The sequence below is a fragment of the Streptomyces sp. NPDC021012 genome, assembly GCF_044333355.1.
Classification (GTDB): domain Bacteria; phylum Actinomycetota; class Actinomycetes; order Streptomycetales; family Streptomycetaceae; genus Streptomyces.
On record NZ_JBIRQU010000011.1, the window covers coordinates 1 to 57,168 of the forward strand.

Sequence of the window (57,168 nt, forward strand, 5' to 3'; positions counted from 1 at the left end):
GGGTTCAGGCGCGTAAGCCTCTGGCGCCGGCAGGGCGCGGGTCCGTTGTGCCCACCCGTTCCGCCCTGCGGAACGATTGCCCACAACGGGCGGGGCGGCGGCGGGACGCGGGACTGTTGAGGGTGGGCACCGGTCCCGGGGGGCCGGTGCCCACGGCGGGTTACGGGCGGAGGCCGTGTTCCCGGGTGGTGTCCTCGTCGGAGGTCGCGTCGATGCTGGCGTCGAAGCGGGCCAGGGGCTGGGCGGCCTGGACCGCGGGGGCGGGGACGCCGGCCCAGGCGAGGATGCGGGCGGTGGCGTTCTCGCGCTCGGCGGGGACGAGGCCGGCGACGTTGGCGCCGTGGTTCATGCCGGGCGCCACGTACACGAAGCTGTCGCGCGCGCCCTTGTCGACGCGGAACTGCTCGGAGCCCCAGGGGTCGTTGCCGCCGTAGACGAAGAGCATGTGGTTCGCGTTCTTGCGGACCCAGTCGTCGACGTCGCGCATGACCCACGGCTTGAACTTCATGGGGATGGAGCTCGGCACGAAGCTGCTGGCGGGCTGGTAGCCGTAGCGGGTCAGGCCGTCCAGGTGGGGCTGCTTGATGGTGGGCGAGCCCAGCTCGGTGGCCGCCTGGTAGTAGTACGGCGTGTAGTACTCCAGGCCCTGGTCGGTGTAGGCGGACCAGCCGGAGTACGCGTCTATCGTGTCGTAGACGACGTCGTCGCTCGCGGTCGCCGCGTCCGGGATCTGGTCGCAGACGTCCTGGCCGTAGTACTGCCAGAAGCCCCACACGAAGTCGAGGACGACGGCCTCGTACGCCTTGTCGAGCGAGCCGACCGTGTTGAAGGTGGCGCCCTCGGACTCGGCCCAGGCCTTGTACTTCTTCTCCAGCGGCTCGCGGCGGACGAGCGCCTCGCGCTGCATGTTGTTCAGGCGGTCGCGGCAGTCCTTCGTGCCGACGGTCTCGAAGAACCGGTCGTAGGCCGAGTCCTCCTTGTTGACCACGTCGTTCGGCGCCACGTACGCGACGACGCCGTCCATGTCGCGCGGGTAGAAGCGCTCGTAGTACGTGGCGGTCATGCCGCCCTTGGAGCCGCCGGTGGCCAGCCACTTCTGGCCGTAGATCGACTTCAGCGCCGTGAAGATGCGGTGCTGGTCGCTGGCGGCCTGCCAGATGTCCAGCTTCGACCAGTCGGCCGGCGCCGGGCGGGACGGCGTGAAGAAGCGGTACTCCATGGAGACCTGGTTGCCGTCGATGATCCGCGTCGGCTCGGTCCGGCTCGGCGTGGTGTTCAGCCCGTAGCCGCTGGTGCGGAAGACGGTGGGGCGGCTCGTGTCCTTGTGGAGGATCGAGATCCGCTGCTGGAACGTGCCCAGCCACGGGCGCTTGTGGTCGATCGGCTGCTCGTAGTTGAGGACGAAGTAGCGGTAGCCCGCGTACGGCTTCTCCTCGATCAGGCTCATCCCGGGGATCGCCAGGATGCGGTCCTTGATGTCCGTGCTCGTGCTCTGCGAGTCGACGACGGCCGTGCTGCCGGTCTCCGTGTCCGCGGCGGTAGCCACACCGGTCGACCCGACGGTGCCTATGAGCACCGAAAGCGACAGCGCCCATCTCAGCGACTTGCGCATTCACCCTCCCCTTGGTTCACAACGGTGTCGCGAACCTAGCGGGCGCAACGTGGGGACCGCCAGCCCCAGTTGATCCTTACTCTTGGACTTTCCTGTACATCAGCACAGGATCCAGCCCGTCGCCGTCCCCCGGCCCGCCACCGAACCGGCCGCCCGGACGCAGCGGTTGAGCGCGTGGACGGTCACGGGGCCCGCCTGCCGGTCGAACCGGCCCGACGTGACGACGGCGCGGCCGCCGCGCGGCTGGAGCGAGACGGCCATCTGACGGCGGGGGCCGGGCCGCTGGGCGACGGTGACGGCGCAGACGTACTGGCGGGTCCGGTAGAGGCGCAGCTCGCCGGTGGCGAAGGCGATCGTCCGGGTGGGCCGGCCGTGGCAGACGGCGGCGGCGTCGGCGGTCCCGCCGCCGGGGCCGGGCCCGGGGAGGAGGAGCAGGGCGAGGGCGGCGAGGAGCGGGACGAGTACGCGGGCGAGCGTGCGGGACGAGCCGGTCTCCGTGGTCATGCGTTCCCCTCCCGGGCGAGTCGTCGTACGGCCGTACGACGCGCGAGGCCTCGGAATGGTTGCCTCCGCATGTGCCCGTCAGCCGAAGGTCGTCATGACCAGCAGCAGGAAGACGGACTCCGCGCCGAGCTGCGTCCAGAACGCGGCCTTGCGGACGGTGTCGCGGTCCGCGCCCTGGGCGACCGCGAAGGCCACCGCCGCCAGCGCCAGGCTCACGACGTACGGGTAGCCCGGGGTGGAGCCGCAGCCGTCCCCGTACTCGATGCAGCGGCCCGCGTTCTCCGCCATGAGGGCGACGATGCCGGCCAGCACGGTCGCCGGGAGGAAGAGCCCGGCCCAGATCAGGGACAGCTTCCGCAGGCGCCGGCCGTCCGCGTCGGAGGGGGCGGGAGCGGGGGCGGCAGGGGTGGCGGGGGTGTCGTGGCTCGTGTGGCTCATGTGGCCGATTCAAGTCCGCCGACGACGGCGGGGGATCCGCCGGGGTACTCACCCGGCGGATCCCCCGTACTCAGACCCGTTGCTCAGGCCCGTTCCTCAGGCCCGTTCCTCAGACCCGCTCCGGCTCCGGCTCCTCCGTCTCCCCGATGAACGTGTTCCACAGCGTCGCGTACCGGCCGCCGAGGGCGAGGAGTTCGTCGTGGGTGCCGTCCTCCGCGACCCGGCCGTGGTCCATGACGACCACGCGGTCGGCGCGGGCGGCCGTGGTCAGGCGGTGGGCGACGACGAGGGTCGTGCGGCGGCCCGCGAGGCGGTCGGTGGCCTGGTTGACCTGGGCCTCGGTCGCCAGGTCGAGGGCCGCCGTGGCCTCGTCCAGGAGCAGGATGTCGGGGTCGACGAGCTCGGCGCGGGCGAGGGCGATGAGCTGGCGCTGTCCGGCGGAGAGGTTGCGGCCGCGCTCGGCGACCTCGTGGAGGTAGCCGCCGTCGAGCGTGGCGATCATGTCGTGGGCGCCGACCGCGCGGGCCGCCGCCTCCACCTCGGCGTCGGTCGCCTCGGGGCGGCCGTACGCGATGGCGTCGCGGATCGTCCCGGCGAAGAGGTACGCCTCCTGGGGGACGACGCCGAGCCGGTGGCGGTACGCGGTGATGTCGAGGTCCCGCAGGTCGGTGCCGTCGGCGGTGACCCGGCCGCCCGTCGGGTCGTAGAAGCGGGCGACCAGCTTGACCAGGGTGGACTTGCCGGCGCCGGTCTCGCCGACGAAGGCGACGGTCTGCCCGGCGGGGATGCGGAGGTCGATCCCGGTGAGGGCCTCTTCCTCGTCTCCGTACGCGAAGGACACGTCCTCGAAGGCGATCTCGCCGCGCAGCGACAGCACGTCCAGGGGCGCGTCGGCGGCGGCCGTCGACGTCGGCTCCTGGAGCAGCTCCTGCATCCGCTTCAGCGAGACGGCGGCCTGCTGGTAGCCGTCGAAGACCTGGGAGAGCTGCTGGACGGGAGCGAAGAAGAGGTCGATGTAGAGGAGGTAGGCGACGAGGGCGCCGGTGGTGAGGGTGCCGGCCTCGATGCGGTTCGCGCCGACGATCATGACGGCGGCGGCCGCGACGGAGGACAGCAGGGTCACGAACGGGAAGTAGACCGAGATCAGCCACTGGCCCCGGACGCGCGCCTCGCGGTAGGAGTCGCTGCGCTCCGCGAACCGGGCCGCGCCCGAGCGCTCGCGGCGGAAGGCCTGGACGATGCGGAGGCCGGAGACGGACTCCTGGAGGTCGGCGTTGACGACGCTGATCCGCTCGCGCGCCAGCTCGTACGCCTTCACGCTGGAGCGGCGGAAGTAGTACGTGGCGATGGCGAGGACCGGCAGGGTCGCGAAGACGACCAGGGCGAGCTGGAGGTCGAGCACGAGCAGCGCGACCATGATGCCGAAGAAGGTGACGACCGAGACGAAGGCGGTGACCAGGCCCGTCTGGAGGAAGGTCGACAGGGCGTCGACGTCCGTGGTCATCCGGGTCATGATCCGGCCGGTGAGCTCGCGCTCGTAGTAGTCGAGGCCGAGCCGCTGGAGCTGGGCGAAGATCTTCAGGCGCAGCGCGTACAGGACCCGCTCGCCGGTGCGGCCGGTCATCCGGGTCTCGGCGGTCTGCGCGACCCACTGCACGAGGACGGTGACCAGGGCGAGCGCGGAGGCGGCCCACACGGCGCCGATCGCGAGCCGGTTCACGCCCTCGTCGATGCCGTGCCGGATCAGGACCGGGAGCAGCAGGCCCGCGCCCGCGTCGAGGGCGACCAGGCCGAGGCTGATGAGCAGCGGGACGCCGAAGCCGCGGAGCAGCCGGCGCAGGCCGTACGCGTCCTCGGGCGACACGGCCCGGGCCTCGTCGATGTCGGGGGTGTCGGTGGCGGGCGGCAGGGCCGCGACGGCGGCGAGGAGCTCGGGGGTGGCGCCGGGCGCGGGGGCCTCGCGGCCGGTGGTCTCGTCCCGTACCCACAGGGTGGGGGTGATGCCCCGCTCGGCGTCGAACTCGGCGTCCAGCTCGGCCCGCAGCGTGCGGTCCTCGGGCGGTTCGGGCGGGGTGACGTGGCCGGGCGAGACGGCGCCGAGCTCCTCGGGGTCGGTGAGGAGGCGGCGGAAGAGCGGGGAGCGCGCCTCCAGCTCGGCGTGGGTGCCGACGTCGGCGAGGCGGCCGTCCTCCAGGACGGCGATGCGGTCGGCGAGGCCGAGGGTGGAGCGGCGGTGTGCGATGAGCAGGGTCGTACGGCCCGCCATCACGGACTTCAGGGCCTCGTGGATCTCGTGCTCGACCTTGGCGTCGACGGCGGAGGTGGCGTCGTCGAGGAGGAGCAGCCGGGGGTCGGTGAGGATGGCGCGGGCGAGGGCGACGCGCTGGCGCTGGCCGCCGGAGAGGGTGAGGCCGTGCTCGCCGACCTTGGTGTCGTACCCGTCCGGGAGCTCGGTGATGAAACGGTCCGCCTGGGCGGCGCGGGCGGCGGTCTCGATCTGCTCGCGGGTGGCGTCGGGGACGCCGTACGCGATGTTCGCGGCGACCGTGTCGGAGAAGAGGAAGGAGTCCTCGGGGACGAGGCCGACGGCGGCGCGCAGGGAGTCGAGGGTGAGCTCGCGGACGTCGTGGCCGCCGACGAGGACGGCGCCGTGGGTGACGTCGTAGAAGCGGGGCAGGAGGAGCGAGACGGTGGACTTGCCGGAGCCGGAGGCGCCGACGACGGCGACGGTCTCGCCCGGCCGGATCTCCAGGGAGAACCCGTCGAGGACGGGCCGCCCGTCCTCGTAGGCGAAGGACACGTCGTCGAACTCGACGGTCGCGGGCGCGTCGGCGGGCAGCTCCTTCGTGCCGTCCTTGATGGTCGGCTCGGTGTCGATGAGGTCGTAGACCCGCTCGACGCCGGCGCGGGCCTGCTGGCCGACGGTGAGGACCATGGCGAGCATCCGGACCGGGCCGACGAGGGACGCCAGGTAGGAGGAGAAGGCGACGAAGGTGCCGAGGGTGATCTGGTGCCGGTAGGCGAGCCAGCCGCCGAGGGCGAGGACGGCGACCTGGCCGAGGGCGGGGACGGCCTGGAGCGCGGGCGTGTACTTCGAATTGAGCCGGATGGTCCGCAGGCGCCCCGCGAACAGCTTCCGCCCGGCCTCGCGGATCTTGCCGGTCTCCTGGTCCTCCTGGCCGAAGCCCTTCACGACCCGGACGCCGGTCACGGCCCCGTCGACGACCCCGGCGACGACGGCGGCCTGCTGCTGCGCGTGCCAGGTGGCGGGGTGGAGGCGGGTGCGGCTGCGCTTGGCGATCCACCAGAGGGCGGGGGCGACGGCGAGCGCGACGAGGGTGAGCGGGATCGACAGCCAGGCCATGACGGCCAGCGAGATGAGGAAGAGCAGGACGTTCCCGATGGTCATCGGGAGCATGAACAGCAGGCCCTGGATCAGCTGGAGGTCGCTGGTGGCCCGCCCGACGACCTGCCCGGTCGACAGCTCGTCCTGCCGCCGCCCGTCGAGCCGGGTGACGGTGCCGTACATGTCGATGCGCAGGTCGTGCTGGACGTCGAGCGCGAGGCGTCCGCCGTAGTAGCGGCGGACGTAGGTCAGGACGTACACGAGGACGGCGGCGCCGATGAGCAGCCCCGTCCAGACCGCGAGGGACCTGGTCTTCGCCCCGATGACGTCGTCGATGATCACCTTGGTGACGAGCGGCACCAGCGCCAGCACGGCCATCCCGGCCAGCGACGACCCGAGCGCCAGCAGCGTGTTCGCCTTGTACCGCCACGCGTACCCGGCCAGCCTGCGCGCCCAGCCCCGCTGTTTCTCCCCGACCGCCGCCACGAGCCGCCTCCCGTCCGTCCTTCTCTACCGGAAGGCCCAACACGGCCGACGTGGGATTTCATCCCGCCGCAACAAATACGGGACCGTGGTCCTAGGACCACCGGTGAAGGTCGCCCGCACGGACGCGGCCGGTTCTGGGTAGGAGGCCCGTGGCGCAGTCGAGCGGAAGGGGAGGGCCGTGGGGAAGGTCGAGGACGGGAAGCCGTACCAGTGGGGGCGGCTGTACGCGGCGTTACGGGTGGTGCACGGGTTCGCGGCGACGGGACGGGTGGTACCGGCGACGGACCGGGACCTGAAGGTGACGACGGGCAAGCCTCGGTCGGTCTTCGAGAGCTTCCTGCAGAGCGCGGGGCTCGACCTGCTGGCGGCCCGGCAGCGGGGCGGGCCGGTCGCCGAGGCGGCCGCGGTGGTCTTCGCCGACGTGGCGCGGCTGATACCCCCGCGGCCCATGGAGCGCGGAGGCCTCACCCAGGCGGAGGCGGAGCACTTCCGCCAGGGGTACGAGGCGCAGCTCGCCGAGTACCGGAAGGCCTGGGAGGGGCTCGTCGGCTGAGCGGGCGGCCCGCCCGGCCCCCACGGCCGGGCGGGCCGCCGCGCCCGTCACAGGTGCGGCGGGGTGTTCTCGCCCGTCAGAGGTGGGTCGGCTCGAACATCTTCAGGAGGGCCGGGAGGACGACGACCGAGGGGCCCGGGGTGGCGAGGGCCTTCGCCAGGTCCGAGGTCAGGGATTCCGGGGTCGTCAGGGTGGCCGGGACGCCGAAGGACTCGGCCAGGGCGACGAAGTCCGGGCGGGTGAGCTCGGTGGCCGTGGCCTCGCCGAACGCGCCCGTCATGTACTCCCGCAGGATCCCGTAGCCCCCGTCGTCCACGATCAGCCACGTCACGTCGAGGCCGTACTGCTTCGCCGTCGCCAGCTCCGCGATCGAGTACATCGCGCCGCCGTCGCCGGAGACCGCCAGGACCGGCTGCGACGGGTCGGCGGCGGCCGCGCCGAGGGCGGCCGGGAAGCCGTAGCCGAGGCCGCCGGCGCCCTGGGCGGAGTGCATCGTGTTCGGGTGGCGCGCGTCGAAGGCCGACCACGCCCAGTACGCCAGGATCGTCATGTCCCAGAAGCTCGGCGCCCGGTCCGGCAGGGCCTCGCGGACCGACGCCACGACCCGCTGCTCCAGCTCCAGGTCCTGCGCGGCGATCCGGTCCCGGACCTTGGTGAGGACGGCCGAGACCCGCTCCGGGGCCGTCGGGTCCGTACGCTCCTCGACCGTCTCCAGGAGCGCCTGGAGCGCGAGCCGGGCGTCCGCGTGGATGCCGAGCGCCGGGTGGTTGGACTCCAGCTTGCCCGCGTCGGCCTCGATCTGGATCACCCGGCCGCGCGGGGCGAACGTGTGGTAGTTCGAGGACAGCTCGCCGAGGCCCGAGCCGACGACGAGGAGGACGTCGGCGTCCTCCAGGAAGTCCGTGGTGTGCCGGTCCTCCAGCCAGGACTGGAGCGAGAGCGGGTGTTCCCAGGGGAAGGCGCCCTTGCCGCCGAAGGTGGTGACGACCGGCGCGTCGATCTTCTCGGCGAGCGCGAGGAGCTTGCCGGAGGCGTCGGAGCGGACGACCCCGCCGCCCGCGATGATCGCGGGCCGCTCGGCGTTCGCCAGGAGGTGCGCCGCGACCGCCGTCAGCTCGGGGCGCGGGACGACGTCCTCGGGCGTCGCGTCCATGGACGTGACGACGGGGAGGGTCGTCTCCGCGAGGAGCACGTCCTGCGGGATCTCCACCCAGACCGGCCCGTGCGGGGCGGTGAGCGCCGACTCCCAGGCCGCCGCGATCGCGGAGGGGATCTGGGACTGCGTACGGACGGTGTGGACGGACTTCACGACGTCGCGGAACGAGGCCTGCTGGTCGCGGAGCTCGTGCAGGTACCCGTGCCGGCCGCCGCCGAGCCCGGCCGCCGGGATCTGGCTGCCGATCGCGAGGACGGGGGCGGAGGCGGCGGCCGCCTCCTGGAGCGCGGCGAGCGACATGAGCGCGCCGGGGCCGGTGGAGAGCAGCAGCGGGGCGGCCTCGCCGGTGATCCGGCCGTACGCGTCGGCGGCGAAGCCGGCGTTGTTCTCGACGCGGAGGCCGACGTAGCGCAGGGTCGAGCGGCGCAGGGCGTCGAACATGCCGAGGGCGTGCTGGCCGGGGAGGCCGAAGACGGTCGTGGCGCCGAGGCCGGTGAGGGTCTCCACGACGAGGTCGCCGCCGTTGCGGCCCTTCGGCGGGTTGAGGGCCGCATCCGTCTGGGCCGCGGTGGGCCGGAGCACGAGGTCGTGGTCGTGGGTCATGTCGTCCCTTGGCGTGGGTCGGTGGTCGGGTGCGGGCCGGTGGGCGGGTTGTGCCCACCCGTTCCGCCCCGGCGGAACGCATGCCCACAACCCCGACGGCGGGCGCGGGTCGGGCTGAGCCCCACCCGCGCCCGCCGGAGGTTACTTCGCGTCGCGCGCCGCTGCGATCTGGCGGGACATGATCGTCGTCAGCTCGTACGCCGTGTGCGAGGCGGCCACGGCCGTGATCTCGGCGTGGTCGTAGGCCGGGGCGACCTCGACGACGTCGGCGGAGACCAGGTTGCAGGAGGAGAGGCCGCGGAGGATCTCCAGGAGCTCGCGGGAGGTCATGCCGCCGGCCTCGGGGGTGCCGGTGCCGGGGGCGTGGGCCGGGTCGAGGCAGTCGATGTCGATGGAGATGTACAGCGGGCGGTCGCCGATGCGCTGGCGCAGCTGGTCGGCGACCTCGTCGGCGCCGCGGCGGTAGACGTCGGAGGACGTCACGATGCCGAAGCCGAGCTTCTCGTCGTCGGTGAGGTCCTGCTTGCCGTAGAGCGGGCCGCGGGTGCCGACGTGGGAGAGGGCGGAGGTGTCGAGGATGCCCTCCTCGACGGCGCGGCGGAACGGGGTGCCGTGGGTGTACTCGGCGCCGAAGTAGGTGTCCCAGGTGTCGAGGTGCGCGTCGAAGTGGAGCAGGGCGACGGGGCCGTGCTTCTTGGCGACGGAGCGCAGCAGCGGCAGGGCGATGGTGTGGTCGCCGCCGAGGGTCATCATGCGGGCGCCGGTGCCGAGGAGGTCGTCGGCGGCGGCCTCGATGGTCTCGACGGCCTCGTTGATGTTGAACGGGTTGGCGGCGATGTCACCGGCGTCCGCGACCTGGGCGAGGGCGAACGGGGAGGCGTCCTGCGCCGGGTTGTACGGGCGGAGCAGGCGGGAGGCCTCGCGGATGGCGTTGCCGCCGAAGCGGGCGCCGGGGCGGTAGGAGACGCCGGTGTCGAAGGGGACGCCGACCACGGCGACGTCGGCGGTGCCGACCTCGTCGAGGCGCGGCAGCCGGGCGAACGTCGCGGGACCGGCGTACCGCGGGATGCGGGACGAGTCGATCGGGCCGCGGAAGGCGTTCTGGTCGCTGCTGCTCATGGTCGGGGTCCTCCTGGGTGCTTCTCGGTGGGCCGGGCGTCGGGTCGCGACGCCCGGGGCGTGGGGCCGCCGTCAGGCGGTGACGGGCGCCCGGTCCGGGGACTCGGGCTCGGTCGGGGTCTCCTGGCCGGCCAGCCGGGCGCGCCAGTTGGCGAGCACGGTGGCGTCCGTCGGGCGGGTTGCCAGGGAAACGATCACATATGCGGCGAGCGAGGCCAACAAACCATAGTAAACAGGCTCATTTGCCAGGATTCCGTAAGTCCACATCAGGCCAATGACGGTCAGGCCGCCGACGGCGACCGAGGCCAGCGCGCCCTGGACGGTGCCGCGGCGCCAGAGCAGGCCGCCGAGGATGGGCACGAGGAGCCCGCCGACCAGCAGGTTGTAGGCGACGGTGAGGGCCTGGACGACGTCGTTGAGGGCGATGGCGATGAGGATGACGGCGACGCCCATGATGAGGATGAAGAGGCGGTTGCCCTTCACCTCGTCGTGGTCGTTCTCGTCCTTCCTGGCGACGGCACCGCGCAGGCGTGACCAGATGTCGTTGTTGGCGACGGTGGCGCAGGCGATGAGGGCGCCGGAGGAGGTGGACATCACGGCGGCGAGCGCGGCGGCGAGGACGAGGCCCCGGACGCCCATCGGCAGTTCGTCCTTGACGATGGTGGCGAAGGCGTCGTCGGCGCTGGGCAGGTTCGGGTAGAGCACCTTGGCGGCCGTGCCGATGACGGCGCCGGCCAGCGCGTACGCCAGACAGTAGGTGCCGGCGACGGTGCCGCCCCACTTGGCGACCTTGTCGTTGCGGGCGGTGAAGACGCGCTGCCAGATGTCCTGGCCGATGAGCATGCCGAAGGTGTAGATCAGCACGTAGGTGAAGATCGTCTCGCCGCCGATGCCGAGGGGCTCGAAGTACGAGGTGGGCAGCGCCTCGCGCATGCCCTCGAAGCCGCCGGCCTTGATCACGGCGATCGGCAGCAGCAGGAGCAGCACGCCGATGGTCTTCACCACGAACTGCACCATGTCGGTGATGGTGATCGACCACATGCCGCCGAGCGTCGAGTACGCGACGACGATGGTGCCGCCGAGGACGATCGCGAGGGTCCGGGGCAGGTCGAAGAGGACGTCGAAGATCGTGGCGTACGCGATGGTCGAGGTGACCGCGAGCATCAGCGTGTACGCCCACATCACGACGCCCGAGATGACGCCGGCCTTGCCTCCGTAGCGCAGGTCGAGCATCTCGGAGACGGTGTAGACCTTCAGCCGCGCGATGCGGGCGGAGAAGAAGACGGAGAGGGCCAGCAGGCCGAGGCCGATGGCGAAGACCATCCAGGCGCCGGAGAGGCCGTACTTGTAGCCGAGGCCGACGCCGCCGATGGTGGAGGCGCCGCCGAGGACGATGGCGGCCATCGTCCCGGAGTACATCCAGGGCCCGAGGCGGCGGCCGGCCACCAGGAACTCGCTCTTGGACTTGGCGCGGCGCATGCCCCACCAGCCCATCGCGAGCATGCCGGCCAAGTACAGGACGATCACTGTGTAGTCGACGGCCATCGGGCCCTCCTTCTTCTCACCTCGGTGGCGTGTCGTGCGGGGGAGTGCCCAGGTGCTGATCGCGGGGACATCCGCCCGTACCCGCGGCCCTGGGATGAGAACGACAGTAGGTGGCCGGAAAGCGACGTTGAAGTGTACGTTTCCTCCACTGTCCGGGCAGAGGATGTACGAAGGGCCCATACCGGTGATCACTCAGGAGCCCGGCTCCACTCCCCCGGCGCCGCCGGTGTCGCTGGCCGCGCTGCTCGCCCGCCCCGACCTGGGCCTGCGGCTGCTCGCCGGGCCCGAGGACGTCCCGCTGCACTGGGTGCACACCTCGGAGATGGCCGACCCGTACCCGTACCTGCTCGGCGGCGAGCTGCTCATGACGGCCGGCGTGCAGCTCACCGATCCGGCGCACTACGTCGAGCGGGTCGTGGAGGCGGGGGCGGCGGCGCTCGCCTTCGGGGTGACGCCGGTGTACGACACGGTCCCGCCGGAGCTCGTCGCGGCCTGCGAGCGGCACGGCCTGCCGCTGGTCGAAGTCCCCCCGCGCACCCCGTTCACGGCGGTGGCGCGGGCGGTGTGGCGGCTGATGGCGGAGGCCCGGCTGCACGAGCTGCGCCGGGTGACCGAGGCCCAGCAGTCCCTGGCCGCGGCCGCGGCCCGCCCGGCGCCGGTCCCGGCGGTCCTCGGCGCGCTCGCCTCGCGGCTCGGCGGGCGGGCGGTGCTGTTCGCCGCGGACGGCACGGAGTCGGCGGCGGCCGGCCGGGAGGTCCCGGCGGAGGCGGCGCGGGCCCTGCGGGACCTCGCGGGAGTCCTCGGCCCGCGCCCCGGCGGACCGGCCTCGGCGAGCGGGGACGGCGGCGGGCTGCGGCTCGCCGCGTACGCGCTCGGCGGCGGGGACGGGCTGACCCTCGGGGTGGCGACGGAACGGCGCGGCCCCGGCGACCACACCATCGCGGGCGTCGCGGTCGTCCTGCTCTCCCTGCTCGCGGCCCCCCACCGGGGCGCCGACGCGACCGTACGCGACGGGGCCCTGGTCCGGCTGCTCCTCGGCGCGCCCCCGGCGGAGGTCGCGGGCGCCCTGGGCCCCGGCCCCTGGACGGTGGTCCACGCGCGCGGCGGCGACGGCACCCCGTTCGCGGCGGCGAGCCTGGCGGCGGCGCTGGGGACGCCGCTGGTGGAGGCGGGGGTGGGAGCGGTGGGCGGCGCGGACGGTCAGGGGGGAGGGGGAACCGTACGGCTCCTCCTCCCCTCCTCCGCCCCCGTCACCGCGCAGCAGGGCTGGACGCTCGGGGTGAGCTCACCCGTGGAGGCCTCCGAGCTCGGGGCCGGGGAGGCGCAGGCCGAGCGGGCGCTGCGCCGGGCGGAGGCCTCGCGGACGGCCCTCGTCCGGCACCGCGCCAACGGCTTCGCCGCGCTCGTGGACCGCGACGAGGCCGCCGCGTACGCCCGCGCGCTCCTCGCCCCCCTCACCGAACCCCTCGCCGAGACGCTCCGCGTCTGGCTCTCCCTGCACGGCAGCTGGGACCGCACGGCGGTGGCGACCGGCCTGCACCGCAACACCGTCCGCCAGCGCATCACCCGCTGCGCCGCGCTCCTCGACCGGGACCTGGACGACCCGGACGTACGGATGGAGCTGTGGTTCGCGCTCCGCGCCCCGTGACCGGGGCGGTCACCAGAGCTTGTTCACCGCCGTCTTCGCCGTCGTGCGGAAGGCGGCCAGCGGGGCGTCCTTCAGGTCGCCCATCCGGCCCCACCGGACGTAGGTGACGGTGCGGCCGTCGCGGCCCACGGCGAAGAGGTGGATGTCGGTGTTCCCGACCTGCGGGTCGGCGGTGTCCAGGCTGTAGACCCAGGCGCCCTCCTCCACGGCGAGCTTGCCGTGGTAGGCGCTGACGGCGTGCAGGCCCGGGTTCTGCCGCTCCAGGAGGGCGCCGCAGCCGGCGAGGGACTTGCGGAGGGTGTCGACCAGCTTCACCGCGTCGGCCTCGGTGCGGGCGACGGTGGTGATCTGGACGCCGTTGGTGTCGAGCTCGGTGGTGAACTCGCGGTAGCGGGTGTTCTGCGCCGGGATCCTGTACGGGGCGCAGAGGGCGCCGCCGTTCTCCGGGACGCCGGTGAAGACCCGGGTGGCGGTCCACGGCGTCGACGCCGCCGGCATCTGCGCGGCCGAGAGGAAGGCGGGCTGGGCGGCCGCCTGCGCCGGGGCGGCGGCGAGGGCGGCGAGGCCCAGAGCGGCAGCGGCGGTGGCCGCGAGTGCGGTACGGAACTTGTTCACGGTGCTGGATCCCCCGTCGGGTCGTTCGGTCAGTGCCCCACCACCCTCGGGCCCCCGCCCGCCCCCGGGCAACGGCGACGCGCCCTCCACCCGTCCCGGAACCATTCCACCCCCTCTGACGTGGGAGAACGCAAGAGGGGTGGAACGAGCGGGGGGCTGGTAGATGGGTGAGGTCGAGGAGTTCGCGGCGCGGGTGCGGGCGCTGAAGGAGCGCGACGGGCGCAGCTACGAGGCCCTGGCGCGGCGCCTCGGCGTCAGCGCCTCCACCCTGCACCGCTACTGCTCCGGCGCGGCCGTCCCGGAGGCCTTCGCCGTCCTCGGACGCCTTGCCCGGCTGTGCGGGGCCGGCACGGACGAGATCCGGGAACTGGAGGAGCACTGGCAGCGCGCGGACCTCATCCGCAGGCCACCGGCGAGGCCGGCCGGGGCGGTCGGGCCGGCCGAGCCCGACGGACCGGCCGAGCCGGTCGGATCAGTCGAGCCAGACGGACCGGTCGAGCCGATCAAGCCGGTCGGGCCCGAGCCCGTCACGCCCCGACCGCTCGCGCCGACCGTGGCCCCCGCCTACGAGGGCGCCCCCGCCCCCGCGCGGCCCCGCCGGAGGGCCCCGCTCGTGTTCGGCGCCGTCCTCGCCGTCCTCGCGCTCGCGCTCGTGGTCGCCCTGCTGCCGGGACGCGGCGGGAAGTCACAGGAGGCCGGGGCGCCGCTCCCGTTCACGTACACCGTCTCCTCCGATCTCTGGGAGAACGGCTGCGGGCACACCTATCTCGCCGACCGGCCCCCCGCCCGGGTCGGCGCGCCTCCGGTGCCCGTCGACGCCGGGCGGTGGGCGGGGGCGGTCGGGGCCGTGGACGGGGGGCAGACGCTCGTACGGGTCTCGGTGCAGGGGAAGGGGGCTTCCGCCGTCGTCCTGCAGGGGCTGCACGTGCGCGTGGTGGGAAGGGCGGGGCCGCTGCGCTGGGCGGCGTACCGCATGGACGAGGGGTGCGGCGGGGCCGTCACGCCGCGGCGGTTCGCCGTGGACCTCGACGCGCCGCGCCCGCTCGCGCGCCCGGTCGACGGGTACGACGCCTCCGGGGAGGAGGGGCGGGAGATCCCGGCCGTGAGGTTCCCGTACACCGTCACCGCGGCGGAGCCCGAGGAGCTGCTCGTCTCCGCCCGCGCCGCCCGCTGCGACTGCCGGTGGTACCTGGAGCTGGAGTGGAGCGCGGAGGGCAGGAGCGGCGTGGTGCGGATCGCGGACTCCGGCGGGGAGGCCTTCCGTACGAGCGGGCGGGCGAAGGGGGGCCCGGTGTACGGCTACGACTCGGCGAAGGGGCGCTGGATCACAGGCGCGGAGTCTGGACAGAGCGGGTGACCGCTGGGTAACTTCGGACAGAACAAGCTGAGCAAGCGCTTAGACAACTGGCCCGCACCGCACATCGGAGGAGACGCACCGTGCGCCGTACCGTATTCAACGAGGACCACGAGGCGTTCCGGGAGACCATCCGCGCCTTCATCGAGGCCGAGGTCGTCCCCGTCTACGACGAGTGGTTCGCCGCGGGCCAGGCGCCGCGCGAGTTCTACGACAAGCTCGGCGAGCTGGGCATCTTCGGCATCAACGTCCCCGAGGAGTTCGGCGGCGCGGGCCTGGACACCCACAAGTTCGAGGCCGTCCTGTACGAGGAGACCTCGCGCGCCGGCGTCCAGTTCGGCGGCTCCGGCGTCCACGTGCTGCTCGCCCTGCCGTACATCAAGATGCTCGCCACCGACGAGCAGAAGAAGCGCTTCCTGCCGAAGTTCGTCACCGGCGAGGAGATGTGGGCGCTCGCCATGACCGAGCCGGGCACCGGCTCCGACGTCGCGGGCATGAAGACCACCGCCAAGCTCTCCGAGGACGGCACCCACTACGTCCTCAACGGCGCCAAGACCTTCATCACCGGCGGCGTCCACGCCGACCGCGTGATCGTCTGCGCCCGCACCTCCGCCCCCTCCGAGGACGACCGCCGCTTCGGCATCTCGCTCTTCGCCGTCGACACCAAGTCCGAGGGCTACTCCATCGGCCGCAAGCTGGACAAGCTCGGCCTGCGCACCTCCGACACGGCCGAGCTGGCCTTCGTCGACGTCAAGGTGCCCGCCGAGGACCTGCTCGGCGAGGAGGGCAAGGGCTTCTACTACCTCGGCCACAACCTGGCCTCCGAGCGCTGGGGCATCGCCTTCGGCGCCTACGCCCAGGCCAAGGCCGCCGTCCGCTTCGCCCAGCAGTACGTCACGGACCGCACGGTCTTCGGCAAGCCGGTCGCCTCCTTCCAGAACACCAAGTTCGAGCTGGCCGCCTGCCAGGCCGAGGTCGACGCCGCCGAGGCCGTCGCCGACCGCGCCCTGGAGGCCCTGGACGCGGGCGAGCTCTCCCCCGCCGAGGCCGCCAGCGCCAAGCTGTTCTGCACCGAGGTCGCGCACCGCGTCATCGACCGCTGCCTCCAGCTGCACGGCGGCTACGGCTACATGAACGAGTACCCGATCGCCCGCCTGTACGCCGACAACCGCGTCAACCGCATCTACGGCGGCACCAGCGAGATCATGAAGTCGATCATCGCGAAGTCGATGGGCCTGTAAGTGCCCGACGCTCACACGGCTCTGGATGACCTGCTCGATCTGCTCGACCTGGAGCGGATCGAGCAGGACATCTTCCGGGGCGAGTCCCGCCCCTCGATCGTCCCCCGCGTCTTCGGCGGCCAGGTGGCCGCCCAGGCGCTGGTGGCGGCGGGGCGGACCGTCCCCGAGGACCGGCTCGCCCACTCCCTGCACGCGTACTTCCTGCGCGCCGGGGACCCGGGCGCGCCGATCGTCTACACGGTCGACCGCATCCGCGACGGCCGCTCCTTCACCACCCGCCGGGTCGTCGCCGTCCAGCACGGCCAGCCGATCTTCCACCTGTCGGCGTCCTTCCAGGCGTACGAGGAGGGGCTCGACCACCAGGTGGAGATGCCGGCGGCGCCGGACCCGGAGTCCCTGGAGACGCCGGCCGAGATGCTGCCCCGCCACCTCCCGCGCGAGGTCGCGGACCGGCTGATCGAGGCCAGGGCGGCGGTGGACCTGCGCTATGCCGAGACGCCCCCGTGGGGGACGGTCGGGCAGCCGCGCGAGCCGCGCTCCCAGGTCTGGTTCCGCACGAACGGCAAGCTGGCGGACGACCCGCTGCTGCACGTCGTCCTCGCCACGTACGTCTCCGACATGACGCTGCTCGACTCGATCCTGCTCGCGCACGGGCGGGGCGGCTGGGCGGTGGGCGACGTCGTGGGCGCCTCGCTCGACCACGCCATGTGGTTCCACCGGCCCTTCCGGGCCGACGAGTGGCTCCTGTACGACCAGGAGTCCCCGACCGCCTCCGGCGGGCGCGGCCTGGGCCAGGCGCGGATCTTCACCCAGGACGGGCGGCTGGCGATCTCCGTCATCCAGGAGGGTGTCGTTCGCGTCCCGCGCCGATGATCGGACATAGCGTCCGCATCATGCCGGAACAGGGAGAAAGCACCTTCACGGTGATCGTGGCGGCGGCGGCGAACCTCGGGATCGCCGTCGCCAAGGCCGTCGCGGGCATCGTCAGCGGCTCCAGCGCCATGCTCTCGGAGGCCGCCCACTCGGTCGCCGACACCGTCACCGAGGTCATGCTGCTGACCGCGCTGAAGCGGAGCGACAGGCCGGCCGACGAGGACCATCCCGTCGGCTACGCGGGCGAGCGCTACGTCTGGGCGCTGCTGGCCGCGGTCGCCACCTTCGTCGGCGGCGCGGTCTTCTCGATCTACGACGGGATCCACACGCTCACCCACGGCGAGGAACTCGGCGACCCGACGGTCTCGTACATCGTCCTGGGCATCGCCTTCCTCCTGGAGGGCTTCTCGCTGCGCACCGGCATCAAGCAGGTCAGGGCGGAGGCGGAGCGGATGAAGGCCCCCTTCGCCCAGTACCTCCGGCGGATGCCCGACACCACCGTCAAGGCGGTCGTGATGGAGGACTCCGCCGCCCTCGCCGGCCTCATGCTCGCGGCGGGCGGCCTGCTCGGCGTCCAGATCACCGGCTCCGCCGTCTGGGACGGCGTCGCCTCCATCCTCATCGGCGTCCTGCTCGTGTACGTGGCCTGGGTGCTGGGCCGCTCCAACGCCGAACTCCTCATCGGCCGCCCGGCCCCGCGCCGCATGCGCGAGGGCATCCGCGAGGAACTCCTCTCCGTCCCCCACGTCGTCGACGTCCTCGACCTGATCACCCTCATCCAGGGCCCCGGCGAGGTCCTCGTCGCCGCGAAGATCGACTTCCGCGACGTCTCCTCCGCCGAGCAGGTCGAATGGGCCTGCGAGGACGCCGAATCCCAACTCCGCGAGCGCTACCCGGCGATCGCCCGGGTCTACCTGGACCCGACACCGGGCGTGGAACAGCGCCGGCCCCGGCCGCCGACCGCTCCGGATCCGACCTGACAGACTCGATGCCGACTTCCGGACGGCCGCACAACCCCGAACGGCCTTTCCGAGTCCTGTGGTTGTGGCGCATGGACGCCACGACACAGGACCTGGAGGAAGCCCCCCTTGAAGCACCCCAGCCCGGCCGGCCGGAACCTCGCGGTCGCCGTCACCGTCGCCCTCGCCGTGACGGCCGGCACGGCCATGGCCACCGCTCCCGCCCTCGCCGCCCCTCGGGCGGTCACCGCCACCGCGGCGGAGCAGCAGACGGCCCCCTTCCCCCTCGGCTTCAACGAGCAGCTGCACGGCGGCGGCTCGACCGGCTTCCTGACCTGGTCCGATTCCAGCGACGGCGTGAACACCACCTGGCAGTGGCACCGGTCCGAGGACGGGGCCAGGACCACCCTGCCCAAGGGCGCCCCCGACTACAGCACCCCCACGGCAGCCACGGACAGCGACCGCGTCGCGGTGCAGACGGGGGGAAGCGCCTACCGGCTCCTGGACATGGCGGGCGGCGAACCCGTCGACATCGACACCAGCTCCGTCGGTGCGGGTGCGGAACTCTGGCAGGTCGCGGGCGACACCCTCGTGATGACCCGCCCCCGCAGCAGCCTCCACCTCGTCTCCAAGCCGGCGGGCACGGTCGTGCACCGCCAGGTGCAGGGCCTTCCCTCCGACGCGTACATCGAGAACGTCGTGTACTCCCCCTCCGGCGTCCTCGCCGTCCAGTACGAGGGCACGGTCGGCGGTGTGAAGGGGGATCGCCTGGCCGTCGTCGACCTCGCGGAGGCGAAGGTCGTCGAGGACCGGGCCGTGCCCGATTTCTTCCCCAATTCCGGCATCGCGGTCACGGCCACCCATCTGGCCTGGTCCGAGTGGCAGCCCGGCGGCTCCGTGACCCTGGTGACGGCCCGCCGGGGCGAGGCCGGATCGACGCGCCACACGCCCCTCCAGCCCAACGGCTCCTACGTGCCGGTCTCCCTGCTGGGGGACTGGGTCGTGTCCGGCGTGTCCGGAAAGGCCCTCTCGGCCGTCTCCCTCAAGGACGGCACGACCGTCACCGGTCTCCTCGGCGAGCTGTGGGACCTGGTCGGGGCCGGCGACGGCCTGCTGGCGCAGGGCACCACGCCGGAGCACGGCGCGGGCGTGTACAGGATCGGTCTCGGTGCGGACGGCCGGCCTGCCGTCACCCAGGTGGCGACCAACGGCGCGACCACGCCGGTCGCCGTCGTGGACGAGCAGGTGCCCGCCACGGCCGGCTTCGGCGCGGCCGGGTCCAGGGCGGCGCTGCGGTGGAACCTCAGCCGGGGCGACGTGGGGGTGAGCCTGCGGCTGACGCACAAGGCGACGGGCAGGACCTGGACGTCCGACAAGAAGCTCCTGGGGACGAACACCGAGGCGGCCTTCGAGTGGGACGGGACCTTCCCGAACGGGACCGCCGCCTACAACGGCGCCTACGAGTGGAGGGTGACCGTCACGCCGCTCAACGGCATCGGCGGGCAGATCGAGCGGTCCGGCACCCTCCAGGTCGCCAGCGGCACGGTCCCGCACGACTACTCGGACAGCGGCTCCCCCGACCTGCTCGTCCGGGACGGCGCGGGCCACCTCGCCTCGTACGACGTCCGGCAGTTCCTCGCGGCGCCGGAGAAGGAGTGGGAGCGGACCGAGCGGGGCGCCGGCTGGTCCGTGTACGACCGGCTGCTGTCCGCCGGGAACCTCGACGCGAACCCGTACGCGGACCTCGTCGCCCGCGACGGGCAGGGCGTCCTGTGGCTCTACTCGGGCACCGGCCGCGCCCTCTCCCAGCGGATCCGGATCGGCGCGGGCTGGGGCGTGTACACCACCCTCGCGGCGGGCTCCGACCTGACCGGCGACGGCCGCCCCGACCTCGTCGCCACCGACACGGCGGGCGTCCTCTGGCTGTACAAGGCCACCGGCGACGCCGCCAGGCCGTTCGCGCCGCGCGTCCGCGTCGGCGCCGGGTGGAACGCGTACGACCGCCTCACCGCCCCCGGCGACATCGGCGGCGCGAAGGCGGGCGACCTCCTCGCCCGCGACCGGACCGGCGTCCTGTGGCTGTACCTCGGCAAGGGTGACGGCACGTTCGCGCCCCGGACCAAGGTCGGCGGCGGGTGGAACACGTACCAGCAGCTCGTCAACATCGGCGACGTGGACCGGGACGGCCGCGCCGACCTGATCGCGGAGCGCGGCACCGGTTCCTGGTCCCTGCTCACCGTGTACAAGGGCACCGGCGACTGGAAGGCCCCCTTCGGCCCCGGGCAGACGCTCAACGTCCCGGCCCCGTACACCTCCGCGTCCGGCACCCGCCCCGTCGTCTTCTGACACCCCCGCGCAGCACCCCGCGCCGCCTCGGCGCGGGGTGCCCTGCCCTCCGGGCTCAGGCCGCCAGGCCCGCCGCGTTCAGCGTGTACGCCGTCAGGGGCTCGTAGAAGCGGGGGTCCAGGACGTGGTCGTCGAGGGGGATGGTGACCTGCATCGTGCCCTCGGCCTCGCCGATGAAGAGGGCGGGGTCGTTGCAGTCGGCGTAGCCGACGGAGTCGATACCCCGCTGGCCGGCGCGCCCCGCCCAGCCGTGGTCGGCGATGACCAGGTCGGGGCGGCCGTCCTCGCCGAGGGCGTCGAGGATGGCGTTCATCGGCTCCGGGGAGTGGGTGTGCCACAGGCTGGCGCCGCGCTCGAAGACGGCGACGTCGGCGAACTGCACGACGTACCCCTCGTCGGCGACGAGTCCGCCGGGGATGCGGACGATGTCGCAGCCCTGGGCGCGCAGCGCGGCGGCGACCCGGCTGTGGACGTCGATGAGCGCGCCGGGGTGGCCGGTCGCGAAGAGGACCCGCTCGCGGCCCGCGGCGGCCTTGCGGAGCCGGGCGGCCATCCGGTCGAGGCCGTCGACGGTGAGTTCGGGGTCGATGGTGTCCTGGCCGACCCGGTGGGCGGGGTCGTCGATCACGCCGCACCGCTCGGCCATGACGGCGAGCACGTCCTGCTCGTCGGTCCAGCGGTCGCCGAGTTCGAGGCCGAGCCAGTAGTGCCGGTCGCCGTTGGCGAGCTTGCGGTAGTGGGAGAGGTTGTTGTCGCGCGGGGTGGCGACGTCTCCCGCGATCCGGGTGCGGACGAGGTGCTCGACGAGGGCGGCGCGGCTGAGTATCGGCATGGGGCTCATTCTGTCCGAGCCCACCCCGCACCGGACAGCCGGTTCCGCCCCCTGGACCGGCGCGCCCCCGGCTTCTGCGGGGAGCGGCGGGCCGCCCGGGCCTCCGGCGCCGCCCCCGGTGGGCGCCGACGTCGAACCGTGAGGGCCCGCCGCCGCTACGCGCCCAGCGCCCCGAACGCCCCGTGCGCCAGCCGTCGCAGCAGGTCCTCCATGGGGCCGCGGCCGAGGGCGGCGAGGTGCGGGGTCGAGTTGAGCAGGCCGAAGACGGCGTGGACGGCGGTGCGGGACTCGGACTCGCCCGCGTCGGGGTGGAGCTCGCGGACGACCGCGACCCACAGTTCGACGTACTGCCGCTGGAGCTGCCGGACCCGCTTGCGGTCCTCGTCCTTGAGCCGGTCGAGTTCGCGGTCGTGGAGGGTGATCAGCGGCCGGTCGTCGAGGGCGAAGTCGATGTGCCCGTCGATGAGGGAGCCGAGCAGGGCGCGCGGGTCCCCGCCGGCCTCGGCCACGCGCAGCCGGCCGCCGGCCAGGAGCCGCTCGCTGATGCCCACCAGGAGCTCGGCGAGCATCGCGTCCTTCCCCGGGAAGTGCCGGTAGAGGCCGGGTCCGCTGATGCCGACGGCGGCCCCTATCTCGTCCACGCCGACGCCGTGGAAGCCGCGCTCGGCGAAGAGGCGGGCGGCCTCCTTGAGGATCTGCTCGCGTCGCGTCGGGGCGTCGGTCCGGGTGGGGCTCGTGGTCATGAAGTCAATTCTAGACAACCCGGTTAGCGGTCGTTAACCTTGGCGGCATACGTTAACGCTCATTAACCGGACAAGGGAGATCGGTCGATGCAGCAGGCACCTGTGCTGTCGAGTGCGGCGGATCCCGCCTCGCCGGCCTGGCAGGCCAACGAGGCGGCGCACCACGAGCTGGCCGCGACCCTGCGCGCCAAGCTCGCGGCGGCCGCCCTGGGCGGCGGTGAGAAGTCCAGGGCCCGGCACACCGCGCGCGGCAAGCTGCTGCCCCGGGACCGGGTGGACACGCTGCTCGACCCGGGCTCGCCGTTCCTGGAGCTGGCCCCGCTGGCGGCGAACGGGATGTACGGCGACCAGGCCCCGGCGGCCGGTGTCATCGCGGGCATCGGGCGGGTCTCCGGCCGCGAGTGCGTGATCGTGGCGAACGACGCGACCGTCAAGGGCGGCACGTACTACCCGATGACGGTGAAGAAGCACCTGCGGGCGCAGGAGGTGGCCCTGGAGAACCGGCTCCCGTGCCTCTACCTCGTGGACTCCGGCGGCGCCTTCCTGCCGATGCAGGACGAGGTCTTCCCGGACCGGGAGCACTTCGGCCGGATCTTCTTCAACCAGGCCCGGATGTCCGGCGCGGGCATCCCGCAGATCGCGGCGGTCATGGGCTCCTGCACGGCCGGCGGCGCGTACGTGCCCGCGATGAGCGACGAGGCCGTGATCGTACGGAACCAGGGCACGATCTTCCTGGGCGGTCCGCCGCTCGTGAAGGCGGCGACCGGCGAGGTCGTCACGGCCGAGGAGCTCGGCGGCGGCGAGGTCCACTCCCGGATCTCCGGCGTCACCGACCACCTCGCCGAGGACGACGCGCACGCGCTGCGGATCGTGCGGAACATCGTCGCCACGCTCCCCGAGCGCGGCCCGCTGCCCTGGAAGGTCGAGCCGGCCGAGGAGCCGAAGGTCGACCCGTACGGTCTCTACGGGGCCGTGCCCGTCGACTCCCGCACCCCCTACGACGTGCGCGAGGTCATCGCCCGGGTCGTGGACGGCTCCCGCTTCCAGGAGTTCAAGTCCGAGTACGGGCAGACGCTCGTCACCGGCTTCGCCCGGATCCACGGCCACCCCGTCGGCATCGTCGCCAACAACGGCATCCTGTTCGCCGAGTCCGCCCAGAAGGGCGCGCACTTCATCGAGCTGTGCGACCAGCGCGGCATCCCGCTCGTCTTCCTGCAGAACATCACCGGCTTCATGGTCGGCAAGGCGTACGAGCACGGCGGCATCGCCAAGCACGGCGCGAAGATGGTCACGGCCGTGGCCACCACCCGGGTCCCGAAGCTGACGGTCGTCGTCGGCGGTTCGTACGGCGCGGGCAACTACTCGATGTGCGGCCGGGCCTACTCCCCCCGCTTCCTGTGGATGTGGCCCAACGCCAAGATCTCGGTCATGGGCGGCGAGCAGGCCGCGTCCGTCCTCGCCACCGTCAAGCGCGACCAGCTCGGCGACGGGTGGAGCGCCGAGGAGGAAGAGGCCTTCAAGGCCCCGATCCGCGAGCAGTACGAGACGCAGGGCAGCGCCTACTACGCGACCGCCCGGCTCTGGGACGACGGGGTCATCGACCCGATGGAGACCCGGCAGGTCCTCGGCCTCGCCCTGACCGCCTGTGCCAACGCGCCCCTGGGTGACCCCCAGTTCGGCGTCTTCCGGATGTGAGGGGTACTCGGAGAATGTTCGACACCGTCCTTGTGGCCAACCGGGGCGAGATCGCCGTCCGCGTCATCCGCACCCTGCGGGAGATGGGCGTGCGCTCGGTGGCCGTCTACAGCGACGCGGACGCCGACGCCCGGCACGTACGGGAGGCGGACACGGCGGTGCGGATCGGTCCGGCGCCGGCCGCCGAGTCGTACCTGTCCGTCCCCGCCCTGCTCGACGCGGCCCGGCGGACCGGGGCGCAGGCCGTGCACCCCGGCTACGGCTTCCTCGCGGAGAACGCCGGCTTCGCGCAGGCCTGTGCCGACGCGGGCCTCGTCTTCATCGGCCCGTCCGCGACCGCGATCTCCCTCATGGGCGACAAGATCCGCGCGAAGGAGACCGTGAAGGCGGCGGGCGTCCCGGTCGTGCCCGGCGCGGCCGACCCCGAGATCGCCGCCGCGGCCCGTGAGCTGGGCGCGCCCGTCCTGCTGAAGCCCAGCGCGGGCGGCGGCGGCAAGGGCATGCGCCTGGTGCGGGACCTGGCGGTCCTGGACGAGGAGATCGCGGCGGCCCGCCGGGAGGCGCGGGCCTCCTTCGGCGACGACACGCTGCTCGTGGAGCGGTGGATCGACCGCCCCCGGCACATCGAGATCCAGGTCCTGGCGGACGCCCACGGAAACGTGATCCACCTGGGCGAGCGCGAGTGCTCGCTCCAGCGCCGCCACCAGAAGATCATCGAGGAGGCCCCGAGCGTCCTCCTCACCCCGGAGATCCGCGCCTCGATGGGCGCGGCGGCGGTCGAGGCGGCGCGCTCCTGCGGCTATGTGGGCGCGGGCACGGTCGAGTTCATCGTGCCGGGCGGCGACCCCTCCTCGTACTACTTCATGGAGATGAACACCCGCCTCCAGGTCGAGCACCCGGTGACCGAACTGATCACCGGCGTCGACCTGGTGGAGTGGCAGCTGCGGGTGGCGGCGGGCGAGCCGCTGCCCTTCGCGCAGGAGGACGTCCGGCTCGACGGCTGGGCGGTCGAGGCCCGCATCTGCGCCGAGGACCCCGCGCGCGGCTTCCTGCCCTCGGGCGGCACGGTCCTCGCGCTGCACGAGCCCCGGGGGAACGGCGTACGGACCGACTCCGGCCTCTCGGAGGGCACCGAGGTCTCCTCCCTCTACGACCCGATGCTGTCGAAGGTCATCGTCCACGCCCCCACCCGCGAGGCGGCCCTCCGCAAGCTCCGCGCGGCCCTCGCCGACCTGGTCACCCTGGGCGTCCCCACCAACGCGGGCTTCCTGCGCCGCCTCCTCGCCCACCCGGACGTGGTGAAGGGCAACCTGGACACGGGCCTGGTGGAGCGGGACGCGGATTCACTGGTCGACGCCTCGGTCCCGGAGGAGGTGTACGCGGCGGCGGCCGCCGTGCGGCTCGCCCGGCTGGCCCCGGCGCCCCGGGACGGCTGGACGGACCCCTTCTCGGTGCCGAACGGCTGGCGTCTGGGCGGCGCCCCGGCCCCGCTCTCCTTCCCCGTACGCGTACCCGGACTGGAGCCCGTGGCGGTCGAGGCCCCGGGCGGCGCCCGGGTCACGGCCACCGACGTGACCGTCACCGTGGACGGCGTCACCCACACCTTCCGCCGCGCGGGCGCCTGGCTCGGCCGGGACGGCGACTCCTGGCACGTGCTCGACCACGACCCCGTCGAGGCCGCCCTCTCCGGCGCCCGGCACGGCGGGGCCGACACCCTCGCCGCGCCCATGCCCGGGACCGTGACCGTCGTGAAGGTGACCGTCGGGGACGAGGTGGAGGCCGGGCAGAGCCTGCTGGTGGTCGAGGCGATGAAGATGGAGCACGTCATCTCCGCCCCGCACGCCGGCACCGTCACCGAGCTGGACGTCACGCCCGGCACCACCGTCGCCATGGACCAGATCCTGGCCGTGGTGACGCCCCGTGAGGAGGAGGACGCGTGAACCTGCCGATGACCGTGAAGGACCCCGCGCTCCCCGCCCGGGTCCGGATCCACGAGGTCGGTGCCCGGGACGGGCTGCAGAACGAGAAGACGGCCGTCCCGACGGAGGTGAAGGCCGAGTTCGTGCGGCGGCTCGCCGCCGCGGGCCTGACGACCATCGAGGCGACGAGCTTCGTGCACCCCAGGTGGGTGCCGCAGCTCGCCGACGCCGAGGAGCTGTTCCCGCGCGTCCGCGACCTGCCCGTGCGGCTCCCGGTGCTCGTGCCGAACGAGCGGGGTCTCGACCGGGCCCTCGCGCTCGGCGCCCGCGAGGTCGCCGTGTTCGCCTCGGCGACCGAGTCCTTCGCGAAGGCCAATCTGAACCGGACCGTCGACGAGGCGCTCGCGATGTTCGAGCCGACCGTCACCCGGGCCATAGAGGCCGGCCTCAAGGTGCGCGGCTACCTGTCGATGTGCTTCGGCGACCCCTGGGAGGGCGCCGTCCCCGTCGAGCAGGTCGTCCGGGTCACGAAGGCCCTCGCCGACATGGGCTGCGACGAGCTGAGCCTCGGGGACACGATCGGGGTCGCGACCCCCGGTCACGTCCAGGCCCTGCTGACGGGCCTCGACGAGGCCGGTGTCCCCACCTCCCGTATCGCCGTGCACTTCCACGACACCTACGGGCAGGCCCTGTCCAACACCCTGGCCGCCCTGCGCCACGGGGTGACCACGGTCGACGCCTCCGCCGGCGGCCTCGGCGGCTGCCCGTACGCGAAGAGCGCGACCGGCAATCTCGCCACCGAGGACCTCGTGTGGATGCTCGACGGTCTCGGCATCGAGACCGGGGTCGATCTGGCCGCCCTCACCGCCACGAGCGTGTGGATGGCCGAACAGCTGGGCCGGCCCAGCCCCTCCCGTACCGTCCGCGCCCTCTCCCACAAGGAGTGACGAAAGACATGTCCCTCGACCACCGGCTCTCCGAAGAGCACGAGGAACTCCGCCGCACCGTCGAGGAGTTCGCGCACGACGTCGTCGCGCCGAAGATCGGCGACTACTACGAGCGGCACGAGTTCCCGTACGAGATCGTCGCCGAGATGGGCCGCATGGGCCTGTTCGGCCTGCCGTTCCCCGAGGAGTACGGCGGCATGGGCGGCGACTACCTCGCCCTCGGGATCGCCCTGGAGGAGCTGGCCCGGGTCGACTCCTCCGTGGCCATCACCCTGGAGGCGGGCGTCTCGCTGGGCGCGATGCCGGTCTACCGCTTCGGCACCGAGGAGCAGAAGCGCGCGTGGCTGCCGAAGCTGTGCTCCGGCGAGATGCTCGGCGCCTTCGGCCTGACCGAGCCGGGCGCGGGCAGCGACGCCGGCGGCACCCGCACCACGGCCGTCCGGGACGGCGACCAGTGGGTCATCAACGGCTCGAAGTGCTTCATCACCAACTCCGGTACGGACATCACCGGTCTGGTGACGGTCACGGCGGTCACCGGCCGCAAGCCCGACGGGCGCCCGCTGATCTCCTCGATCATCGTGCCCTCCGGCACCCCGGGCTTCACGGTCGCCGCCCCGTACTCGAAGGTCGGCTGGAACGCCTCGGACACCCGTGAGCTGTCCTTCGACGACGTCCGCGTCCCGGTGGAGAACCTGCTCGGCGAGGAGGGCCGCGGGTACGCGCAGTTCCTGCGGATCCTGGACGAGGGCCGGGTCGCGATCGCGGCGCTCGCGACGGGCCTCGCGCAGGGCTGTGTGGACGAGTCGGTGAAGTACGCGAAGGAACGTCACGCCTTCGGCTCGGCGATCAGCACGTACCAGGCGATCCAGTTCAAGATCGCCGACATGGAGACCCGGGCGCACATGGCCCGGATCGGCTGGCGCGACGCGGCCTCCCGCCTCGTCCTCGGCGAGCCGTTCAAGAAGGAGGCGGCCGTCGCGAAGCTGTACTCCTCCACGGTGGCCGTCGACAACGCCCGTGACGCCACGCAGATCCACGGCGGCTACGGCTTCATGAACGAGTACCCGGTGGCCCGGATGTGGCGCGACTCGAAGATCCTGGAGATCGGCGAGGGCACCAGCGAGGTCCAGCGGATGCTGATCGCCCGGGAGCTGGGCCTCCCGGCCTGACGGGAAGCATGCACAGAAGGGGCGCGCGGCTTCAGGCCGCGCGCCCCTTCCTCATGTCATGCCTGATCAGGCCGTGATCGCTCCGGCGCCCTCGCCCGGCGTGGCGTTCCACTCCCGGATCCGGGCCGCGAGCGCGGCGAGGCGCGGGTCGAGCGGGCCGACGGCGATGTAGAAGAGGGACTCGTCCACCGGCTTGTCGTCACCGCCCCAGCGGACCACGCCGTCGCAGTCCGCGAGGATGGCGCGGACGGTGTCGGTCTGGAGCGGGAACAGCGTCCCCTGCGTCGCCCCGACACCCGGGCGGATCCGCACGGCCGTGCCGGACGCGAGGTTCGACTCGGGGTGGCGGCGGCGCACCTCCTTGGCGGGGCGCCAGCCGGCGAGGTCTCCGGCGTGGAGCTCCTCCACCTCGTAGTGGAAGCGGCGCACGACGTGGAGCAGGACGGTCTCGACGTCGCCGATCCACACCGGCACGGTCAGTCCGGCGCCGGCCACCGAGCGCGTCCACACCTGGGAGTCGCGGTCGACGTTGGTCTGGATGGTCCAGCCGTTCGCGGAGGTCGCCGGGCGCTTGGGCTTGCGGGCCCCCGGGACGGTGCCGTCGGCGGCGCCCGCGCTCGGCGCGGCGACGGCCGTGGCGGACAGGACCGGGCTGAGGGCGGCGGCCGCGCCCACGACGGCGGCGGTCCGCACGACCGTGCGGCGCGTCATCTTCTGCTGCATGTGCTTCGTGTCTCCTCTCAAGTCTTCGTCAGAACAGCCCGATCGCCAGGAAGGGCGCCAGGGAAGCCACCGCGCACACCGTCCAGAACACGGCCCCCGGGGCGGGTGTCCGGCGCGCGAGGCGCCGGTTCACCAGGCCCCAGACGAGGCCGTGGATCCCGAGGACCGGTACGAGGATGACCAGCCACAGCGACATGCCGTCGTTCTCGTTCGGGTCCTGCGTCGTCCACCCGAGGGCGGCGAGCGGCCCGTTGGCCAGGACGTACCAGACCAGGAAGTACGGAATGATTCCGGGCACGCCGAGCAGCAGGTTCACCACGGCCGGCACGAAAAGCTTCCTCATGCACCCATTCTTCGCGATCGGCGGGGGCCGCTAGGCGCGGCTGAGCGCGTTGTAGTTCTCCAGGACCTGGTACAGGCCGACGAGCTCGCGCCCGTACTGCGCCGCCTTGTCGCCGGTGCCGTTGTAGCGGGCGAGCAGGGCCTGCGTGTCGGCGAGGCTGGTGGTCAGCGACGGCGAGGGGATGCCGAGCTGGTAGGCGTTGTACATCGTCAGGTACGCGACCGAGCGGATGTTGTACTCGGGGTCCTGGAGCTGGTCCCAGACGGCCCTGGTGTCGGCGCTGGTCAGCGGGGTGGCGTTGAGGATGCCCTGCTGGATGCAGTAGTTCCGGGCCTGGATGGTGACCCAGGCGAAGATCTGGCCCCAGCCGGTGCTGCAGTCGTCCTTGAGGCCGGCCTTGACGGCCTCGTCGGCGACCGCGTCGAGCGCGTTCAGCTTGCGCAGCTCCCACAGGACGGGGGCCTGGATGAGCGCCTTGCGGATCTTGAGCGTCCTGGCGAGGTTGGTGAACAGGTAGTCGGCGTCGATGACGCGGTTGAAGGCCTCGGTGGTGGTGACGGCCCCGTACGTGACCCAGTCGCCGTCCAGGGTCCAGCCCTCGCCGCCGGTCTCGGGGACGCCGATGGAGGTGAGGTACGACTGGACGTCGGCGAGCAGGGGCGCCTTGTACGCGGCCTGGTTGAGGTCCCGGTCCAGGCCGGAGACGATCCCGGCGGGCGGGTCGAAGTCCGCCTGGCCCTGGTCCCGGCCGGAGGCCATGTCGTTGTCGATGTTGATGGCGCCGGACTTGAAGCCGTGCGCCTCGGCCCATTCGACGGCGTTGGTCGCATCGACGCCGCAGCGCCCTGGCCGTACTTGAATTGACTTCCTCCCCACCCTAATGGGCGGGGATTCCTACCACGGTCGTCTGACCGTCTCGGTGGGTTCCTGCTTCTTCGCGCTGTGCCGGGACAGGTCCCGGTCTTACCCGCGCTCGACAGGCTGACACCGCCAGTCCGGCGGCCTTGGCGACGTTGACCGCCGCGTTGATGTCCCGGTCCAGCCACCATCCGCAGCCCCGGCACTGCCAGACGCGGGTGTCGAGTGGCTTGGGCCCGTCCATGGTGCCGCAGTTGCAGCACACCTGTGAGGTCGGCTCGAAGCGGCCGATCCGGTGGAAGCCGCGCCCGTACCGAGCGGCTTTGTACTCCAGCATGACCAGGAAGCCAGACCATCCGGCGTCGTGGACGGACTTGGCCATGTGAGTGCGGGCGAGTCCCTTGACCGCCAGGTCCTCAACGGCAATCGCTTGGTTGTCGCGAATGATCCTCGTTGAGAGCTGGTGGTGAAACTCGCGCCGCGCATCGGCCACCCGCGCATGCGCACGGGCGACCCTGATGCGGGCCTTGTCCCTGTTCTTCGATCCCTTGGCCTTGCGGGACAGGCAGCGCTGTTCCCGCTTGAGCTTCTTCTCCGCCCGGCGCAGGAAGCGCGGGGATTCGATCTTCGTGCCGTCCGAGAGGATCGCGAAGTGGGTCAGGCCGAGATCGATACCGACCACGGCGTCCGTCTCGGGCAGCGTCTCATCCGGCTCGGTCTTCACCACGAACGAGGCGAAGTACCTGCCGGCGGCGTCCTTGACCACGGTTACCGTGGACGGCACGGAGGGGAGGTTACGGGACCACTTGATCCGCACATCGCCGATCTTCGGCAAGGACAGGTCCCCACCGGGCGTGATCTTCCAGCGCGCGTTGGCGGTGAACCGTACGGCCTGCCGATTGTCCTTGCGGGACTTGAACCGGGGCGCACCCATACGCGGGCGCTTGCCCTTCAGGCCGTCGAAGAAGTTCCTGTACGCGGTGTCCAGGTCCCGCAACGACTGCTGCAGCACCACGGCGGACACGCCGCCGAGCCACGCGCGTTCTTCAGTGAGCTTGGCCTCGGTGATCAGCAGCTTCGACAGATCCCCGATCCCGGGGAACGCCTCGCCTGCGGCGCGGGCGGTCTCACGAGCCCGCAGGGCATCGTTGTAGACCACGCGCGCGCACCCGAACGCCTGGGCCAGCGCAGTGCGCTGGGGACCAGTCGGGTACAGGCGGAAGCTGTACCTCAACTGCATACCGATCACCGTACGACAGTTGCTTTATAGCCGACTATCAGAATATTTGTGCTGATCGGCACTGCGCTTCACCCTTCACGCACACTTGGTTTTCGTGACGAAATGAGAAGATCGCGCGAGCCGCTCGCCGAAACGAGGATCCCCCCCTCCCGAATCAGCCCGCCCATAGCGAGCCGACCCCTCTGTTGATCATTATGAGGTTAGGCTAACCTCATCTTCATGACGAACGCCGAGACCGCCCCCTTCCAGTTCTTCTCCCTCCGGGTCGACCGGACCCGGCGGCTCGGCCCGTCCCTGGTCCGGATCACCTTCACCGGGGACGACCTGAAGAACTTCGCCACCGGGGGCCGCGACCAGTCGCTCTCCCTCTTCCTGCCGCACCCCGGCCAGGAGGCGCCGGTCCTGCCGCCCCTCGACGACCCGGACATGTACGCGATCCTCGGCGCCTGGCGCGCGATGCCCCACGACGAGCGGGCCGTGATGCGCTCGTACACCGTCCGCGAGCAGCGCACCGAGCCCGCACCCGAGATCGACATCGACTTCGCCCTCCACGCGGAGACGTCAGCCGCCGGCGCGGCGGGCGTCGGCCCCGCCTGCCGCTGGGCCGGGCGCGCCGAGCCCGGCGACCGGGTGGTGGTCCTGGGCCCGGCGGTCGCCGAGAACACGGGCGTCCGCTTCCGGCTGCCGGAGGACGCCGACTCCGTACTGATCTGGGCCGACGAGACGGCCCTCCCCGCCGCCTCCGCGATCCTGGAGTGGCTGCCGGCCGAGACCCGCGCCCGGGTGTTCCTGGAAGTGCCGTACTCCGGCGACCGGATGGAGCTCGCGACCCGGGCGGACGCCACGGTCACCTGGCTCGTACGGGAGGAGGGGGCACCGTCCGCCGTGGACGCGGTGTCCGGCACCGAACTGCCCGGGGAGGCCCCGTACGTCTGGATCGCGGGCGAGTCGGGGGTCGTGAAGGCGCTGCGCCGCCACTTCGTACGGGAGCGGGGACTGAACCGGCGCCGGGTCACCTTCGTCGGCTACTGGCGCAAGGGCCTGTCGGAGGACGCCCTGCGCGAGGTGCCGGACGAGACGCAGGAAGAGGCGTAGCGAACGAGCCATTCACCGGCAGCCCCTCGGTCCATCGGGACCGGGGGGCTTTCTCGTGATTGAAATTAGGTTAGGCTAACCTTACTTAAGCCGACCGAGTCCGCTCCCGGAAGGGCCCCCACATGCGCTCCCACCTCCTCAACGACACGACGGCGGACGTCTACCGACGTTCCGTCACCGAAGGAGTCGAGCGGGTGGCGAGCAAACTCGCCGCGACCCGAGGTCCCTTCACCGGCGTCACGCCCGCCGAGCTGGCCCCCGTGATCGACGCCGTCGACCTCGACCGGCCGCTCGGCGACTCCTCCGCCGTCCTCGACGAGCTGGAGAGCGTCTACCTCCGCGACGCCGTCTACTTCCACCACCCCCGCTACCTCGGGCACCTCAACTGCCCGGTGGTCATCCCCGCCGTCCTCGGCGAGGCCGTCCTCTCGGCGGTCAACTCCTCACTCGACACCTGGGACCAGAGCGCCGGCGGCACCCTCATCGAGCGGAAACTGATCGACTGGACCGCCGGCCGGATCGGCCTCGGCCCGCTCGCCGACGGCGTGTTCACCAGCGGCGGCACCCAGTCCAACCTCCAGGCCCTGCTGCTCGCCCGCGAGGAGGCCGGGGCGGCCGACCTGTCGAAGCTGCGGATCTTCTCCTCCGAGTGCAGCCACTTCAGCGTCCAGAAGTCCGCCCAACTGCTCGGCCTCGGCCGCGACGCCGTCGTCCCCGTCCCCGTCGACGCGGACAAGCGGATGCAGTCCGTCGTCCTCGCCGCCGAGCTGGAGGCCTGCCGCGCCGAGGGCCTGGTCCCCATGGCGATCGTCGCCACCGCCGGCACCACCGACTTCGGCTCCATCGACCCGCTGCCCGAGATCGCCGCCCTCGCCGGGGAGTACGGCGCCTGGATGCACGTCGACGCGGCCTACGGCTGCGGACTGCTCGCCTCCCGCACCCGCCGCCACCTCCTGGACGGCATCGAGCGGGCCGACTCCGTCACCGTCGACTACCACAAGTCCTTCTTCCAGCCGGTGAGTTCTTCCGCCCTCCTGGTCCGCGACGGCGCCACCCTGCGCCACGCGACGTACCACGCGGACTACCTCAACCCCCTCCGGACGCTCGCCGAGCGGATCCCCAACCAGGTCGACAAGTCCCTCCAGACCACCCGCCGCTTCGACGCGCTCAAGCTCTGGATGACCCTGCGCGTGATGGGCGCCGACGGCGTCGGGGAGCTCTTCGACGAGGTCTGCGACCTGGCCGCCGAAGGCTTCGCGCTGCTCACCGCCGACCCGCGCTACGAGGTCGTCGTCGAGCCGCGGCTCTCCACCCTCGTCTACCGCTACGTCCCGGAGGCCGCCGCCTCCCCCGAGGACGTCGACCGGGCCAACCTGCATGCCCGCAAGGCCCTGTTCGCCTCCGGCGAGGCCGTCGTCGCCGGCACCAAGGTCGACGGCCGCCAGTACCTCAAGTTCACCCTGCTCAACCCCGAGACGACGCCGGCCGACATCGCCGCAGTCCTCGACCTCATCGCCGGCCACGCCGAGCAGTACCTGGGAGAGAACCTTGTCCACGCAGCCTCTTGACTTCATCGGCATCGGGCTCGGTCCGTTCAACCTCGGACTCGCCTGCCTGACCGAGCCGATCGACGAACTGAACGGCGTCTTCCTGGAGTCGAAGCCGGACTTCGAGTGGCACTCGGGGATGTTCCTCGAAGGCGCCCACCTCCAGACCCCGTTCATGTCGGACCTGGTCACCCTCGCGGACCCGACCTCGCCGTACTCCTTCCTCAACTACCTGAAGGAGAAGGGCCGCCTCTACTCCTTCTACATCCGCGAGAACTTCTACCCGCTGCGGACCGAGTACAACGACTACTGCCGCTGGGCCGCCGGGAAGCTCACCTCGATCCGCTTCTCGACGACGGTCACGACGGTCGCGTACGACGGGGCGGAAGAGCTCTACGTGGTCACCACCGCGTCCGGAGAAACGTTCCGGTCGCCCCGGCTCGTCCTCGGCACCGGCACCCCGCCCCACATCCCCGAGACCTGCGAGGGCCTCGGCGGCGACCTGATCCACAACTCGCGCTACCTCCCGAACAAGGAGGAGCTCCAGAAGAAGAAGTCGATCACCCTGGTCGGCAGCGGCCAGAGCGCGGCGGAGATCTACTACGACCTGCTGTCGGAGATCGACGTCCACGGCTACCGCCTGAACTGGGTCACCCGCTCCCCCCGCTTCTTCCCCCTCGAATACACCAAGCTCACCCTGGAGATGACCTCCCCGGAGTACGTGGACTACTTCCACGCCCTGCCCGAGGAAACCCGCTACCGCCTGGAGACGGCGCAGAAGGGCCTCTTCAAGGGCATCGACGGCGAGCTCATCGACGCCATCTTCGACCTGCTCTACCAGAAGAACCTGAACGGCCCGGTCCCCACCCGCCTCCTCACCAACTCGGCCCTGCGCTCGGCCTCGTACGACGACACGACGGGCACGTACGCGCTCGGCTTCCGCCAGGAGGAGCAGGAGAAGGACTTCACGATCGACACCGAGGGCCTGATCCTCGCCACCGGCTACAGGTACGCCGTCCCCGCCTTCCTGGAACCGATCCGCGACCGCCTCCGCTTCGACGGCCGGGGCCGCTTCGACGTGGCCCGCAACTACGCGGTCGACACCACGGGCCGCGGGATCTTCCTGCAGAACGCCGGCGTGCACACGCACTCGATCACCTCGCCCGACCTGGGCATGGGCCCGTACCGGAACGCCTACATCATCGGGGAGATGCTGGGCTCCGAGTACTACCCGGTAGAGAAGACCATCGCGTTCCAGGAGTTCGCCGCATGACCGACCGGACCATCCGCATACGCCCGCTCGACCCCCTCGCGGACGCCGAGCTGATCCACCCCTGGGTCACCCACCCCAAGGCCGCCTTCTGGATGATGCAGGACGCGAAGCTCCAGGACGTCGAGCGCGAGTACATGGCGATCGCCGCCCACCCGCACCACGACGCCTTCATCGGCCTCGTCGACGGCGAGCCGGCCTTCCTGATGGAGCGCTACGACCCCGCGGAGGTCGAGCTGGTCGGCCTGTACGAGCCGCTCCCCGGCGACGTGGGCATGCACTTCCTGGTCGCCCCGACCGACACCCCGGTCCACGGCTTCACGCGTACGGTCATCACCGCCGTGATGACGGAACTGTTCGCCGACCCGGCGACCGCCCGCGTGGTCGTCGAACCCGACGTCCGCAACAAGGCCGTCCACGCCCTCAACGAGGCCGTCGGCTTCGTGCCCGACCGGGAGATCCGGAAGCCCGAGAAGACGGCCCTCCTGAGCTTCTGCACCCGCGCCCAGTTCGAGACCGCCGTCGGAGCCTCCGTATGAACCCCGTCGCACACCTCACCCCCGAGCGCTGGGCCGCCGCCAACCGCGCCCTGATCCGCAAGGGCCTCGCCGAGTTCGCCCACGAGCGGCTGATCGACCCGCGGGAGCTGGGCGAGAGCCGCTACCGGGTCCTCAGCGACGACGGCACGACCGAGTACCGCTTCACGGCCGACCGTTTCGCGCTCGACCACTGGCAGGTCTACCCGGACTCCATCAGCCGCCACCGGGGCGACGAACAACTCCCCCTGGACGCGCTCCAGTTCATCACCGAACTGCGCGGCTCCCTCGGCCTGAGCGACGAGATCCTCCCCGTCTACCTGGAGGAGATCTCCTCCACCCTGGCCGGTACGGCGTACAAGGCGACCAAGCCGCCCGTGACCTCCGCCGAACTGGCCCGCGCCGGCTTCCAGGCGATCGAGACGGGGATGACCGAGGGCCACCCCTGCTTCGTCGCCAACAACGGCCGGCTGGGCTTCGGAGTCGACGAGTACCGCGCGTACGCCCCCGAGGCGGCATCTCCGATCCACCTGATCTGGCTGGCCGCGCACCGCGACCGGACCACCTTCACGGCGGGCGCGGACCTCGCGTACGAGACGTTCATCCGCGCCGAACTGGGCGACGCGACGGTGGACGGCTTCGCCGCGACCCTCGCCGAGCGCGGCCTGGACCTCTCCGACTACCTCCTCGTACCGGCCCACCCCTGGCAGTGGTGGAACAAGCTGTCCGTCACCTTCGCCGCCGAGGTGGCGCAGCAGCGCCTGGTGTACCTGGGCGAGGGCGACGACGCGTACCTGGCGCAGCAGTCGATCCGTACGTTCTTCAACACGGCGGACCCGGCGAAGCACTACGTGAAAACGGCCCTGTCCGTCCTCAACATGGGCTTCATGCGCGGCCTTTCGGCGGCGTACATGGAGGCGACCCCGGCGATCAACGACTGGCTGCACGGCCTGATCGAGTCCGACTCCACCCTGAAGTCGGCCCGTTTCTCGATCATCCGCGAGCGGGCGGCGGTCGGCTACCGGCACCTGGAGTACGAGGCCGCCACCGACCGCTACTCCCCCTACCGCAAGATGCTGGCCGCGCTCTGGCGCGAGTCCCCCGTCCCGACGCTCGCCGAGGGCGAGCGCCTGGCGACGATGGCGTCCCTGCTCCACGTGGACCACGCGGGCGCCTCGTTCACGGGCGCGCTGATCAAGGAATCGGGCCTGCCGCCGGCCACCTGGCTCCGCCGGTACCTGGACGCCTACCTCCTTCCGATCCTGCACTGCTTCTACGCGTACGACCTCGTCTACATGCCGCACGGCGAGAACGTGATCCTCGTCCTCGACGAGCGGGGCGCCGTCGTCCGCGCGATCTTCAAGGACATCGCGGAGGAGATCTGCGTGATGGACCCGGCGGCGGTCGTCCCGCCGGCGGTGGAGCGCATCCGCGCCGAGGTCCCCGAGGACATGAAGCTCCTCTCGGTCTTCACCGACGTCTTCGACTGCTTCTTCCGCTTCCTGGGCGCGACCCTGGCCGCGGAGGGCGCCCTCACGGAGGACGACTTCTGGCGCACGGTCGCGGAGTGCGTCCGCGCCTACCAGACGTCCCACCCGGAACTGTCGGACCGCTTCACCCGGTACGACATGTTCGCGGAGACCTTCGCCCTCTCCGCCCTCAACCGCCTCCAGCTCCGCAACAACAAGCAGATGGTCGACCTCGCGGACCCCTCGGCGGCCCTCCAGCTCGTCGGCGACCTCTCGAACCCGATCGCCCGCTTCGCCTGACCTCCCCCGAACCGATGCGAGCCCCGCCGGAGTACGGTCCTCCGGCGGGGTTCGCATCCCTTGATCCCTAGGGGGTCCCTACTCGGCCGGCCACGGCACCTCCGGTGAGCGGTACCACGTGATGCCGAGGGCGTCGAAGCGCGGGGCCTGTTCGGCGAGGCGGATCCTGTAGGTGTCCCAGTCGTGGGTGGAGGCCGGGGACCAGCCGAGTTCGGCGATGCCGGGGAGGCGGGGGAAGGCCATGACGTCGAGGTCGCCGGTGGTGGCGAGGGTCTCGGTCCAGAGGGGGGCCTCGATGCCGCGGACGGAGGAGGCGGGGGCGCCGGGGAGGTAGGTGGCGGGGTTCCAGTCGTAGGAGCGGCGGACCTCGACGTAGCCGGCCCAGGCGAGACCGAGCTCGGTGTCCTTGGTGTACTTCATGTCGAGGTAGGTGCGGTCGGCCGGGGAGAGGACGAGGCCGGTGCCGTTCTGCGCGGCGGCGGCGACGCGCTCCTTCTCCTCGGCGGGGGTGCGGTCGAGGCCCCAGTACTGGACGAGGGCGTCCTTCGCGGGGGTGGCGCCGGTCAGCTGGTGCCAGCCGACGACGGTCTTGCCGTACTTGGCGACGATCGGCTGGACCTTGTTCATGAAGGTCACGTAGTCGTCGTGGCTGGTGGAGTGGGCCTCGTCGCCGCCGATGTGGATGTAGCGGCCGGGGGTGAGGGCGGCGATCTCGCGGATCACGTCGTCGACGAAGTCGTACGTGGCGGGCTTGGGCACGCACAGGGAGCTGAAGCCGACCTTGGTGCCGGTGTAGAGGGGCGGGGCGACGCCGTCGCAGGTGAGCTCGGCGTAGGAGGCGAGCGCGGCGTTGGTGTGGCCGGGCATGTCGATCTCGGGGACGACCTCCTGGTAGCGGGAGGCGGCGTACTCGACGATCTCCCGGTACTGCGCCTTGGTGTAGAAGCCGCCGGGGCCGCCGCCGACCTCGGTGGAGCCGCCGTAGGTGGTGAGCAGGGGGCGGGAGTCGATGGCGATGCGCCAGCCCTGGTCGTCGGAGAGGTGCAGGTGGAGGGTGTTGACCTTGTAGAGGGCGAGCTGGTCGATGTACCGCTTCACCTCGTCGACGGTGAAGAAGTGGCGGGCGACGTCGAGCATCGCGCCCCGGTAGGCGTAGCGCGGGGTGTCGGTGACGGTGCCGCCGGCGATCTTCCAGGGGCCCTGCTGGACGCTCCTGCGCTCGATGGCGGACGGGAGCTGCTGGCGCACGGTCTGGACGCCGCGGAAGAGGCCGGCGGGTTCGCGGGCGGTGAGGGTGAGGCCTTCGGGTGTGGAGACGAGCCGGTAGCCCTCGTCGCCGAGGCCGGTCTCGTCGGGGGCGAGGCGGAGCCGGATGCCGTGGCCGGCGGCGCTGTCGTCGACGACGGGCAGCGGGAAGCCGGTGGCGGGGCCGAGGAGCCCGGCGAGGTAGCGGCCGATGGCCCGGGACGCGCCGGAGGTCTCGTCGATGCCGATGCGGGTGGCGGCGGTGAGGGTGTAGGGCTCGCCCTCGGGGGTGACGGAGGCGGGTACGGGCACGATGCGGCCGAGCGGGCGCACCTCGGGCTCGGCGGCGGCCCCGGCGGGCGCCTTGGCGTCGGCGTCGGTGCTGTCGGCGACCGCCTCGCCGCAGCCGACCCCGGCGGTCGCGAACAGGAGCAGGGATCCGATCAGTCGCGGAATCGTCATGCGCTGTCTCACAGGCGGGCTCCCCTTCGGGTGATCGACTTCGGTGATCGACTTCGGTGATCGGCTTCGGTGATCGGCTTCGGGTCATCGATACGTTCCGTCGTTCTGTATATCCCCTTGGTCGCCCTGCGTACCGCGCGCTCTTTCCGGACGCGTTCCCGGCGCAAGGTCTGGACCAAGAGGCCGAAAGAGCGAGTGGATCACGCTGCCCCTGCCCGATTTCGGGCAGGATTCTTGCGAAGAAGCCGGGTCGCCCCTCAGTATTCACGGGTGCTCGAACGCCGCCCGTCGCACGACGACCTCATCGACCACCTGGTCCGCAGCACCGCGCTCCAGCGCGGTGAGGCCGCCCGGGTGGTGCTCGACGTGCTGGCGTACTTCGACGAGACGACCGAGGAGTTCGTCCGCCGCCGCCACCGCGAGCTGCAGTCCGGCGGCGCGGTGAACGCCGAGATCTTCGAACGGATCGCGGCGGAGCTGCCGCACCGCGCGGTGGCGCCGCCGGAGCTCTCGCTCCGGCAGCTGCGCCGGATCGTCTACGGCTGAGCAGCACCTGTCATCAATCTGGAGGGGTTTCACCTTTATGTGCGGAATTGTCGGTTACATCGGTAAGCGCGACGTGGCCCCGCTGCTCCTTGAGGGCCTGGCCCGCCTGGAGTACCGCGGCTACGACTCGGCCGGCATGGTCGTCACCAGCCCGAAGGCCACCGGCCTGAAGGTCGTGAAGGCCAAGGGCCGTGTCCGCGACCTGGAGGCCAAGGTCCCCAAGCGCTTCACCGGCACCACCGGCATCGCCCACACCCGCTGGGCCACGCACGGCGCGCCGAGCGACATCAACTCGCACCCGCACCTGGACCCCGAGAACAAGGTCGCGGTCGTCCACAACGGCATCGTGGACAACGCCCAGGAGCTCCGCGCCAAGCTGGAGTCCGAGGGCGTCGTCTTCGCCTCCGAGACCGACACCGAGGTCATCACCCACCTCATCGCGCGCTCCGAGGCCGAGACGCTCGAGGAGAAGGTCCGCGACGCGCTCAAGCACATCGAGGGCACCTACGGCATCGCCGTGATGCACGCCGACTTCAACGACCGCATCGTGGTGGCCCGCAACGGCTCCCCGGTCATCCTCGGCATCGGCGAGAAGGAGATGCTCGTCGCCTCCGACGTCGCCGCCCTGATCGCCCACACCCGCCAGGTCGTCACCCTCGACGACGGCGAGATGGCCACCCTCAAGGCCGACGACTTCCGCACCTACACGACCTCGGGCGCCTCCACCACGGCCACCCCCGAGACCGTCGAGTGGGAGGCCGCCTCCTACGACATGGGCGGCCACGACACCTTCATGCACAAGGAGATCTGCGAGCAGCCCGACGCGGTCGACCGCGTGCTGCGCGGCCGGATCGACGACCGCTTCTCCACCGTGCACCTGGGCGGCCTGAACCTCGACCCGCGCGAGGCCCGCACCATCCGCCGCATCAAGATCCTCGGCTGCGGCACCTCGTACCACGCCGGCCTCATCGGCGCCGGGCTCATCGAGTCCATGGCCCGCATCCCCGCCGACGCCGAGCCGGCCTCGGAGTTCCGCTACCGCAACCCGGTCGTGGACCCCGACACCCTCTACATCGCCGTCTCCCAGTCCGGTGAGACCTACGACGTGCTCGCCGCCGTCCAGGAGCTCAAGCGGAAGGGCGCCCGCGTCCTCGGCGTCGTCAACGTCGTCGGCTCCGCCATCGCCCGCGAGGCCGACGGCGGCGTGTACGTCCACGCCGGCCCCGAGGTCTGCGTCGTCTCCACCAAGTGCTTCACCAACACGGTCACCGCCTTCGCGCTGCTCGCCCTGCACCTGGGCCGCATCCGCGACCTGTCCGTCACCGACGGCAAGCGGATCATCGAGGGCCTGCGCAAGCTGCCCGCGCAGATCGAGGAGATCCTCAAGACCGAGGACCAGATCAAGGAGATCGCCGCGGAGTACGCCGGCGCCCAGTCGATGATGTTCATCGGCCGCGTGCGCGGCTACCCCGTCGCCCTGGAGGCCTCCCTCAAGCTGAAGGAGATCTCCTACATCCACGCCGAGGCGTACCCGGCCTCCGAGCTGAAGCACGGCCCGCTCGCCCTCATCGAGCCGGCCCTGCCGACCGTCGCGATCGTCCCCGACGACGACCTGCTCGAGAAGAACCGCGCCGCCCTGGAGGAGATCAAGGCCCGCAGCGGCCGCATCCTCGCCGTCGCGCACCAGCCGCAGCCGAAGGCCGACCACACCATCGTCGTCCCGAAGAACGAGGACGAGCTGGACCCGATCCTCATGGGCATCCCGCTCCAGCTCCTCGCCTACCACACGGCGCTCGCCATGGGCCGTGACATCGACAAGCCGCGCAACCTGGCGAAGTCCGTCACCGTCGAGTAGGCCCACCCGGCCCCTCAGCCGTCGCGGCCGAGGCGGGGCCGCCGGGCCTGTCCCCCGGCGCCCCGCCCCTCCGGGCCTGTCCCCCGGAGCCTCGGCCGGACACGGCAGCGGTCCCCGTGCACACACCTCCCGTGCACGGGGACCGCTGTGTCTTCCGTGGTGATCAGCCCGCGGCCGGAGCGCTGCCGCCCGCGCGGCGCAGGGCCGTCGGCCAGCCGGCGACCGCGGCCGTGGCGCCGTACCAGGCGACCAGGCCCGCGACGGCGGCGACCCAGCCGGCCGCCTTCCCGAGACCGCCGTTGTCGGCGAGGGCGCCGATGCCGCCCAGCAGCAGTGCGACGAACAGCAGCCCGTACACGCCCTGTCCGAAGAGCCCGCTGCCCGCGGACGCCAGGGTCAGCGTGAGCGCGAGGAGCGCCCACAGGAGCAGGAAGAGCCCCACGGCGTCGGCCGAGGCGTGCCCGCCGGCGCCGCTGCCCCAGGTGAACCAGAAGGCGCCGAGCGCCGCGTACGCCGTGCCCTCGCCCTTGTCGCCCGCGCGCAGGGCGAGCAGTCCGACGAGGAAGAGGGTCACTCCGCCGACCCAGGTGGCGAGGCCCGCGGCATCCGCTGCCGCGACGTTGTCGATGACACCGGTTCCGCCCAGGCCGAAGGCCAGCAGGGTCAGTCCGAGTGCCAGGTTGCCGAGCGTGGAGGTGGTGTTTCCCGCGGCGACTTCGTTGTTCACGGCGGGCTCCCTTCAGGTGTGCAGTTGTCCTGCGTGAGCTGCTGTGTTCCGGTGACCTTTATGTACCCTTCACAAGCGCACAATTCACCTGAGGAAGGCCGAATTTATGGCCGGATAACGGCAGTTGAGGGAGCGACCTGACGGGGCGCAGGGCCGTCTGGGGTGCCTGGGGCTACGGGATGACGATGACGGGCCGCTGCGCGCGGCGCGCGAGACGGCCGGCGACCGAGCCGAAGATCCGGCCGACGATCCCGTGCGTGGAGCCGACCACGATCGCGTCGGCCGAGTACTCCCGACCGACCTCCTCCAGCTCGTGGCAGATGTCCCCGCCGCGCTCGACCAGGATCCACGGCACCTCGGAGAGGTGGTCGGCGCAGGCCAGCTCCAGACCGAGGACCTCGGTGCGGTGGTCGGGCACGTCGACGAAGACCGGCGGCTCGCAGCCGGCCCACACCGTGGTGGGCAGCCGGTTGGCCACGTGCACGATGATCAGGCCCGATCCGGAGCGGCGGGCCATGCCGATGGCGTACGCGAGGGCGCGCTCACTGGACGTGGAACCGTCGAAGCCCACGACGACCCCGTGCCGGAAGGCCGGGTCGCAGGCGTGACGTGGCTGTTCTACCGCGAGGGGGTCGACCGTGGAGTCGGCGACGCGCTTGCGGTCCGCGGGTTCGGGGAATTCGTGACCGGCCATCGGTGTCTCGGCGAAGAAAGTCCTCGTGGGAAGGGACGGGGAAAGGAGGGGACGAACGACGGGTGGCGGCGGAGCTGTGTCCGGGAATCATCTTCCCAAGCCCATACCCCCAAGGGTACGGCGACACTCCTCTCCTGCCCAGAGCCCGCCGGTGCCACTCCCGGCATGGCCGCCGCTCGCGCGCGGCGTTCCAGGGAGCATGCACGAGCGGTTCGGGATCTGGCAATGCCGGATGTGCCCTACAGGTGTCCGTACGGGGGCCAAACGGACGTCGCCGAGAGTGACCGGAACGTTCCGCTCCTCGTTGCCACAGGTCCAGCCCCCGTCGCCACGAAAACCGCCCCACCGGAACCCGCCCACCGCCACCGCCGACCCGTCCCGCCGCCATCCCGGAGCCCGCCCCGCCGCCGCGGAGCCCGCCCGACCGGCCGCCGCACAGTCCACCTCACCGCCGCCGCAGAACCCGCCCGACCCTCACCCCACAGTCCACCCCGCCACCGCCGCAGACCCGTCCCACCGTCGCAGGGAGACCGCCCGTGCCCGCACCATCGACCGCCGCCGGCCAGACCTCCGCCGCACCCTCGCCCGCCGCACCCCCACTCGGCGCGCCCCGCGGCCGCCGCCGGGCGCCCGGACCCGCCCCCTCCCCGGTCTCCGGCGCGGAGCCGGAAGAGGGGGCGGTGGGCGAGGGCGCGGCGGAGCAGGCCGGTGACGTCGTCCGCTGGGCGGTCTTCTGCTGTGCGCTCGTCCCCGTCGTGCTCATCGGCTACGGCACCTCGCTCGGCGGGGCCGGCGGAGCCGCGCTCGGGCTCGTCTCGGTGACGGCCGCCTGCCGGCTGCTGCTGCGCCGCTCGGAGCGCGGACTGCGCGCCGAGGCGGTCCGCCCGGGGCGCCGGAACTAGCCCCCGGAGGGCCCGGGACCGTACCAGACCCCCTTCGAGTTGACAGGTTCGTACACGCGACCCCATATGTTTTCAGCCAACTTCCAGCCATCGGCGAGTCCTTGGCGGAACGATTGGCCAAGCCCTGTATCGGCGGCCTCGGAAGCACCGTCCCAGGGGCCCACACCCCCCTCGTACGGGGGCGTTCGGCGCCGCGCTCCCCTCTCCGGCGGCCGCCGGAGGCAGGACTTCGCGATCGATCGCTTCACGCCAAGTTGCCTTGTCGACAATCTGCCGGATGGAGAACTTGTCACGCCGGCGCCACGGGACACAGTAGATTCGATCATGGGTACCGAAGACTGGGGTCTCGTGCAAAACCGAGGGGAAACGTGCAGGAGCGACACGACCAGGGAGACGCGAACACCGAGGGGGGCTTAGCGTCATGAGCCAGGACTCCACCGCACAGGAGGCCGCACGGAAGTTGTCCGGGCGCCGCCGTCGCGAAGTCGTCGCGGTGCTGCTGTTCAGCGGCGGCCCCATCTTCGAGAGCTCCATCCCGCTCTCCGTGTTCGGCATCGACCGGCAGGACGCCGGCGTGCCCCGTTACCGGCTGCTCGTCTGCGCCGGCGAGGAAGGCCCCCTGCGGACCACAGGCGGGCTCGAACTCACCGCGCCGTACGGCCTGGAGGCGATCAGCCGCGCCGGGACCGTCGTCGTCCCGGCCTGGCGGTCGATCACCTCGCCGCCGCCGCCGGAGGCGCTCGAAGCGCTGCGCCGGGCCCACGAGGAGGGCGCGCGGATCGTCGGACTGTGCACGGGCGCGTTCGTGCTCGCCGCGGCCGGTCTGCTCGACGGCCGCCCGGCGACCACGCACTGGATGTACGCGCCGACGCTCGCCAAGCGCTATCCGTCGGTCCACGTGGACCCGCGGGAGCTCTTCGTCGACGACGGGGACGTGCTGACCTCCGCCGGCACCGCGGCCGGAATCGATCTGTGTCTGCACATCGTGCGGACCGACCACGGCACGGAGGCCGCGGGCGCCCTGGCGCGCCGGCTGGTCGTCCCGCCGCGGCGCAGCGGCGGCCAGGAGCGCTACCTCGACAGGTCTTTACCCGAGGAGATCGGCGCCGACCCGCTGGCCGAGGTCGTCGCCTGGGCGCTGGAGCACCTCCACGAGCAGTTCGACGTGGAGACGCTCGCCGCACGCGCCTACATGTCGCGGCGGACCTTCGACCGCCGGTTCCGCTCGCTGACGGGCTCGGCCCCGCTCCAGTGGCTGATCACCCAGCGGGTGCTGCAGGCGCAGCGGCTCCTGGAGACCTCCGACTACTCGGTCGACGAGGTCGCCGGCCGGTGCGGCTTCCGCTCCCCGGTGGCGCTGCGCGGCCACTTCCGGCGCCAGCTGGGCTCCTCGCCGGCCGCCTACCGCGCGGCGTACCGCGCGCGGCGGCCGCAGGGTGAGGCCGGTACGGCGGTGCTGGAGGTCGCGGTGCCCGCGCAGGGCACGGCGGGGCTCCGCAAGCCCCCGTCGGACGCCTACGCCCCCGGCCGGCCGGCCCTGCCCGGCCTGCCGGGCCAGCGCAGCGCGCCGTAACAGGACCGCCGCCGCCACAAGCGGTGGAACGCAGGACCGACGGGCCCCCGGGGACACCTCCCCCGGGGGCCCGTCGGCCTCCCAGGGGAGGGCCGGAAGACCCGCACGACCCCTAAGGTAGGACGCATGAACGATCGCATGGTGTGGATCGACTGCGAGATGACCGGGCTCTCGCTGACGGACGACGCACTCATCGAGGTGGCCGCGCTGGTCACCGACTCGGAACTGAACGTGCTCGGCGAAGGGGTGGACATCGTGATCCGCCCGCCGGACGCGGCCCTGGAGACCATGCCCGCCATCGTGCGCGAGATGCACACGAAGTCCGGGCTGCTCGACGCGCTCGCCGAGGGCACCACGCTCGCCGACGCGGAGGCCCAGGTCCTCGCGTACATCCGCGAGCACGTCAAGGAGCCGGGCAAGGCGCCGCTGTGCGGCAACTCGGTCTCCACGGACCGCGGCTTCCTCGCGCGCGACATGCCCGCCCTGGAGAGCCACCTGCACTACCGGATCGTCGATGTGTCCTCGGTCAAGGAGCTGGCCCGCCGCTGGTACCCGAGGGCGTACTTCAACAGTCCGGAGAAGAACGGCAACCACCGGGCGCTCGCCGACATCCGCGAGTCCATCGCCGAGCTGCGCTACTACCGCGAGGCGATCTTCGTCCCGCAGCCCGGCCCGGACTCGGAGACCGCGAAGCAGATCGCGGCCCGTCACGTCGTCCCCGCGGAATGAGCCCCCGCTCGCGCCTCCGGGAGCCCCGGGAAGCCCCCGCGGAAAACGGTGGCGCGAGCACCCTCCAGAACCCTGTAGACTTCTTCTCGGCCGGTCAGGGAAACCTTCGGGGAAACCGCCGGTCGTGGTGGGTATAGCTCAGCTGGTAGAGCACCTGGTTGTGGTCCAGGATGTCGCGGGTTCGAGTCCCGTTACTCACCCTGATGACCGAGGCCCCGGTTCGAAAGAACCGGGGCCTCGGTCGTTTCCGCATGTCGTCACATGCCTTCACTCTCTTCTTCACTCGTACGGGCGAGCCGTTGATCCACTTCGGCCGGCCCGCTGTTAGCTTCCCCTTATGTCCGACATTCGCATCATTCGTACATATTGGGGTGGGTGAGGCCTCGTGGGAGTCCTGCGCGACCACCCCGAACTCGCCCTCTTCCTCTGCCTCTCCGTCGGCTACCTCGTCGGCAAGCTCCGCGTGGGCCCCATCACGCTCGGCGGCATCTGCGGCACGCTGATCGTCGCGCTGCTCCTCGGCGCCTGGACGAAGGTCACCGTCTCCGACGACGTGAAGACGATCTTCTTCGCGCTCTTCATCTTCTCGCTCGGCTATCTGGCGGGCCCCCAGTTCTTCGCCAACCTCAACAGGAAGAGCCTGCGCTTCTTCGCCCTCTGCCTCATCGAGGTCGTCTGCGTCGTCGGCATCGCCCTCGGACTCGCCAAGGCCTTCGACCTCGACGTCGGCACCGCCGCCGGCATCCTGGCCGGCGCCGCCACCGAGTCCGCCGTCGTCGGCACGGCCACCGAAGCGATCGGCAAGCTCTCCACCCTGACCCAGCAGCAGATCACCGAGTATCAGGGGCACGTCGCCACCGCCTACACGGTCTGCTACCTCTTCGGCCTCGTCACCATCGTCATCTACACCAGCCAGATCATGCCGATGCTGCTGCGGATCAACCTCCGCGACGCCTCCCGCGAACTCTGGGAGAGGATGCGCGGCTCCAACGGCGGCCTGGAGTCCGACGAGCGCGAGGCGCTCCCCGGCATGGTCGGCCGGACCTTCCTGGTCACGATCGCGGACGGCGCCCTCGTCTCCCAGCTGGAGGGGCAGAACGGCAGCCGGGTCACCGTCGAGGCGGTGAAGCGGGGCGACAAGGTCCTCACCCCTCCCCCGCCGGACTTCGAGCTGACCCTCTCCGACCTGGTCCTGATGGTGGGCCGCCGGTCCAACATCATCGAGGCCGGACGGCACATCGGCCCCGAGACCCCGGCGATCCCCGGCCTCGACACCCCGCTCGCCACCACCCAGGTCTCGCTGACCGACAAGGCGGCGATCGGCAAGTCCCTGGACACCCTCACCAAGGAGCACCCGGAGTTCTCCTCCGGCGGGGTGTACGTGACGGACCTGGTGCGGGGCGAGCAGCGCCTGCCGGCGACCCCGGAGACCGTCGTGAACCGCGGCGACGTGCTCACCCTGGTCGGCGCCCGCTCGGGCCTCGGGAGGCTGGCGGCGAAGGTCGGCGCGACCGTGAAGAACGACGCCACCGACTTCATCTACCTGGGCCTGGGCATCGTCTGCGGCAGCCTCATCGGCCAGATCTCGGTGAAGTTCGGCGACGTCCCGATGTCGCTCGGCACGGGTGGCGGCTGTCTGATCTCCGGGCTGCTCTTCGGCTGGTTCCGCTCCCGTACGCAGACCTTCGGCGCGTTCCCGCCGCAGGCCGCCACCACCCTCAAGGACATGGGCCTCGCGATCTTCATCGCCTGCACGGGCCTGGTGTCGGGCCCGCAGGCCTGGCCGCTGCTCCAGGAGTACGGGGCGCTGCTGCCGTTCGCGGGGATCGCGATGGTCCTGGTGCCGGCGACGATCTCGCTGGTCGTCGGCCGCAAGCTGCTGAACATCGAGAAGCCGCTGCTGATCGGCGCGATCGCGGGCCAGCAGTGCTCGACCCCGGCGATCACCTCGGTGACGCAGGTCGCCCAGAGCTCGGTGCCGATGCTCGGCTACACGGTCACGTACACGCTCTCGAACTTCCTGCTCCCGCTGACCGGGCCGCTGCTCGTCGGCATCCTGGGGGCGTGAGGAGCCGCAATGATCGATTTCCTCAACCGGAACGTCTTCCAGCCCCACCCCGAGCTGCTCGTCTTCATCACCGTCGCGCTCGGCTTCCTCTTCGGCAAGCTCCGCTACAAGGCGATCGCGCTCGGCGCCGTCACCGGCTGCCTGGTCGCCGGTCTGCTGCTCGGCGCCCAGTTCAAGATCACGATCGACGGCACGGTGAAGAACCTCTTCTTCACCATGTTCCTCTTCGCCCTCGGCTACAAGGTCGGCCCCCAGTTCTTCCGGGGCCTGAAGAAGGACGGCCTGCCGCAGGTCGTCAACGCGATCGTGGTCTGCGTGACGGGCCTCCTCGTCTCCTGGGGCTTCGCCGTGATGCTGGGGTACGGCCCCGGGCTCTCCGCCGGGCTCCTCGGCGGCGCGCTCACCCAGTCCGCCGTCATCGGCGTCGCCCAGGACGCCATCGGCAACCTGCCGGGGCTCTCCGCCGACCAGATGAAGACCGAGGAGAACCTCGTCGCGATCGGCTACGCCGTCACGTACCCGCTCGGCACGATCCTGTGCGCGATGCTCCTCGCCAACGTCCTGCCCAAGCTCTACAAGCGGGACCTGGCCGCCGAGTCGGCGCAGCTCGCGAAGGAGCTGGACACCCCGGGCGACAACCCCGACCTGGCCGAGGGCTACTACGAGGTCGTCCTGCGCGCGTACGAGATGGACCACTCCCCGCTCGTCGGGCGGACCATCGACGACTTCGAGAACCAGCAGAAGGAGCTCGGGCACCGGATCTACATCACCCGGGTGCGGCGCGAGGGGAAGATCCTCGCGCACAGCCAGCAGACCGTGCTGCGCTCGGGCGACGTGCTCGCCGTCAGCGCCCTGCGGGGCTCGCTCATCGACTTCGACGCCCGCACCCACATCGGGCCCGAGACCGACGACGTCGAGCTGCTCGGCTACCAGACCGAGAGCCTGCACGTGGTGGCCTCGGAGAAGGCGCACCTGGGGCAGACGGTCGCGGAGCTGCGCCGCGAGCCCTTCATGGTCGGCGTGTACATCGACAAGATCTACCGCTCGGGCGCGGAGTTCCCGTACCGGCTCTCCACGAAGCTGGAGCGCGGCGACACGGTGGTCCTGACCGGCCCGAAGCGGCTCGTGGACCCGGCGGGCAAGGCGATCGGCAAGCCCGTGCCGACCTCCTTCGCCACCGACATGCTGTGGGTGGGGCTCGGCATCTTCCTCGGCGGCTGCATCGGCATCCCGGCCCTCACGGTCTCGGGCGTCCCGATCTCGCTGTCCACCTCCGGCGGCGCGCTGATCATGGGCCTGGTCTTCGGCTGGATCCGCGGCAAGTACCCGACGTACGGCAACGTGCCGCCGGGCGCCCAGTGGTTCATGGACACCCTGGGGCTCTGCCTGTTCGTCGCGGTCGTCGGCATCAACGCCGGTCCGAGCTTCACCAGCGGCCTGTCGACGGCCGGCTGGGGGCTGCTCGTGTGGGGCGCGGTGGCGACGGTGGTCCCGCTGATCGTGGGCTTCCTGTACGGCCACTACGTGCAGAAGATCCGCTTCCCGATCCTGATGGGCGTCCTGGCGGGCGGCCAGACGACGACCGCGGCGATCGGCGCGATCAACGAGCAGTCCAGGTCCCAGATCCCGACCCTCGGCTACACGATCCCCTACGCGGTGGGCAACGTCCTGCTGACCATCTGGGGCGCCGTGATCGTCATCCTCAACCACTAAGGACTCCCCGTGCCCAAGACCACGTTCACCCGCCAGGAGATCCAGTCCTTCGCGCAGCTCTCGCCGTTCGAGCTGAAGGACAAGTTCATCCAGATCGCGCAGGCCGCCCAGGCGGACAAGCCGGGCCAGAAGGAGAAGTCGCAGACGCAGATGCTCAACGCGGGCCGCGGCAACCCGAACTGGGTCGCCACCGGCCCCCGCGAGGCCTTCTACGCGCTCGGCTACTTCGCCCTCTCCGAGTCGCGCCGGGTGTGGACCGCCGACAACCTCGGCGGAATGCCCGAACTCCGCGGCTCCGCCGAGCGCTTCGACACCTTCGTGCGCCGCCACCCGGACCTGCCGGGCATCGAACTGCTGCGGAACTGCGTCGAGTACGCCGTGGAGCGCTTCGGCTTCGACAAGGACGCGTTCGTGCACGAGCTGACCGACAGCACGATCGGCGACAACTACCCCGTGCCGGACCGGATCCTCGCCCACACCGAGCAGATCGTCCGCGGCTACGTGCACGACGAGATGTTCGACAAACGGCCGCCGGCCGGGAACCTGTCGCTCTTCGCGACCGAGGGCGGCACGGCCGCCATGTGCTACGTCTTCGACTCCCTGACGAAGAACGGGATCCTGAAGAAGGGCGACCGGATCGCGCTGATGGTGCCGGTCTTCACCCCGTACATCGAGATCCCCGAGCTCGACACGTACGAGTTCGACGTCGTCACCGTCAACGCGAGCTCCTTCGCGGAGACCGGGGTCCGCGAGTGGCGCTACCCGACCGAGGAGGTCGCCAAGCTGGCCGACCCGTCGGTCAGGCTGGTCTGCGTCGTCAACCCGTCCAACCCGCCGTCCCTGGCGATGAGCGAGCGCGTGGCGAACCAGATCAAGGACATCGTCGCCGGGCCGAACCCGAACCTGCTGATCGTCACGGACGACGTGTACGGCACCTTCGTGGAGGGCTTCCGCTCGCTCGCGGCCGACCTCCCGCGCAACACGCTGCTCGTCTACTCGTACTCCAAGCACTACGGCTGCACCGGCCACCGGCTCGGCGTCATCGGCCTGCACGACGACAACGTCATCGACGAGATGCTCGCGAAGCTGCCGCGGGCGGAGAAGGAGCGGCTGGACAAGCGGTACGGGTCGCTGTCCCTGGAGCCGGAGAAGATCCGCTTCATCGACCGGCTCGTCGCCGACTCCCGGCAGGTCGCCCTCAACCACACCGCCGGGCTCTCCCTGCCCCAGCAGGTGATGATGGCGCTCTTCTCGCTCTTCGACATGCTGGAGGAGGGCCAGGCCTACAAGCACAAGATCCGGGACATCGTGCGGCAGCGCCTCGACCTGCTCCTCGAAGGCGCCCAGATGAAGATCGCCGAGGACCCGAAGCGGGCCGGGTACTACATCGAGCTCGACCTCCTCGCGGAGGCCGAGCGGGTGCACGGCAAGGACTTCGCGGACTTCCTGGAGAAGAACTACGAGCCGGTCGACCCGCTGTTCCGGCTCGCCGAGCAGACCAGCGTGGTGCTCCTCAACGGCGGCGGCTTCGACGGCCCCGAATGGTCGGTCCGCGTCTCGCTCGCCAACCTCGACGACCTGGACTACCTGAAGATCGGCCACCACCTGCGGGCGATCTTCAACGACTACGCGGAGGAGTGGAAGGCCACGCGGGTGCTCTGAGTCCGCGCGCGGGAGGGCGCGCCCCGGTCGGCGGTGGGGGTGGTTCCGACCGGGGCGCGCGGTGTGGGGGGCGCGGTGGTTCTAGCGGTACGTGCCGAAGGCCTTCGTGAAGGCCAGCGGCTGCTGGAGGACCGAGGAGCAGGTGGGGTCGGCGTACGTCACGGCACCGGCCGCGCACTGCTTGTCGCGGGTCGCGGACCACATCGAGAGCCAGCCGATCCCCTTGGACCTCGCGAAGTCGGCGAGCTGGGTGGCGTCCTCGACCTTGAAGACCTCACCGGCGACGTCGTTGACGCCGATCATGGGGGTGACGGCGACGGCCTTCCAGGCGGCCGCGTCGGTCAGGCCGAGGACGCCCTTGATCTGGGCCTGGGTCGCGGTGGCGGCCTGGACGGCGTACGTGCCCATGTCGGCGCTGTACGCGGGCCCGTAGTCCATCGCCATGATGTTGACGGCGTCGACGCGGACCCCGTTGCGCTTCGCGTCGGCGAGCAGGTCCACGCCCGGCTGGGTGAGGCCCTCGGGCATGACGGGGAGGGTGAAGGAGACGTTCAGGCCCGGGTGGGACTTCTGGAGCTGGGCGATCGCCTGCGCGCGGCGGGTGTTGGCGGCGGTGTCGGGCAGGGCCGCGCCCTCGATGTCGAAGTCGACCTTGGTCAGCCCGTACTGGTCGACGACCTTGCCGTACGCGGCGGCGAGCGCCGAGGAGGTCGAGCAGTTCAGGGCCAGCTCGTGGCCGGCGGCGCCGCCGAAGGAGACGCGGACGTCACCGCCCTTGGCGCGCAGGGCGCCGATCTGGGCCGCGACCCTGTCGCTCGCCAGGTCGGTGACGCCGCCCCAGAGCGGGGCGCAGGTGCCGCCGGAGGTGATGAAGGCGAGGTTGAACTCCTTCACGCCGGTGGCGTCGGCGGTGGAGAGCAGGTCGTACGCCGGGTAGAGCGAGGTGTCGACGTACGGGGCGAACCGGGCGGCGGTGGCGGGGGCGGGGGTGCCCGTGGCGGTCGCGGTGGGGGTGGGGGTCGGCGCGGTGGTGGGTTTCACGGTGGCCGTGGCGGTGGGCTTCGGGCTCGTGGTGGCCGTCGCGGTCGGGGTCGGCTTCGGGGTGGCCGTCGCGGTGGGCTGGTCGGTGGGGCGGCCGCTGGGGGTGGGGGCGGGGCCTCCGGCGGAGCAGACCGCCTTGTTGATGAGGCAGTTCGCGGGGTCCGAGGCCTGGCCGGTGGCGGAGGTGACGAAGCCGACGGTGACGGACTGGCCGGGCGCCAGCTGCCTGTTCCAGCTCGCGGGCTTCACGGTGACGTGCCCGCCGGAGACGGTGTGGTCGCCGTTCCAGAGGGAGCCGATGGTGGTGCCGGCCGGGAGGTCGAACTCCAGGGTCCAGTCGGACTGGACGGCGCTCGTCCCGTTGGTGACGACGTACTGGCCGGTGTAGCCGCCGGTCCAGGTGCTGGTGCGGGTGTAGGCGGCTCCGACGCCCGCCGCCTGCGCGGTGCCGGTGAGCGCGAAGGCGGCGCCTCCGACGACGGCCGCCGCGACGAGCGCGCCGACGGCCTTGGTGCGGGTGCTCGTCCTGCGCCGGTGCGAACTGCTGCCCATCGCGTGCCTGCCTCTGGTGTGCCGGGGGTGGGGGTGGGGTGCGGCAGCACGCTAGCGGGCGGGAAACGGACAAATGCCTTGATCGGGGCCGGGGTTGGGATTCTTAGGCTCCGCTTAAGGGAGGCATCGGAACCACGAAAGGTTGGACCGGACCGTCACCCCTTGCGGCGGCGGCCGCGGCGCCCCGCGCCCCCGCCCCGGCCGGCTCCGCGTCCGTCGAGGCTGATCCAGATCCGGATCTCCGTGCCCCCGAGGATCGAGGGGCCGATGCGGACGTCGCCGCCCGTCGACTCGGCCATGCGGCGCGCGATGTCGAGGCCGAGGCCGGTGGAGCCGTCGCGCCCGCTGCCCGCGCCCCGGGCGAGCGCGGCGGCGGGGTCGGGGATGCCGGGGCCCGCGTCGGAGACGAGGATGATGACGGCGTCGTCGCCGTTGTGGACGTCGAGGGAGAAGGCGGTGCCTTCGGGGGTGTGGCGGAAGACGTTGCCGAGCAGGGCGTCGAGGGCGGCGACGAGTTCGGGGCGGGCGACGGGGATGCGGACCGGGCGTTCGACGCCCGCGACCCGCACGCGGCGGCCCTCGTCCTCGGCAAGCGCCGACCAGAAGTCCATCCGCTCGCGGACCACTTCGGCGGCGTCGCAGCCCGCGCCGGGCCCGGTCGCCTGGGTCTGCGGCTTCGCCTCGCGGGCCGTGCGGATGATGATGTCGACCTCGCGCTCCAGCTGCTCGACGGCCGCGCGGGTCTGCTCGGCGGCGGGTCCGGAGCCGAGGGAGGCCGCGTTGAGCCGGAGCACGGTCAGCGGGGTGCGGAGCCGGTGGGAGAGGTCGGCGGCCAGTTCGCGTTCGTTGGCGAGGAGCTGGACGACCTGGTCGGCCATGGAGTTGAAGGCGACGGCGGCCGACTTGAGTTCGGGCGGTCCCTCCTCGGGGACGCGCGCGCCGAGCCTGCCCTCGCCGAGGTCGTGGGCGGCGCCCGCGAGCCGCTGGGCGGGCTGGACCATGCGGAGGCCGAGGCGGTCGGCGACGGCGACGGAGCCGACGATCAGGGCGACGCCGACCCCGGCGAGGACGAGCCAGGCGGTGGCGACGCCGTTGCTGACCTCGCCCTCGGGGACGAAGAGTTCGACGACGGCGACCTGGCCGCTGCTGAGCGCCATGGGCTGGAGCAGCGCGAAGCCGCCGGGGACCTCGGCGATGGAGGCGCGGCCCAGGCCCCGGGTGGCGGCGAGCGCCTCGGGGGCGGCGCGCCGGGTGCCGATCTCCAGGGCGGCCCCGCCGGGTTCGGCGGCGGGCACGTGGACCGCGAGCCGTCCCGCGGCCCCGTCCTCGGTGGTGGCGACGGCCTTGTCGAGCTCGTCGCGGTCGGTGGTGATCGCCAGGACGGGGGCGAGCCCGGCGGCCCGCCGTTCGGCGTTGGAGAAGGCCCGGTCGCGGGCCATCTCCTTGACGACGAGCCCGAGGGGGACGGCGAAGGCGACGACGACCATGGCGGTGACGGCCAGCGACACCTTGACGAGCGCCCATCTCACGGCCGCGTCCCCGGTTCCCGCTCCCGGGGCGGCTCCAGCTTCACGCCGACGCCGCGCAGGGTGTGGAGGTAGCGGGGCCTGGCGGCCGTCTCGCCCAGTTTCCGCCGCAGCCACGACAGGTGGACGTCGATGGTCTGGTCGTCCCCGTACGACTGCTGCCAGACCTCGGCGAGCAGTTCCTTGCGCGGGACGACGACGCCGGGGCGCCCGGCGAGGAAGGCGAGCAGGTCGAACTCGCGCCGGGTCAGGTCGAGGGGCGCCCCGTCGAGCTCCGCCTGACGGCGCAGCGGGTCGACGGTGAGCCCGCCGACCCGGATGGCCCGGGACGGCGGCGCCTCGCCGGCGGCGGCCCGGGACCGGCGCAGGACGGCCGCCATCCTGGCCGTGAGGTGCTCGACCGAGAAGGGCTTCACGAGGTAGTCGTCGGCGCCCGCGTGGAGGAGCCGTACGATCTCGGCCTCGTCGTCCCGGGCGGTCGCGATGATCACCGGGACGTCGGTGATCCCGCGCAGCATCTTGAGCGCCTCGGACCCGTCGAGATCGGGCAGACCGAGGTCCAGGATCACGACGTCGAAGCGGAAATGGGCGACCTCGCGCAGCGCCTCCAGAGCCGTGCCGACGCTCCGTACGGTGTGGGAGGCCTCGGTCAGCTGCCGGATGAGGGCGGAGCGCACGAACTGGTCGTCCTCGACCACGAGCACACTTGCCATGGGCGGCACCGTACGCCATCCGGGTGAGGTTCCACCCTCCGGTACGGACCAAAGCGCGGTGGTGCACTATGTCCCGGTGCGAAGAGGACCCGTTCACGCCCTGGCCTGGTCGCTCGCCACCGGCGCGGCGGTCACCCTGTCCTGGTGGGGAGTGCACACGGTGCTGTCCGGCACGGTGTACGACCCGCCGCTCGCCCTGCCCCTCCCGGCCGGCCCCGCCATCGGAACGGCCGCGTCCGGCGACGATCCGCAGACCTCCTCCACCCTGAGCCCCGCCACCGCCCCGCCGTCCGCGCCCGCCACGCCGAAGTCCACGCCGAGCGAGGCCCGTACGTCCCCGGCCACCCCGTCCGCGACCCCTTCGCGCCGCCCGGACCCCACGACGCAGGCCCCCACCACGCCCCCGCCGGGCCCGGGCTCGGACTCCGGCTCGGACTTCGGCTCGGGCGTGAAGGCCTACACCGTGGACGGCGGCCGGGTCACCTTCGACCTCGGCGAGAGCTCGGCCGAACTGGTCTCGGCGACGCCCGCGTCCGGCTGGCAGATGCAGGTGTGGAAGCAGCCGACCTGGATCCGGGTCACCTTCACCCGGGACGGCCGCGAACTGTCGGTCTTCTGCGTCTGGCACGACACCGCGCCCCGCGTGGAGATCGACGACCGGCAGACCTGAGGTCTCAGCGGAAGACGGACGCCGGCGGTACGGGTGAGGGCTTGGCGCTCGCGTCGGTGACGGGCGCCGCCCCGCCGGCGAAGTCGGCGAGGGCCCGGCCGTGCTCCACGCGCCCCGGGTGCGGGTCGGTGGCGACGCGGCGGGTCAGCTCGGCCACCGGCAGCTCGCGGTCCGAGGCGAGCAGCACCGCGTTGCCGAAGCGGCGGCCGCGCAGGACCGTCGGGTCGGCGGTGAGCGCCAGTTCGGGGAAGACGGCGGCGGCGGTGGCGATCTGGCCGCGCAGATGGGCCAGCGGCGGGCCGTCGGCGAGGTTCGCCGCGTAGAAGCCGCCGGGCCGCAGCACCCGCCGCACCTCGGCGAGGAACTCGGTGCTGGTCAGGTGGGCCGGGGTGCGGGCCCCGCTGAACACGTCGGCGATGACGAGGTCGGCCCAGCCGTCCTGGACCTTGGCGAGGCCGGCGCGGGCGTCGGTGGAGCGGACCCGGACACGGGCCCCGGCGTCGAGGGGCAGTTCGCGGCGGACGAGCTGGACCAGGCGCTCGTCGAGCTCCACGATCTGCTGGGTGGAGCGGGGCCGGGTCGCGGCGACGTACCGGGCGAGGGTGAAGGCGCCGCCGCCGAGGTGCACGGCCTGGAGCGGCCGGTTCGGCGGGGCGGCGAGGTCGGCGATGTGGCCGAGGCGCCGCTGGTACTCGAAGGTGAGGCGGGCCGGGTCGTCGAGGTCGACGTGCGACTGCGGGGCGCCGTCGATGAGCAGCGTCCAGGCGCGCGGGCGCTCCCGGTCGGGTATGAGTTCGGCGAGCCCGCCGTCGACGGTCTCGACGACGGGGGCGGCCGCCGCCGCCCGGTCCTTCTGTCTGTTCCTGGCCACGGGCCCATTATCGAGGCACGGCCCGGGGGCGGCTCAGTGGCAGCCGTCGGCCGCCTCGATCAGCCGGGCCGCCTCGCCCAGCGCCTCGCGCAGGACGACGGGGTCGGTGACGGGGTCGGTGTCGCCCGGGGGCAGCAGCCAGCCGGCCGGGCGGGGCGCGTCGCCCGCCGGTTCGGGGAGCTCCGGCAGCTCGGGGAGGCGGAAGCCGCGCCCCGAGGTCCGCGTACAGGCGCTGCCCGGCATGTCCCAGGCGGCGGCGGTGCCCGGCGGGACCAGGAAGCCGAGGGTGTCGCAGGTGCCGTCGTGGACGACGGGGCCGACGGCGGGGGCGGCGGCGCGGCGCAGGATGTCGACGGCCTCCAGGCCCTGCCGGACCGGGACGGTCACCAGGTCCCAGGCTCCGGCGTCGACGTCCTGGGCGGGCGCGGGCGCGAGGCCCAGGGCCTCCGGTGCGGGCACGAGGCCCATGGTCTCCGGGGCAGGTGCGTGCCGCATGGCCGACTGCGAACCGATCTCCGACATGAGGACCCCTCCT

The 57,168-nt window shown here is 72.1% G+C and carries 47 protein-coding genes and 1 tRNA gene; 26 read left to right on the forward strand and 22 right to left on the reverse strand.

Going from position 1 to position 57,168, the window contains the following annotated elements:
* Positions 1–160: 160 nt before the first annotated feature.
* From ACH4TP_RS30100 to ACH4TP_RS30115, 4 genes are all read right to left on the reverse strand, one after another.
* Complete coding sequence (locus tag ACH4TP_RS30100) at positions 161–1,612, reverse strand: S28 family serine protease (RefSeq protein ID WP_398439687.1); 1,452 nt, start codon at positions 1,610–1,612, stop codon at positions 161–163.
* 99 nt (positions 1,613–1,711) lie between these two features.
* Positions 1,712–2,116 (reverse strand): hypothetical protein, encoded by a 405-nt coding sequence (locus tag ACH4TP_RS30105; RefSeq protein ID WP_398439688.1) that lies wholly within the window; start codon positions 2,114–2,116, stop codon positions 1,712–1,714.
* A gap of 78 nt (positions 2,117–2,194) precedes the next feature.
* Complete coding sequence (locus ACH4TP_RS30110) at positions 2,195–2,554, reverse strand: hypothetical protein (RefSeq protein WP_398439689.1); 360 nt, start codon at positions 2,552–2,554, stop codon at positions 2,195–2,197.
* A gap of 109 nt (positions 2,555–2,663) precedes the next feature.
* Complete coding sequence (locus ACH4TP_RS30115; RefSeq protein WP_398439690.1) at positions 2,664–6,386, reverse strand: ABC transporter ATP-binding protein; 3,723 nt, start codon at positions 6,384–6,386, stop codon at positions 2,664–2,666.
* Between the two features lie 178 nt (positions 6,387–6,564).
* Here ACH4TP_RS30115 and ACH4TP_RS30120 point away from each other — a divergent pair, with 178 nt between their 5' ends.
* On the forward strand, positions 6,565–6,939 hold the full coding sequence (locus ACH4TP_RS30120; RefSeq protein ID WP_398188857.1) for a hypothetical protein: 375 nt from the start codon (positions 6,565–6,567) through the stop codon (positions 6,937–6,939).
* Between the two features lie 76 nt (positions 6,940–7,015).
* On the opposite strand, the gene ACH4TP_RS30125 is transcribed toward ACH4TP_RS30120, so the two are convergent.
* The 3 genes from ACH4TP_RS30125 to ACH4TP_RS30135 form a co-directional block, all read right to left on the reverse strand.
* Complete coding sequence (locus tag ACH4TP_RS30125; RefSeq protein WP_398439691.1) at positions 7,016–8,698, reverse strand: thiamine pyrophosphate-binding protein; 1,683 nt, start codon at positions 8,696–8,698, stop codon at positions 7,016–7,018.
* A 141-nt stretch (positions 8,699–8,839) separates the two neighbouring features.
* Positions 8,840–9,817 carry an agmatinase gene (gene speB, locus ACH4TP_RS30130; RefSeq protein ID WP_041129339.1) on the reverse strand — a complete coding sequence of 326 codons (978 nt, stop codon included), beginning with the start codon at positions 9,815–9,817 and terminating at the stop codon, positions 8,840–8,842.
* Between the two features lie 72 nt (positions 9,818–9,889).
* Complete coding sequence (locus tag ACH4TP_RS30135) at positions 9,890–11,362, reverse strand: sodium:solute symporter (protein WP_389222159.1); 1,473 nt, start codon at positions 11,360–11,362, stop codon at positions 9,890–9,892.
* Between the two features lie 163 nt (positions 11,363–11,525).
* Here ACH4TP_RS30135 and ACH4TP_RS30140 point away from each other — a divergent pair, with 163 nt between their 5' ends.
* On the forward strand, positions 11,526–13,010 hold the full coding sequence (locus ACH4TP_RS30140) for a PucR family transcriptional regulator (protein ID WP_398188852.1): 1,485 nt from the start codon (positions 11,526–11,528) through the stop codon (positions 13,008–13,010).
* A 9-nt stretch (positions 13,011–13,019) separates the two neighbouring features.
* On the opposite strand, the gene ACH4TP_RS30145 is transcribed toward ACH4TP_RS30140, so the two are convergent.
* The gene (locus ACH4TP_RS30145) at positions 13,020–13,625 is read right to left on the reverse strand and encodes a hypothetical protein (RefSeq protein WP_398439692.1); all 606 of its coding nucleotides are present in this window, start codon (positions 13,623–13,625) and stop codon (positions 13,020–13,022) included.
* A 163-nt stretch (positions 13,626–13,788) separates the two neighbouring features.
* Between ACH4TP_RS30145 and ACH4TP_RS30150 the strand changes: the two genes are divergently transcribed.
* The 5 genes from ACH4TP_RS30150 to ACH4TP_RS30170 all read left to right on the forward strand — a co-directional run bounded on the left by ACH4TP_RS30150 (position 13,789) and on the right by ACH4TP_RS30170 (position 20,398).
* Positions 13,789–14,982 (forward strand): helix-turn-helix domain-containing protein, encoded by a 1,194-nt coding sequence (locus ACH4TP_RS30150; RefSeq protein ID WP_398439693.1) that lies wholly within the window; start codon positions 13,789–13,791, stop codon positions 14,980–14,982.
* Between the two features lie 80 nt (positions 14,983–15,062).
* Positions 15,063–16,220, forward strand: coding sequence for an acyl-CoA dehydrogenase family protein (locus ACH4TP_RS30155; RefSeq protein WP_041129344.1), 1,158 nt, complete (start codon positions 15,063–15,065; stop codon positions 16,218–16,220).
* Complete coding sequence (locus ACH4TP_RS30160) at positions 16,221–17,093, forward strand: acyl-CoA thioesterase (protein WP_389222168.1); 873 nt, start codon at positions 16,221–16,223, stop codon at positions 17,091–17,093. It abuts the gene before it with no gap.
* Positions 17,090–18,073 (forward strand): cation diffusion facilitator family transporter, encoded by a 984-nt coding sequence (locus ACH4TP_RS30165; RefSeq protein WP_398439694.1) that lies wholly within the window; start codon positions 17,090–17,092, stop codon positions 18,071–18,073. Before ACH4TP_RS30160 ends, ACH4TP_RS30165 begins: the two co-directional genes overlap by 4 nt.
* 108 nt (positions 18,074–18,181) lie before the next feature.
* A complete protein-coding gene (locus ACH4TP_RS30170) occupies positions 18,182–20,398 on the forward strand; it encodes an FG-GAP repeat domain-containing protein (RefSeq protein ID WP_398439695.1) in 2,217 nt (738 codons plus the stop codon).
* Positions 20,399–20,453: 55 nt separating this feature from the next.
* On the opposite strand, the gene ACH4TP_RS30175 is transcribed toward ACH4TP_RS30170, so the two are convergent.
* Together ACH4TP_RS30175 and ACH4TP_RS30180 are read right to left on the reverse strand one after the other, a co-directional pair.
* A complete protein-coding gene (locus ACH4TP_RS30175; protein ID WP_398439696.1) occupies positions 20,454–21,230 on the reverse strand; it encodes a phosphatase in 777 nt (258 codons plus the stop codon).
* 155 nt (positions 21,231–21,385) lie between these two features.
* Positions 21,386–21,973: a TetR/AcrR family transcriptional regulator gene (locus tag ACH4TP_RS30180; RefSeq protein WP_389222176.1), complete on the reverse strand. Its 588-nt coding sequence runs from the start codon at positions 21,971–21,973 to the stop codon at positions 21,386–21,388.
* Positions 21,974–22,060: 87 nt separating this feature from the next.
* Between ACH4TP_RS30180 and ACH4TP_RS30185 the strand changes: the two genes are divergently transcribed.
* Genes ACH4TP_RS30185 through ACH4TP_RS30200 form a run of 4 tightly spaced genes read left to right on the forward strand, consistent with a single transcriptional unit; the run spans position 22,061 to position 27,703 of the window.
* Positions 22,061–23,668, forward strand: coding sequence for a carboxyl transferase domain-containing protein (locus ACH4TP_RS30185; protein WP_389222178.1), 1,608 nt, complete (start codon positions 22,061–22,063; stop codon positions 23,666–23,668).
* A gap of 14 nt (positions 23,669–23,682) precedes the next feature.
* Positions 23,683–25,608 carry an acetyl/propionyl/methylcrotonyl-CoA carboxylase subunit alpha gene (locus tag ACH4TP_RS30190; RefSeq protein ID WP_398439697.1) on the forward strand — a complete coding sequence of 642 codons (1,926 nt, stop codon included), beginning with the start codon at positions 23,683–23,685 and terminating at the stop codon, positions 25,606–25,608.
* A complete protein-coding gene (locus ACH4TP_RS30195; protein WP_398439698.1) occupies positions 25,605–26,534 on the forward strand; it encodes a hydroxymethylglutaryl-CoA lyase in 930 nt (309 codons plus the stop codon). Before ACH4TP_RS30190 ends, ACH4TP_RS30195 begins: the two co-directional genes overlap by 4 nt.
* An 8-nt stretch (positions 26,535–26,542) precedes the next feature.
* Positions 26,543–27,703 carry an acyl-CoA dehydrogenase family protein gene (locus ACH4TP_RS30200; protein WP_389222184.1) on the forward strand — a complete coding sequence of 387 codons (1,161 nt, stop codon included), beginning with the start codon at positions 26,543–26,545 and terminating at the stop codon, positions 27,701–27,703.
* A gap of 66 nt (positions 27,704–27,769) precedes the next feature.
* Here ACH4TP_RS30200 and ACH4TP_RS30205 read toward each other — a convergent pair whose 3' ends face one another.
* From ACH4TP_RS30205 to ACH4TP_RS30220, 4 genes are read right to left on the reverse strand one after another with little or no spacing between them, the layout of a single operon-like run.
* Positions 27,770–28,426, reverse strand: coding sequence for a hypothetical protein (locus ACH4TP_RS30205; protein ID WP_398188831.1), 657 nt, complete (start codon positions 28,424–28,426; stop codon positions 27,770–27,772).
* Between the two features lie 28 nt (positions 28,427–28,454).
* Positions 28,455–28,769, reverse strand: a complete 315-nt coding sequence (locus ACH4TP_RS30210; RefSeq protein WP_398439699.1) for a hypothetical protein — start codon at positions 28,767–28,769, stop codon at positions 28,455–28,457.
* Positions 28,770–28,799: 30 nt separating this feature from the next.
* Positions 28,800–29,645 (reverse strand): hypothetical protein, encoded by an 846-nt coding sequence (locus ACH4TP_RS30215; protein WP_398439700.1) that lies wholly within the window; start codon positions 29,643–29,645, stop codon positions 28,800–28,802.
* 1 nt (position 29,646) lies between these two features.
* On the reverse strand, positions 29,647–30,867 hold the full coding sequence (locus tag ACH4TP_RS30220; protein ID WP_398439778.1) for an RNA-guided endonuclease InsQ/TnpB family protein: 1,221 nt from the start codon (positions 30,865–30,867) through the stop codon (positions 29,647–29,649).
* 219 nt (positions 30,868–31,086) lie between these two features.
* Between ACH4TP_RS30220 and ACH4TP_RS30225 the strand changes: the two genes are divergently transcribed.
* The 5 genes from ACH4TP_RS30225 to ACH4TP_RS30245 all read left to right on the forward strand — a co-directional run bounded on the left by ACH4TP_RS30225 (position 31,087) and on the right by ACH4TP_RS30245 (position 37,084).
* Positions 31,087–31,962, forward strand: a complete 876-nt coding sequence (locus tag ACH4TP_RS30225; protein WP_398439701.1) for a siderophore-interacting protein — start codon at positions 31,087–31,089, stop codon at positions 31,960–31,962.
* Between the two features lie 122 nt (positions 31,963–32,084).
* Positions 32,085–33,530 (forward strand): pyridoxal phosphate-dependent decarboxylase family protein, encoded by a 1,446-nt coding sequence (locus tag ACH4TP_RS30230; RefSeq protein ID WP_389222194.1) that lies wholly within the window; start codon positions 32,085–32,087, stop codon positions 33,528–33,530.
* A complete protein-coding gene (locus ACH4TP_RS30235; RefSeq protein ID WP_398439702.1) occupies positions 33,511–34,782 on the forward strand; it encodes a lysine N(6)-hydroxylase/L-ornithine N(5)-oxygenase family protein in 1,272 nt (423 codons plus the stop codon). Before ACH4TP_RS30230 ends, ACH4TP_RS30235 begins: the two co-directional genes overlap by 20 nt.
* Entirely contained in the window at positions 34,779–35,318 is a 540-nt protein-coding gene (locus ACH4TP_RS30240) for a GNAT family N-acetyltransferase (protein WP_398188817.1), read from the forward strand. The genes ACH4TP_RS30235 and ACH4TP_RS30240 overlap by 4 nt, the downstream gene beginning before the upstream one ends.
* Positions 35,315–37,084 (forward strand): IucA/IucC family protein, encoded by a 1,770-nt coding sequence (locus ACH4TP_RS30245; protein ID WP_398439703.1) that lies wholly within the window; start codon positions 35,315–35,317, stop codon positions 37,082–37,084. The genes ACH4TP_RS30240 and ACH4TP_RS30245 overlap by 4 nt, the downstream gene beginning before the upstream one ends.
* A gap of 78 nt (positions 37,085–37,162) precedes the next feature.
* On the opposite strand, the gene ACH4TP_RS30250 is transcribed toward ACH4TP_RS30245, so the two are convergent.
* A complete protein-coding gene (locus ACH4TP_RS30250) occupies positions 37,163–38,791 on the reverse strand; it encodes a beta-N-acetylhexosaminidase (protein WP_398188811.1) in 1,629 nt (542 codons plus the stop codon).
* Positions 38,792–39,061: 270 nt separating this feature from the next.
* On the opposite strand from ACH4TP_RS30250, the gene ACH4TP_RS30255 reads away from it, so the two are divergent.
* Together ACH4TP_RS30255 and glmS are read left to right on the forward strand one after the other, a co-directional pair.
* Positions 39,062–39,337, forward strand: coding sequence for a hypothetical protein (locus ACH4TP_RS30255; protein WP_030210307.1), 276 nt, complete (start codon positions 39,062–39,064; stop codon positions 39,335–39,337).
* Positions 39,338–39,374: 37 nt separating this feature from the next.
* Positions 39,375–41,192: a glutamine--fructose-6-phosphate transaminase (isomerizing) gene (gene glmS, locus ACH4TP_RS30260; protein WP_389222204.1), complete on the forward strand. Its 1,818-nt coding sequence runs from the start codon at positions 39,375–39,377 to the stop codon at positions 41,190–41,192.
* A gap of 163 nt (positions 41,193–41,355) precedes the next feature.
* Here glmS and ACH4TP_RS30265 read toward each other — a convergent pair whose 3' ends face one another.
* Positions 41,356–41,919 carry a GPR1/FUN34/YaaH family transporter gene (locus tag ACH4TP_RS30265; RefSeq protein ID WP_389222206.1) on the reverse strand — a complete coding sequence of 188 codons (564 nt, stop codon included), beginning with the start codon at positions 41,917–41,919 and terminating at the stop codon, positions 41,356–41,358.
* 172 nt (positions 41,920–42,091) lie between these two features.
* Positions 42,092–42,613: a universal stress protein gene (locus ACH4TP_RS30270; RefSeq protein WP_123452601.1), complete on the reverse strand. Its 522-nt coding sequence runs from the start codon at positions 42,611–42,613 to the stop codon at positions 42,092–42,094.
* Between the two features lie 536 nt (positions 42,614–43,149).
* Between ACH4TP_RS30270 and ACH4TP_RS30275 the strand changes: the two genes are divergently transcribed.
* The 7 genes from ACH4TP_RS30275 to ACH4TP_RS30305 all read left to right on the forward strand — a co-directional run bounded on the left by ACH4TP_RS30275 (position 43,150) and on the right by ACH4TP_RS30305 (position 51,260).
* On the forward strand, positions 43,150–43,515 hold the full coding sequence (locus ACH4TP_RS30275; RefSeq protein WP_398188805.1) for a hypothetical protein: 366 nt from the start codon (positions 43,150–43,152) through the stop codon (positions 43,513–43,515).
* Between the two features lie 421 nt (positions 43,516–43,936).
* Positions 43,937–45,088, forward strand: coding sequence for a helix-turn-helix domain-containing protein (locus ACH4TP_RS30280; protein WP_389222210.1), 1,152 nt, complete (start codon positions 43,937–43,939; stop codon positions 45,086–45,088).
* A gap of 126 nt (positions 45,089–45,214) precedes the next feature.
* The gene (orn, locus tag ACH4TP_RS30285; protein WP_389222212.1) at positions 45,215–45,817 is read left to right on the forward strand and encodes an oligoribonuclease; all 603 of its coding nucleotides are present in this window, start codon (positions 45,215–45,217) and stop codon (positions 45,815–45,817) included.
* 127 nt (positions 45,818–45,944) lie between these two features.
* A tRNA-His gene (locus ACH4TP_RS30290) sits at positions 45,945–46,017 on the forward strand.
* A gap of 185 nt (positions 46,018–46,202) precedes the next feature.
* Positions 46,203–47,885, forward strand: a complete 1,683-nt coding sequence (gene aspT / locus ACH4TP_RS30295) for an aspartate-alanine antiporter (RefSeq protein ID WP_398188801.1) — start codon at positions 46,203–46,205, stop codon at positions 47,883–47,885.
* Between the two features lie 9 nt (positions 47,886–47,894).
* A complete protein-coding gene (gene aspT, locus ACH4TP_RS30300) occupies positions 47,895–49,598 on the forward strand; it encodes an aspartate-alanine antiporter (RefSeq protein WP_389222216.1) in 1,704 nt (567 codons plus the stop codon).
* A gap of 9 nt (positions 49,599–49,607) precedes the next feature.
* On the forward strand, positions 49,608–51,260 hold the full coding sequence (locus ACH4TP_RS30305; protein WP_398188797.1) for a bifunctional aspartate transaminase/aspartate 4-decarboxylase: 1,653 nt from the start codon (positions 49,608–49,610) through the stop codon (positions 51,258–51,260).
* An 81-nt stretch (positions 51,261–51,341) separates the two neighbouring features.
* On the opposite strand, the gene ACH4TP_RS30310 is transcribed toward ACH4TP_RS30305, so the two are convergent.
* The 3 genes from ACH4TP_RS30310 to ACH4TP_RS30320 all read right to left on the reverse strand — a co-directional run bounded on the left by ACH4TP_RS30310 (position 51,342) and on the right by ACH4TP_RS30320 (position 55,092).
* Positions 51,342–52,853, reverse strand: coding sequence for a cellulose binding domain-containing protein (locus ACH4TP_RS30310; RefSeq protein WP_398439704.1), 1,512 nt, complete (start codon positions 52,851–52,853; stop codon positions 51,342–51,344).
* Positions 52,854–53,008: 155 nt separating this feature from the next.
* Positions 53,009–54,382 carry an ATP-binding protein gene (locus ACH4TP_RS30315; RefSeq protein WP_389222222.1) on the reverse strand — a complete coding sequence of 458 codons (1,374 nt, stop codon included), beginning with the start codon at positions 54,380–54,382 and terminating at the stop codon, positions 53,009–53,011.
* On the reverse strand, positions 54,379–55,092 hold the full coding sequence (locus tag ACH4TP_RS30320) for a response regulator transcription factor (protein ID WP_389222224.1): 714 nt from the start codon (positions 55,090–55,092) through the stop codon (positions 54,379–54,381). The genes ACH4TP_RS30315 and ACH4TP_RS30320 overlap by 4 nt, the downstream gene beginning before the upstream one ends.
* Before the next feature lie 76 nt (positions 55,093–55,168).
* Between ACH4TP_RS30320 and ACH4TP_RS30325 the strand changes: the two genes are divergently transcribed.
* Positions 55,169–55,762, forward strand: coding sequence for a hypothetical protein (locus ACH4TP_RS30325; RefSeq protein ID WP_398188790.1), 594 nt, complete (start codon positions 55,169–55,171; stop codon positions 55,760–55,762).
* Positions 55,763–55,766: 4 nt separating this feature from the next.
* Here the strand turns inward: ACH4TP_RS30325 and ACH4TP_RS30330 are convergent, their stop codons facing one another.
* Together ACH4TP_RS30330 and ACH4TP_RS30335 are read right to left on the reverse strand one after the other, a co-directional pair.
* Positions 55,767–56,633: a spermidine synthase gene (locus ACH4TP_RS30330; RefSeq protein ID WP_389222228.1), complete on the reverse strand. Its 867-nt coding sequence runs from the start codon at positions 56,631–56,633 to the stop codon at positions 55,767–55,769.
* A 33-nt stretch (positions 56,634–56,666) separates the two neighbouring features.
* On the reverse strand, positions 56,667–57,155 hold the full coding sequence (locus tag ACH4TP_RS30335; protein ID WP_398188785.1) for a hypothetical protein: 489 nt from the start codon (positions 57,153–57,155) through the stop codon (positions 56,667–56,669).
* Positions 57,156–57,168 lie beyond the last annotated feature (13 nt).

What these genes read in the sequence shown, in the direction of transcription:
- ACH4TP_RS30140 (WP_398188852.1), top strand. Translation starts at nt 11,526, where the DNA reads ATGTACGAAGGGCCCATACCGGTGATCACTCAGGAGCCCGGCTCCACT.
- ACH4TP_RS30200 (WP_389222184.1), top strand. Translation starts at nt 26,543, where the DNA reads ATGTCCCTCGACCACCGGCTCTCCGAAGAGCACGAGGAACTCCGCCGC.
- ACH4TP_RS30185 (WP_389222178.1), top strand. Translation starts at nt 22,061, where the DNA reads ATGCAGCAGGCACCTGTGCTGTCGAGTGCGGCGGATCCCGCCTCGCCG.
- ACH4TP_RS30250 (WP_398188811.1), bottom strand. Translation starts at nt 38,791, where the DNA reads ATGACGATTCCGCGACTGATCGGATCCCTGCTCCTGTTCGCGACCGCC.
- ACH4TP_RS30230 (WP_389222194.1), top strand. Translation starts at nt 32,085, where the DNA reads ATGCGCTCCCACCTCCTCAACGACACGACGGCGGACGTCTACCGACGT.
- ACH4TP_RS30240 (WP_398188817.1), top strand. Translation starts at nt 34,779, where the DNA reads ATGACCGACCGGACCATCCGCATACGCCCGCTCGACCCCCTCGCGGAC.
- ACH4TP_RS30225 (WP_398439701.1), top strand. Translation starts at nt 31,087, where the DNA reads ATGACGAACGCCGAGACCGCCCCCTTCCAGTTCTTCTCCCTCCGGGTC.
- ACH4TP_RS30205 (WP_398188831.1), bottom strand. Translation starts at nt 28,426, where the DNA reads ATGCAGCAGAAGATGACGCGCCGCACGGTCGTGCGGACCGCCGCCGTC.
- ACH4TP_RS30125 (WP_398439691.1), bottom strand. Translation starts at nt 8,698, where the DNA reads ATGACCCACGACCACGACCTCGTGCTCCGGCCCACCGCGGCCCAGACG.
- ACH4TP_RS30335 (WP_398188785.1), bottom strand. Translation starts at nt 57,155, where the DNA reads ATGTCGGAGATCGGTTCGCAGTCGGCCATGCGGCACGCACCTGCCCCG.
- ACH4TP_RS30110 (WP_398439689.1), bottom strand. Translation starts at nt 2,554, where the DNA reads ATGAGCCACACGAGCCACGACACCCCCGCCACCCCTGCCGCCCCCGCT.
- speB (WP_041129339.1), bottom strand. Translation starts at nt 9,817, where the DNA reads ATGAGCAGCAGCGACCAGAACGCCTTCCGCGGCCCGATCGACTCGTCC.
- ACH4TP_RS30105 (WP_398439688.1), bottom strand. Translation starts at nt 2,116, where the DNA reads ATGACCACGGAGACCGGCTCGTCCCGCACGCTCGCCCGCGTACTCGTC.
- ACH4TP_RS30220 (WP_398439778.1), bottom strand. Translation starts at nt 30,867, where the DNA reads ATGCAGTTGAGGTACAGCTTCCGCCTGTACCCGACTGGTCCCCAGCGC.
- orn (WP_389222212.1), top strand. Translation starts at nt 45,215, where the DNA reads ATGAACGATCGCATGGTGTGGATCGACTGCGAGATGACCGGGCTCTCG.
- ACH4TP_RS30210 (WP_398439699.1), bottom strand. Translation starts at nt 28,769, where the DNA reads ATGAGGAAGCTTTTCGTGCCGGCCGTGGTGAACCTGCTGCTCGGCGTG.
- ACH4TP_RS30100 (WP_398439687.1), bottom strand. Translation starts at nt 1,612, where the DNA reads ATGCGCAAGTCGCTGAGATGGGCGCTGTCGCTTTCGGTGCTCATAGGC.
- ACH4TP_RS30135 (WP_389222159.1), bottom strand. Translation starts at nt 11,362, where the DNA reads ATGGCCGTCGACTACACAGTGATCGTCCTGTACTTGGCCGGCATGCTC.
- ACH4TP_RS30245 (WP_398439703.1), top strand. Translation starts at nt 35,315, where the DNA reads ATGAACCCCGTCGCACACCTCACCCCCGAGCGCTGGGCCGCCGCCAAC.
- ACH4TP_RS30270 (WP_123452601.1), bottom strand. Translation starts at nt 42,613, where the DNA reads ATGGCCGGTCACGAATTCCCCGAACCCGCGGACCGCAAGCGCGTCGCC.
- glmS (WP_389222204.1), top strand. Translation starts at nt 39,375, where the DNA reads ATGTGCGGAATTGTCGGTTACATCGGTAAGCGCGACGTGGCCCCGCTG.
- ACH4TP_RS30320 (WP_389222224.1), bottom strand. Translation starts at nt 55,092, where the DNA reads ATGGCAAGTGTGCTCGTGGTCGAGGACGACCAGTTCGTGCGCTCCGCC.
- ACH4TP_RS30180 (WP_389222176.1), bottom strand. Translation starts at nt 21,973, where the DNA reads ATGACCACGAGCCCCACCCGGACCGACGCCCCGACGCGACGCGAGCAG.
- aspT (WP_389222216.1), top strand. Translation starts at nt 47,895, where the DNA reads ATGATCGATTTCCTCAACCGGAACGTCTTCCAGCCCCACCCCGAGCTG.
- ACH4TP_RS30190 (WP_398439697.1), top strand. Translation starts at nt 23,683, where the DNA reads ATGTTCGACACCGTCCTTGTGGCCAACCGGGGCGAGATCGCCGTCCGC.
- ACH4TP_RS30150 (WP_398439693.1), top strand. Translation starts at nt 13,789, where the DNA reads ATGGGTGAGGTCGAGGAGTTCGCGGCGCGGGTGCGGGCGCTGAAGGAG.
- ACH4TP_RS30280 (WP_389222210.1), top strand. Translation starts at nt 43,937, where the DNA reads ATGAGCCAGGACTCCACCGCACAGGAGGCCGCACGGAAGTTGTCCGGG.
- ACH4TP_RS30310 (WP_398439704.1), bottom strand. Translation starts at nt 52,853, where the DNA reads ATGGGCAGCAGTTCGCACCGGCGCAGGACGAGCACCCGCACCAAGGCC.
- ACH4TP_RS30175 (WP_398439696.1), bottom strand. Translation starts at nt 21,230, where the DNA reads ATGCCGATACTCAGCCGCGCCGCCCTCGTCGAGCACCTCGTCCGCACC.
- ACH4TP_RS30165 (WP_398439694.1), top strand. Translation starts at nt 17,090, where the DNA reads ATGATCGGACATAGCGTCCGCATCATGCCGGAACAGGGAGAAAGCACC.